The 56,887-nt window shown below is 71.7% G+C and carries 46 protein-coding genes and 2 pseudogenes (1 of these 48 cut by a window edge); 24 read left to right on the top strand and 24 right to left on the bottom strand.

Translation table 11 applies throughout. The features are described 5' to 3' along the window. Positions 1-1,362, bottom strand: the 5' portion of a protein-coding gene (locus EIW28_RS20380; protein ID WP_125249562.1) for an Hsp70 family protein. Its footprint begins 453 nt before the window's first position; the window shows 1,362 of its 1,815 coding nt (coding positions 1-1,362); its start codon is at positions 1,360-1,362; its stop codon lies beyond the left edge, outside the window. 562 nt (positions 1,363-1,924) lie between these two features. On the opposite strand from EIW28_RS20380, the gene EIW28_RS20375 reads away from it, so the two are divergent. Further along, entirely contained in the window at positions 1,925-3,172 is a 1,248-nt protein-coding gene (locus EIW28_RS20375) for a hypothetical protein (RefSeq protein ID WP_125249561.1), read from the top strand. Between the two features lie 8 nt (positions 3,173-3,180). On the opposite strand, the gene EIW28_RS20370 is transcribed toward EIW28_RS20375, so the two are convergent. Continuing rightward, positions 3,181-4,080 (bottom strand): aminoglycoside phosphotransferase family protein, encoded by a 900-nt coding sequence (locus EIW28_RS20370; RefSeq protein WP_125249560.1) that lies wholly within the window; start codon positions 4,078-4,080, stop codon positions 3,181-3,183. Positions 4,081-4,281: 201 nt separating this feature from the next. Between EIW28_RS20370 and EIW28_RS20365 the strand changes: the two genes are divergently transcribed. Both EIW28_RS20365 and EIW28_RS20360 read left to right on the top strand, forming a co-directional pair. Next, positions 4,282-5,493, top strand: a complete 1,212-nt coding sequence (locus EIW28_RS20365; RefSeq protein WP_125249559.1) for a zinc-dependent alcohol dehydrogenase — start codon at positions 4,282-4,284, stop codon at positions 5,491-5,493. 252 nt (positions 5,494-5,745) lie between these two features. Then, positions 5,746-6,288, top strand: coding sequence for a glyoxalase superfamily protein (locus EIW28_RS20360; RefSeq protein ID WP_125249558.1), 543 nt, complete (start codon positions 5,746-5,748; stop codon positions 6,286-6,288). 34 nt (positions 6,289-6,322) lie between these two features. Here the strand turns inward: EIW28_RS20360 and EIW28_RS20355 are convergent, their stop codons facing one another. The 3 genes from EIW28_RS20355 to EIW28_RS20345 form a co-directional block, all read right to left on the bottom strand. After that, positions 6,323-7,948 (bottom strand): glycoside hydrolase family 43 protein, encoded by a 1,626-nt coding sequence (locus EIW28_RS20355; RefSeq protein ID WP_125249557.1) that lies wholly within the window; start codon positions 7,946-7,948, stop codon positions 6,323-6,325. 80 nt (positions 7,949-8,028) lie between these two features. Continuing rightward, complete coding sequence (locus tag EIW28_RS20350) at positions 8,029-8,640, bottom strand: RICIN domain-containing protein (protein WP_125249556.1); 612 nt, start codon at positions 8,638-8,640, stop codon at positions 8,029-8,031. A gap of 213 nt (positions 8,641-8,853) precedes the next feature. Beyond that, complete coding sequence (locus EIW28_RS20345; RefSeq protein WP_125249555.1) at positions 8,854-10,056, bottom strand: sensor histidine kinase; 1,203 nt, start codon at positions 10,054-10,056, stop codon at positions 8,854-8,856. Between the two features lie 141 nt (positions 10,057-10,197). Between EIW28_RS20345 and EIW28_RS20340 the strand changes: the two genes are divergently transcribed. Beyond that, a complete protein-coding gene (locus EIW28_RS20340) occupies positions 10,198-11,058 on the top strand; it encodes a CPBP family intramembrane glutamic endopeptidase (protein ID WP_125249554.1) in 861 nt (286 codons plus the stop codon). A gap of 61 nt (positions 11,059-11,119) precedes the next feature. Continuing rightward, positions 11,120-11,770, top strand: a pseudogene (locus tag EIW28_RS20335) (response regulator); the annotation flags it as partial. 233 nt (positions 11,771-12,003) lie between these two features. On the opposite strand, the gene EIW28_RS20330 reads toward EIW28_RS20335, so the two are convergent. Then, a complete protein-coding gene (locus EIW28_RS20330) occupies positions 12,004-12,420 on the bottom strand; it encodes a hypothetical protein (protein ID WP_125249552.1) in 417 nt (138 codons plus the stop codon). A gap of 50 nt (positions 12,421-12,470) precedes the next feature. Between EIW28_RS20330 and EIW28_RS20325 the strand changes: the two genes are divergently transcribed. The 3 genes from EIW28_RS20325 (at position 12,471) to EIW28_RS20315 (ending at position 17,018) form a co-directional block, all read left to right on the top strand. Beyond that, the gene (locus tag EIW28_RS20325; RefSeq protein WP_125249551.1) at positions 12,471-13,679 is read left to right on the top strand and encodes an MFS transporter; all 1,209 of its coding nucleotides are present in this window, start codon (positions 12,471-12,473) and stop codon (positions 13,677-13,679) included. A 78-nt stretch (positions 13,680-13,757) separates the two neighbouring features. Next, positions 13,758-14,186 (top strand): GNAT family N-acetyltransferase, encoded by a 429-nt coding sequence (locus tag EIW28_RS20320; protein ID WP_125249550.1) that lies wholly within the window; start codon positions 13,758-13,760, stop codon positions 14,184-14,186. 165 nt (positions 14,187-14,351) lie between these two features. Continuing rightward, the gene (locus tag EIW28_RS20315) at positions 14,352-17,018 is read left to right on the top strand and encodes an ATP-binding protein (protein WP_125249549.1); all 2,667 of its coding nucleotides are present in this window, start codon (positions 14,352-14,354) and stop codon (positions 17,016-17,018) included. A gap of 21 nt (positions 17,019-17,039) precedes the next feature. Here the strand turns inward: EIW28_RS20315 and EIW28_RS24535 are convergent, their stop codons facing one another. Continuing rightward, positions 17,040-17,681, bottom strand: coding sequence for a DUF4333 domain-containing protein (locus EIW28_RS24535; protein ID WP_187350641.1), 642 nt, complete (start codon positions 17,679-17,681; stop codon positions 17,040-17,042). Positions 17,682-17,891: 210 nt separating this feature from the next. Between EIW28_RS24535 and EIW28_RS20305 the strand changes: the two genes are divergently transcribed. Further along, a complete protein-coding gene (locus tag EIW28_RS20305; protein ID WP_125249548.1) occupies positions 17,892-21,212 on the top strand; it encodes a DUF4132 domain-containing protein in 3,321 nt (1,106 codons plus the stop codon). A gap of 40 nt (positions 21,213-21,252) precedes the next feature. Here EIW28_RS20305 and EIW28_RS20300 read toward each other — a convergent pair whose 3' ends face one another. From EIW28_RS20300 to EIW28_RS20290, 3 genes are read right to left on the bottom strand one after another with little or no spacing between them, the layout of a single operon-like run. Then, positions 21,253-22,044: an SDR family NAD(P)-dependent oxidoreductase gene (locus EIW28_RS20300; RefSeq protein ID WP_125249547.1), complete on the bottom strand. Its 792-nt coding sequence runs from the start codon at positions 22,042-22,044 to the stop codon at positions 21,253-21,255. A 26-nt stretch (positions 22,045-22,070) separates the two neighbouring features. Beyond that, positions 22,071-22,817 carry an SDR family NAD(P)-dependent oxidoreductase gene (locus EIW28_RS20295; RefSeq protein ID WP_125249546.1) on the bottom strand — a complete coding sequence of 249 codons (747 nt, stop codon included), beginning with the start codon at positions 22,815-22,817 and terminating at the stop codon, positions 22,071-22,073. After that, positions 22,810-23,532 (bottom strand): SDR family NAD(P)-dependent oxidoreductase, encoded by a 723-nt coding sequence (locus EIW28_RS20290; protein ID WP_125249545.1) that lies wholly within the window; start codon positions 23,530-23,532, stop codon positions 22,810-22,812. The genes EIW28_RS20295 and EIW28_RS20290 overlap by 8 nt, the downstream gene beginning before the upstream one ends. Before the next feature lie 140 nt (positions 23,533-23,672). Between EIW28_RS20290 and EIW28_RS20285 the strand changes: the two genes are divergently transcribed. Beyond that, on the top strand, positions 23,673-24,680 hold the full coding sequence (locus EIW28_RS20285; protein ID WP_125249544.1) for a sigma-70 family RNA polymerase sigma factor: 1,008 nt from the start codon (positions 23,673-23,675) through the stop codon (positions 24,678-24,680). 105 nt (positions 24,681-24,785) lie between these two features. Here the strand turns inward: EIW28_RS20285 and EIW28_RS20280 are convergent, their stop codons facing one another. The 7 genes from EIW28_RS20280 to EIW28_RS20250 form a co-directional block, all read right to left on the bottom strand. Then, positions 24,786-25,262, bottom strand: a complete 477-nt coding sequence (locus EIW28_RS20280; RefSeq protein ID WP_125249543.1) for a hypothetical protein — start codon at positions 25,260-25,262, stop codon at positions 24,786-24,788. A 158-nt stretch (positions 25,263-25,420) separates the two neighbouring features. After that, positions 25,421-25,861 carry a DUF4383 domain-containing protein gene (locus tag EIW28_RS20275; RefSeq protein ID WP_125249542.1) on the bottom strand — a complete coding sequence of 147 codons (441 nt, stop codon included), beginning with the start codon at positions 25,859-25,861 and terminating at the stop codon, positions 25,421-25,423. Positions 25,862-25,996: 135 nt separating this feature from the next. Continuing rightward, positions 25,997-26,635, bottom strand: a complete 639-nt coding sequence (locus EIW28_RS20270) for a fasciclin domain-containing protein (RefSeq protein ID WP_125249541.1) — start codon at positions 26,633-26,635, stop codon at positions 25,997-25,999. A gap of 59 nt (positions 26,636-26,694) precedes the next feature. Beyond that, on the bottom strand, positions 26,695-28,188 hold the full coding sequence (locus EIW28_RS20265; RefSeq protein WP_125249540.1) for a molybdopterin-dependent oxidoreductase: 1,494 nt from the start codon (positions 28,186-28,188) through the stop codon (positions 26,695-26,697). Positions 28,189-28,316: 128 nt separating this feature from the next. Next, complete coding sequence (locus tag EIW28_RS20260; protein ID WP_125249539.1) at positions 28,317-29,081, bottom strand: anti-sigma factor; 765 nt, start codon at positions 29,079-29,081, stop codon at positions 28,317-28,319. After that, the gene (gene sigK, locus EIW28_RS20255; RefSeq protein WP_232014095.1) at positions 29,078-29,638 is read right to left on the bottom strand and encodes an ECF RNA polymerase sigma factor SigK; all 561 of its coding nucleotides are present in this window, start codon (positions 29,636-29,638) and stop codon (positions 29,078-29,080) included. Before sigK ends, EIW28_RS20260 begins: the two co-directional genes overlap by 4 nt. 345 nt (positions 29,639-29,983) lie before the next feature. Next, positions 29,984-30,928: a sensor histidine kinase gene (locus EIW28_RS20250; protein ID WP_197717397.1), complete on the bottom strand. Its 945-nt coding sequence runs from the start codon at positions 30,926-30,928 to the stop codon at positions 29,984-29,986. Between the two features lie 178 nt (positions 30,929-31,106). On the opposite strand from EIW28_RS20250, the gene EIW28_RS20245 reads away from it, so the two are divergent. Beyond that, a complete protein-coding gene (locus EIW28_RS20245; RefSeq protein ID WP_125249536.1) occupies positions 31,107-31,916 on the top strand; it encodes an alpha/beta fold hydrolase in 810 nt (269 codons plus the stop codon). 12 nt (positions 31,917-31,928) lie between these two features. Next, positions 31,929-32,735, top strand: coding sequence for an alpha/beta hydrolase (locus EIW28_RS20240; RefSeq protein WP_125249535.1), 807 nt, complete (start codon positions 31,929-31,931; stop codon positions 32,733-32,735). A 34-nt stretch (positions 32,736-32,769) separates the two neighbouring features. Here the strand turns inward: EIW28_RS20240 and EIW28_RS20235 are convergent, their stop codons facing one another. Beyond that, positions 32,770-34,962, bottom strand: a complete 2,193-nt coding sequence (locus tag EIW28_RS20235; RefSeq protein ID WP_232014093.1) for a tetratricopeptide repeat protein — start codon at positions 34,960-34,962, stop codon at positions 32,770-32,772. Between EIW28_RS20235 and EIW28_RS20230 the strand changes: the two genes are divergently transcribed. The 7 genes from EIW28_RS20230 (at position 34,849) to EIW28_RS20200 (ending at position 41,459) form a co-directional block, all read left to right on the top strand. After that, a complete protein-coding gene (locus EIW28_RS20230) occupies positions 34,849-35,529 on the top strand; it encodes an alpha/beta hydrolase (protein ID WP_232014091.1) in 681 nt (226 codons plus the stop codon). The genes EIW28_RS20235 and EIW28_RS20230 overlap by 114 nt on opposite strands. A 2-nt stretch (positions 35,530-35,531) precedes the next feature. Then, entirely contained in the window at positions 35,532-36,218 is a 687-nt protein-coding gene (locus tag EIW28_RS20225) for a hypothetical protein (RefSeq protein ID WP_125249533.1), read from the top strand. A gap of 396 nt (positions 36,219-36,614) precedes the next feature. Next, entirely contained in the window at positions 36,615-37,046 is a 432-nt protein-coding gene (locus tag EIW28_RS20220; RefSeq protein ID WP_125249532.1) for a type II toxin-antitoxin system Rv0910 family toxin, read from the top strand. Next, a complete protein-coding gene (locus EIW28_RS20215; protein WP_125249531.1) occupies positions 37,024-38,205 on the top strand; it encodes an MFS transporter in 1,182 nt (393 codons plus the stop codon). Before EIW28_RS20220 ends, EIW28_RS20215 begins: the two co-directional genes overlap by 23 nt. Next, complete coding sequence (locus EIW28_RS20210) at positions 38,202-38,903, top strand: TetR/AcrR family transcriptional regulator (RefSeq protein WP_125249530.1); 702 nt, start codon at positions 38,202-38,204, stop codon at positions 38,901-38,903. The genes EIW28_RS20215 and EIW28_RS20210 overlap by 4 nt, the downstream gene beginning before the upstream one ends. Positions 38,904-38,983: 80 nt before the next feature. Then, on the top strand, positions 38,984-40,312 hold the full coding sequence (locus EIW28_RS20205) for an amidohydrolase family protein (RefSeq protein ID WP_197717396.1): 1,329 nt from the start codon (positions 38,984-38,986) through the stop codon (positions 40,310-40,312). A gap of 271 nt (positions 40,313-40,583) precedes the next feature. Next, entirely contained in the window at positions 40,584-41,459 is an 876-nt protein-coding gene (locus EIW28_RS20200; RefSeq protein WP_125249529.1) for a helix-turn-helix transcriptional regulator, read from the top strand. Here EIW28_RS20200 and EIW28_RS20195 read toward each other — a convergent pair. The 5 genes from EIW28_RS20195 to EIW28_RS20175 form a co-directional block, all read right to left on the bottom strand. Then, positions 41,426-43,993 (bottom strand): alpha-L-rhamnosidase, encoded by a 2,568-nt coding sequence (locus tag EIW28_RS20195; RefSeq protein WP_197717395.1) that lies wholly within the window; start codon positions 43,991-43,993, stop codon positions 41,426-41,428. The genes EIW28_RS20200 and EIW28_RS20195 overlap by 34 nt on opposite strands. Positions 43,994-44,161: 168 nt before the next feature. Beyond that, positions 44,162-46,168 (bottom strand): YhgE/Pip domain-containing protein, encoded by a 2,007-nt coding sequence (locus EIW28_RS20190; RefSeq protein ID WP_125249527.1) that lies wholly within the window; start codon positions 46,166-46,168, stop codon positions 44,162-44,164. Then, on the bottom strand, positions 46,168-48,867 hold the full coding sequence (locus EIW28_RS20185; protein WP_125249526.1) for an MMPL family transporter: 2,700 nt from the start codon (positions 48,865-48,867) through the stop codon (positions 46,168-46,170). The genes EIW28_RS20190 and EIW28_RS20185 overlap by 1 nt, the downstream gene beginning before the upstream one ends. 95 nt (positions 48,868-48,962) lie before the next feature. After that, complete coding sequence (locus tag EIW28_RS20180; RefSeq protein WP_125249525.1) at positions 48,963-49,298, bottom strand: DoxX family protein; 336 nt, start codon at positions 49,296-49,298, stop codon at positions 48,963-48,965. A 200-nt stretch (positions 49,299-49,498) separates the two neighbouring features. After that, positions 49,499-50,134: a TetR/AcrR family transcriptional regulator gene (locus tag EIW28_RS20175; RefSeq protein WP_125249524.1), complete on the bottom strand. Its 636-nt coding sequence runs from the start codon at positions 50,132-50,134 to the stop codon at positions 49,499-49,501. Positions 50,135-50,315: 181 nt separating this feature from the next. Between EIW28_RS20175 and EIW28_RS20170 the strand changes: the two genes are divergently transcribed. Genes EIW28_RS20170 through EIW28_RS20160 form a run of 3 tightly spaced genes read left to right on the top strand, consistent with a single transcriptional unit; the run spans position 50,316 to position 53,619 of the window. Continuing rightward, a complete protein-coding gene (locus tag EIW28_RS20170; RefSeq protein ID WP_125249523.1) occupies positions 50,316-51,167 on the top strand; it encodes an alpha/beta fold hydrolase in 852 nt (283 codons plus the stop codon). After that, positions 51,164-52,063 carry an alpha/beta fold hydrolase gene (locus EIW28_RS20165; protein WP_125249522.1) on the top strand — a complete coding sequence of 300 codons (900 nt, stop codon included), beginning with the start codon at positions 51,164-51,166 and terminating at the stop codon, positions 52,061-52,063. Before EIW28_RS20170 ends, EIW28_RS20165 begins: the two co-directional genes overlap by 4 nt. Beyond that, positions 52,060-53,619 (top strand): FAD-dependent oxidoreductase, encoded by a 1,560-nt coding sequence (locus EIW28_RS20160; RefSeq protein ID WP_125249725.1) that lies wholly within the window; start codon positions 52,060-52,062, stop codon positions 53,617-53,619. The genes EIW28_RS20165 and EIW28_RS20160 overlap by 4 nt, the downstream gene beginning before the upstream one ends. A 141-nt stretch (positions 53,620-53,760) precedes the next feature. Here the strand turns inward: EIW28_RS20160 and EIW28_RS20155 are convergent, their stop codons facing one another. Next, positions 53,761-54,465 (bottom strand): FadR/GntR family transcriptional regulator, encoded by a 705-nt coding sequence (locus EIW28_RS20155; RefSeq protein WP_125249521.1) that lies wholly within the window; start codon positions 54,463-54,465, stop codon positions 53,761-53,763. Positions 54,466-54,771: 306 nt separating this feature from the next. Here EIW28_RS20155 and EIW28_RS20150 point away from each other — a divergent pair, with 306 nt between their 5' ends. Continuing rightward, positions 54,772-56,466, top strand: coding sequence for a type 2 periplasmic-binding domain-containing protein (locus EIW28_RS20150; protein ID WP_125249520.1), 1,695 nt, complete (start codon positions 54,772-54,774; stop codon positions 56,464-56,466). A gap of 82 nt (positions 56,467-56,548) precedes the next feature. Next, positions 56,549-56,887 (top strand): annotated as a pseudogene (locus tag EIW28_RS20145) (sugar ABC transporter permease); the annotation flags it as partial.

Raw genomic sequence — 56,887 nt, 5'->3', positions numbered from 1 at the left:
CAGCGGGATGAGCGGCACGGCCAGGAACGCCAGGAGCAGGGCCGAGGCCAGGATCTGGACCGGCGGACGCGGGGCCTCGGGGGCGGGCGGGAGGACGGGATCGGCCGGGCGGTCCGAGGGCGGCGTCGGGGCGGGCGCGGGCGAGGCGGTCGCGGCCGGCGTGAAGGCGGGGGCCGGTGGCGTGCCGGCGGCCGGGGTGAGGGCCGGGGCCGGCGACTCGATCGCCTCCGGAGGCGGTGTGGGGGCCGGGGTGACCGGCGAGGCCGGGGTGCGGCCGGGGGTCGCGCCCGCCAGGTCCACGGTCTCGTCGGCCGCGGCGGCCGTTCCGGCGATGAGGCCGCCCTCGGCGACGACGAGTTCCGGCTGCTCGATCACCGTGGGCGCGAGACCGAGCTGCTGGTGGAGGACGGTCGCGACGAGCGGCATCCGGGAGGCGCCGCCGACGAGGAACACGCCGGCGGTCTGCGCGGGCGCGAGGCCGGCCGCGGCGATGACGGCCTTGGTCACCTTGACGGTCTGCGCGAGCAGCGGGCGGGCGAGGTCGTCGAGCTCGCCGCGGGTCAGGTGCGTCTCGACGTCGCCGGGCGGGACGGTGAACTCGGCGCGGCTGTAGGTCGAGAGGCTCTCCTTCGCGAGGCGGAGCTCGTCGAGGAGCGCGCGGTAGTGGCGGCCTTCGCCGCCCTCCCCGATGCCGGGGTGCTGGAGGCGCAGGTGCTCGGCGATGCGGGCGTCGATGTCGAGACCGCCCAGGTCGGCGCGGCCGTCCTGCGACAGCACCTCGAAGCCGCCGCCGCGGCGCGCGACCACGGTCGCGTCGAAGGTGCCCGCGCCGAGGTCGTAGACGACGACGGCCTGGCCGTGGTCGATCCGGTGGCCGAGGCGGCGCAGGAAGTACGCGGCGGCCGCGACGGGTTCGGGGACGAGGCGCACCGCGCCGAGACCGGCGCGCTCGGCGGCCTCGCTGATCGTCTGCCGCCTGGTCGGGCCCCAGGTCGCGGGGACGGTCACGGTGACGGCGGCGAGGGAGCCGGCGACGCGGACGGCTTCGGTCCGCACCCGCGTCAGGACCGCCGCGATCGCGTCGGTCACTGCGATCTCGTTCTCTCCCAGGAGGATCGAGTCGAGGTCGATGCGGCGCTTGGGATGCGGTTCCAGTGCGGCGGGCCGGCGGCGGCCCTGCTGGAGCGCGAAGCGGCCGACGAGGAGTTCGCCGCCGTCGGCGAACACGGCCGACGGCAGGAGCGGAGAGCCCTCGAACAGCAGCGGCCGGGCCGGCTCGCCGGGCGCGGCGAGCATCGCGATGGTGTGCGAGGTGCCGAAGTCGACCCCGAGCGAGGCGCTTCCGGTGGGCCTGTCGGTCACAGCTAGGGCCGCCTTCTCGTTCACGGTTCCAAACCCGGTAATGCTAGTGCGGCCCGGCCAGTCGCCCGACGGCGCGAGCGAGCGTACGGCCCTGGAGCCGCGTCCAGGGGTCCGCGAGCGCGAGACGGGCCACGCCCGGGGCTAGTTCAGGCGGGCAGGTCGGAGCGGGAGCGGGGTGCGGATGCCGACGCCTGCGGCCCGGCCAGTCGGCGCGGGCAAGCAGCCCTGGAGCCGCGTCCCGCGAGCGCGAAACGGGCCACCCGGGCCAGAGCTCACGAAGCAGGCAAGGGGCGAAGCGGGGATGCCGCCTGCGGCCCGACCGGTCGCCGGCCGGCGCGGGCGAGCGGCCCTGGAACCGCGTCCCACGAGCGCAGGCGGGGGAGGCGGAGCGGGGCCGGAGGGAGGCGCTGCCGAGACGGACTATGAAGGGTGCCAACGTGAACGGAGTCCAGCGGCGTGCTCCGCGCGGGGGCGTGGTGCTCCTCGCGTTCTCGCCCTTCGGATCGGACGGTAGGGTGACCGCTACCGTCCGCTTTCTCCGAGTCACGAGGATTCCGCCCCCATGAGCTTCCCGCCCCCGCCGCCCGACCGGATGCACCTCCAGTACCAGCCCGCGCCGCCGCAGCAGGCGGGCCCGGGCGGGGCGTACGGGCCGGTGCAGCAGCGGCCCGACCAGCCCGTGCCGGGCCAGCTGCCGCCCGCCGAGATGACGATGGCCAAGCCCGGCACGATCACCGGCGTCCAGGTGATCCTGTGGATCTTCACGGCCCTCGCCGGACTCGGCGACATCGCCGCGGCGATCAGCCTGGTCGAATACTTCACGCCGTTCGGCCTCATCGGACTCGCCTGGGCCGCGTACTCGACGGTCCAGGCCCTCACCAGCGGCATCCACATCACCCGCGGCAAGCGGTGGGCGTGGATCTGGTCGCTGGTCAGCTCCATCCTGGGCCTCGCCATCAGCGCCGCCGCGATCGTCTTCGGCGTCGTCTACATCGAGGTCGCCGCGCTCACGCTCGTCATCGGCGTCGTCCTCGCGGGCCTGTACGGGACGCTGCTCGGCCTCCTGTGCTCGAAGTCGGCGCGCCAGTGGATCCTCATGCACCGCATCCGGAGAGGCGAGGTGCAGGTCCAGGGCCTCGCCGCCGGGCCCGGCGGCCCCGCGCAGGCCGCGCCGGCGGACCCGCAGCGGCCCGAGAAGCGGCCCGGCGCGGCGACGTTCGCGGTCGTCGCGGTGTGGCTGCTGGCGGCGCTCAGCGCGTGGAGCCTCGTCAACGACATCCGCTTCCTCATGGCCGTCTCGGCCGAGTTCTACGGCTTCGGCGACGCACTGTTCATCGCCGGGCACCGGCCCCCGGTCTACGACCTGATCGCGCACACCGTGATCCTGGTCGGCGCGCTCATCACCGCGCCGCTGCTGGCCAAGGGCAAGTCGGGCGGCCGTGTCTTCGGCATCGTCTGGTCGATCCTCGCCACGGTCTTCGCGGGCCTGATGCTCACGTTCGTGGTCATCGACTACGTCGACGGGTACTACGACCTGCCGCCCCTGCCGGGCAGGATCGATCCGCTGATCCCCGCGTTCGGGTGGACGATCCTGCGCACGGCCCTGGCACTGCTGGTGTTCGTCCTGCTCCTGACGCCCGGCGTGCGCGCGTGGACGCCCGGGAAGCCGCCGTCGGCGCTGATCATGGTGGTGCCGCAGCCGCAGGGCCCGTACGGGCAGCCGGGGCCGTCCATGCCGCAGCAGCCGGGACCGTACGCGCCGCCGCGGCAGTCCGGGCCGTACGGGCCGCCGCCGAACTCGGGGTACTGAGCACCGCGCTAGCGGAGCGCCTCGTGCTCGGCGATGACCGCGTCGATGACGCGGCGGCTCGCCTGCGCCTCGGCGTGGTCCCAGGACACGAGGAGGAGCGCCTTCCAGATGGCCCAGCCGCGGGCGCGCGCCCAGGTCGCCTCGTCCTGCGCGACGGCGCGGCGGAACGCCTCGCGGCTCGCGCCCTCGAACATGGTCCAGGCGATGACGAGGTCGCAGGCGGGATCGCCGACGCCGGAGGTGCCGAAGTCGATGACCGCGGCGAGCTTGCCGTCGCGCGTCAAGAGGTTCCCCTGGGCGATGTCGCCGTGGAACCAGACCGGCTCGCCGGTCCAGCGCGCCGCGAGCGCGGCTTCCCAGACGCGGGCCGCGGCGGCGGTGTCGACGCGGCCTTCGAGTTCGCGTAGGGTCTCGCGGGTCTGGGCGTCGTAGTGGGCCGGGTCGGCGCCGCGCTGGAAGCTGTGCTCGCCGCCCGCGGGCCCGCCGGTCGGGTCGGCGGCCTGGAGCGCGGTGATGAAGCCGGCCACGGCTTCGGCGAACGCGGTCATGTCGTCGATGCGGGAGGGATCGGCGGTCTGCCCGTCGATCCAGCGGCGCACCGCCCAGTGGTGCGGGTAGCCCTCGCCGGGGCGGCCGAGGCCGAGCGGCTCGGGGATCTCGACGGGGAGTCGCGGGGCGAGGACCGGGAGCCAGCGGTGCTCCTTCTCCACGGCCAGCGCGTACGTCGGGCCGGTGGGGAGGCGCACGGTCATGTCGGGGCCGAGGCGGTAGGTGCGGTTGTCCCAGCCGTCGACCTCGACCGGTTCGACCGGGAGGCCGCTCCACTGCGGGAACTGGGCGGCGACCAGGCGGCGCACGAGCGCGGCGTCGATGCCGGCGCGGCCGTCGGCGTGGCGGTTGTCGGACATGCGGACATTCTTCGCGGCCGCGGTATGGGCCGCAACGGGTTATCGGTCCGGATGCATGAGCGGCGGCAGCGCGGGTAAGCCGATGGTCGGCGCACGGCCTCCGACCGCGCGCCGGGGCGATCGCCGGTTCGGCACGCAGAAGTAGAGGGCGCGGGCCGGACCGGCGAGCCTTCCGCAGCCGCAGCGAACGAGGGGGACGCGATGAAGGCAGTGGTGTGGCACGGAGTGGGCGACATCCGGCTGGACGAGGTGCCCGAGCCGGCGATCCGGGAGCCCGGCGACGCGATCGTGCGGATCACGCGCAGCGCGATCTGCGGGACGGACCTGCACATGGTGCGCGGGACCGTGCCCGACATGGTCGAGGGGACGATCCTGGGGCACGAGGCGGTGGGGGTGGTCGAGGAGTGCGGCCCGGAGGTGCGCGGGTTCCGGCCCGGCGACCGGGTCGTGGTGCCCTCGACGATCAGCTGCGGCACCTGCTCGTACTGCCGGGCCGGGTACACCTCGCAGTGCGACACCGCGAACCCGAACGGGGCCGCCGCCGGCACGTGCTTCTTCGGCGGCCCGAAGTCGACCGGGCCGGTCGACGGCCTCCAGGCGGAGTACGCCCGGATTCCCTACGCCGCGACCGGCCTGGTCCGCATCCCCGACGCGGTGAGCGACGACCAGGCGATCCTGCTGTCCGACATCTTCCCCACGGCCTGGTTCGGCGCGAAGCTCGCCGAGGTCGGCACCGGCGACACGGTGCTGGTGCTGGGCGCGGGCGTGGTGGGCCAGTTCGCGGTGGCCGCGGCGAAGCGGCAGGGCGCCGGGCGGGTGCTCGTGGTGGACGGCATCGCGTCGCGGCTCGACAAGGCGCGCGAGCAGAACGCCGAGACGATCGACTTCAACCGGGAGGACCCGGTGGGGGCGGTCAAGGACCTGACGGGCGGCATCGGCGTGGACCGGGTGATCGAGGCGGTCGGCGTGGACGCCGAGCGCCCGAAGTCCGGGCCGGCGGCGGAGCCGACCGCGCGCGAGGCGGAGCGGTTCGAGCAGGAGCGCTCCGCGGCCGCGCCCGAGGGCGACCCGGGCGGGGACCAGTGGGTGCCCGGGGACGCGCCGAGCCTGGCGCTCCAGTGGGCGGTCGACGCGGTCGCGAAGGCCGGCAGCGTCGGGATCATCGGCGTGTACCCGGCGGGGTTCCGCAGCTTCCCGATCGGGGCGGCGATGAACAAGAACCTGACGGTGAAGATGGGCAACTGCAACCACCGCCGCTACCTGCCGCACCTGCTCGACGTGGTGGCGGCCGGGGCGGTCGACCCGACGGCGTTCATCACGCGGCACGAGCCGCCGCTCGACGCGATCGCGGCCTACGAGTCGTTCGACCGGCGCGAGGACGGGTGGCTCAAGACGGTGCTGGACGTCGCCTGACCGCCGGCGGGCGGGACGCTGGGACCGGGTGTCCGCTCGTCCGGTGCAGCGGTGCTTCGGGAGCAGCGGTGCGGTTGACCGGGGCCGATCGCGGCGGCTAGGCTGGCCGCGGCTGATGCGGCCGGCCGCCTGCGCCCTCCGGGGCACGGTGAACGCATCGCGATCCGCTCGACGGTCTTCCTCGCTTCCGGCGGCGACCATGGCAGCAACGCAGGCACTGGACATGACCTTCGCCGCGAGAAGGACGACCTCATGCGCGATTTCCGCGACGCCAAGACGATGGCCAAGACCCTGCGCGCCGAACTCGAGCGGCACGGCCTGACCGGGCTCACCCACAGCCGGAGCCTCGAGATCGTGGCCCGCCAGTTCGGGTTCGACGACTGGAACGTGCTGGCCGCCAAGCTCACCGCCGCCGAGCGGGCCCGCGGGGCCGCGAGGCTCGGGGCGCCCGTGCCGGTCCTGCGGACCTTCTCCGAGGCGAAGGCCCGCGAGTTCTACCTCGACTACCTCGGGTTCGAGGTGGCGTGGGAGCACCGGTTCGAGGACGGCGCGCCGCTGTACACGCAGGTCGAGCGCGGCGACACCGTGCTGCACCTGAGCGAGCACCACGGCGACGGCAGCCCCGGCGTCGTCGTCTTCGTGCCGCTGACCGGGCTCGACGCGTTTTACCGCGAACTCGCGGCCAAGCACTACCCGAACCTGAACCCGGGCGTCGAGGACGTCCCGTGGGGCGCCCGCGAGATGGCCGTGATCGACCCGTTCGGGAACACGCTGCGGTTCAACGAGTACCGGTAGGCCGGTCGGGGCCCGCCTCGCGGGGCTCCCGGGCTCAGGCGACGGTGAAGCGGTTGACGGTGACGGCGCCGCCGAGGGCACGGGTGGCGTAGTTGAAGACCGCGAAGCGGTAGCCCATGAAGAAGGTCCAGTTGCTGTTGAGCGTGAAGGCGGGACCGAGCGGGATGAACGCCGACCCGTCGGTGCTGTAGGAGAAGGCGGCCTGGCGCCCCGAGCCGGGGCGGATGTCGGCCGTGACCCGCAGCCAGACGCGGTCGGAGCACGGGTCGGCGGTGGCGCGCTCGGTGCCGGTGCCGGTGGTGTTCCAGTTCGAGTCCATGGTGAGGCCGTCGGTCATGGAGATGCGGGTGACGCCGTTGTCGCGGCGCAGGCCGATCCAGGCCGAGGAGTCGCGCAGCATCGCGAGGCCGGCGCGGTCGCCGTCGATCATCGCGGAGGGGTTGATCTCGACCGTGGCGGTCGAGGACGGGCCCTGGATGCGGTGGGTGAGGGTGTTGCGCGCGTTGTAGAGGTCGTTCGTGACGGTGGCGGTCTGGAGGCGCAGGCCCGCGCCGGTGGACCACTTCGTGTTGTCCGGGTTGTGGTTCCACTCCCACTTCGGGGCGAGCGCGGACGAGGTGAAGGTGTCGGTCCCGGTCAGGGGCGGCACGGGCTGCGGCGTCAGGTTCGGGAAGGGGTAGCTGCTCCCCCAGGCGCCGTTCACGGTGGTGACCTGCGGCCAGCCGTCCGAGGTCCAGGTGATGGGCGCGAGCGCGGGCATGCGGCCGCCGGGGTAGGCGTCGACGAAGGCCATGTAGTACCAGGCGCCGGCCGGGGTGGAGACGAGTCCGCCCTGGTGGGGGACGCCGCCGCCGCTGATCGGGCCCGGCATGTTCAGCAGCACTTGGCGCAGTTCGTAAGGGCCCCAAGGGGAACTGGACTTGAGGATGTACTGGCCGTTGGCGGGGCGGGTGAGGAAGATGTAGTAGCTGCCGTTGATCTTGTAGAAGCGGGCGCCTTCGAGGGTGCCGATGCTCGACGGGGTGGTGAAGACCTGCTGGTTGCGGACCTCGGTGCGGCCGTCGGCCGAGAGCTGGGCGACCGAGATCTGGGTGTTGCCGTAGGCGACGTACATCGTGTTGTCGGTGTCGACGAGCATGCCGGCGTCGTAGTAGGCGCGGGCGAGCTCGGCGTGGCGGGTCCAGGGGCCGGCGGGGTCGGTCGCGGTGTACATGTAGGACCGCGCGAAGTCGATCTGGCCGAGCCAGTAGTAGCGGCGCTCGGAGGCGCGGTAGGCGATGGTCGAGGCCCAGATGCCGCGCACGTAGCCGCGGCCGCCGGACAGGTCGTACTTCGCCCCGAAGTCAAGGCGCGGCACCGAGTGGCCGATGAACTCCCAGTTGACGAGGTCGCGCGAGCGCAGCACGGGCGCGCCGGGCGAGTAGTGCATCGTGGAGGCCGTCATGTAGAAGTCGGACCCGACGCGGATGACCTCGACGTCGGCGAAGTCCTGCCAGACCACGGGGTTCGCGTAGCTCTGCTGGGCTTCGGCGCCGGTGAACGGCAGGAGCGCGCTCGCGGCGGCGGCCCCGGCGAGCACGCCGGCGCCGCCGATGAAGAGGCTGCGGCGGCGGCCCGGGCGGTCCAGCCAGGACGCGGGGGTGCCCTCGGGTGTCGGCATGGGGAGTCCTTTCAGGAGGCGGGACCGGGCGGGGCGGCGCGGACCGGCGGGTGCGCCGCCGCGGCCCGGCCCCGGGTCGGTCAGGCGGAGGCGAAGTCGGCGAGGAGCGCGTCGCCGCCGCAGACGGTTTCGGCGGGGACCAGGGAGAACTGCTGGTTCGTGGCGCCGGTGGGGGCCCATTGGCGGATCGGGTCGCCGGCGGTGGTGGACCAGTTGTAGACGTCGAGGGCCTTGCCGGAGTGGCGGTTCAGGAAGGTGTAGTAGCCGGCCGAGTTCCTGGTGACCTGCCACTGCTGGTTGGTGCCGTTGACGTTGGTGTACTGGGCGACGGTGCCGCCGTCGGCGGTGCTGAAGTTCCAGACGTCGAGGACCTGGCCGGAGTGGCGCGCCTGGATGCGGTAGTAGCCGCCGCCGGAGTCGATGAACCGGAACTGCTGGTTGGCGCCCTGGGAGGCGGTGTACTGGGTGAGGATCGCGCCGGTCGCGGTCGAGGCGCCTTGGATGTCGAAGGCGAGGCCGGAGTGGCGGGAGACGATCGTGTACCAGCCGCTCGTGTCGGGCGGCTGGGCGTCGGCGCGGTCGGCCTGCAACGAGACGAGCGCGGCGGTGGCGAGCACGACGGCCGCTGCGAGCACGGCGAAGCCGCGAATCCGGCGGGCGAGGGTCGGGAGATCGGGTGCGGCCGAAGTCATCGAGTTCTCCTCTGCGTGCCGCGGCGGCAAGCGCTCCCATATCGGAGCGACCAGACTGCCTGCGGCCCATCGGTATCGGGAGGCGCCTCTGTGGTTATCGCTCACAGGCCGAAGCCGGTTCCGAAACGTTCGAAGCGCCGCCCGAAATTAAGATGACTCGAACTATAGAGATTCGTCGATATGTTGTCAATGGACACGGCACCGGTTGCGGCCTCATGACCGTGCCGGGGCGTGTAGCGGCAGCGACGCGCTGAGCGCCCACTCCGAGCCGCCTTCCGGGCCGGCCGAGGCGTGGCCGCCGAGGACGCGGACGCGTTCGGTGACGCCGGTGAGGCCGCGACCGCCCGCCCGCTCGCCGGGGGCGTCCACGAGTCCGTTCACGATCCGCAGGTGCAGCCGGTCCCCGGCGACGCTGAGGCGCACGCGGATCGCGGCCCCGGGCGCGTGCCGCAGCGCGTTCGTGACCCCTTCCTGGACGATGCGGTACGCCTCCCGGGAGATCGCGTCCGGCACCGATCCGGGGTCGCCGTCGAGTTCGACGGCGAGCTCGGTCCCCGTGCGCGCGATCCGGTCGCTGAGCGCGTCGAGGTCGGCGAGCGTCGGCTCGGGGCGCGTGGAGGCCGGTTCGCCCCGGAGGACGCCGAGCGCCCGGTCGAGGTCTTCGAGCGCCGCGCGGGAGGTCCCCTCGATGGCCTCCATCGCGAGCCGCGCGCTCTCCGGGTCGGACTCCATGGCCTGCTTGGCGACCGCCGCTTGGATGGTGGAGGCGGTGAGGGTGTGGCCGATCGAGTCGTGGAGGTCGCGGGCCAGCTGGTTGCGGGCGGCGGCGCGGTCCGCTTCGGCCTCGGCCGCGGCGAGCCGCTCGGCGAGTCCCGGACCGAGGAGCTGGGCCGCGAGCCGTCGCATGAGGACCGTGTACCCGGCGCAGCAGTACACCGCCGCCACCAAGGCTCCCGCCCCGGCGGCGAGCGTCCACGCGCCGGCCGCGCCGGGCTCGACCGACAGGTCCGACCCGAAGGTCACGGCTCCGCCGCCGCGGAACCACACCACCGGGAGCCCCAGGGCCGCCAGCGCGACGGTCGAGACCGCGGCCAGCGCGCCGCCCGCGACCGTCCACGACAGCAGCCAGGCGGCGGTGGCGAACCGGCGCGGCCGCAGCGGCGCCGGGAGTGCGGTGCGCAAGAGGCCGTTGGCGAGCCGCAGGCCGGCGCGACGGGCCGGGCGCAGGAGTCCGACCGCGCCGGTGAGGAACCACGCCGCCGCGACGAACAGCGGCGCCGGGATCGCGGTGGGCCAGAAGACGAGGAGCCCGGCGGTGACGAGCGCGATCGAGGCGGCGAGGACCATCGCGAGGCAGGCGTGGATCCAGCCGAGGTACGGGACGGCGGTGAACGGGAGGCGGAGGAACTGTCGCATGGCGGCGAGTCTGCCAGGGCCGCCCGGCGGGTCGCCTCCCTCGCGAGAGGGATCTCAAGACCACGCTTTCTAGGGAGTCAAGGCGGCGTCGCCGCGACGAGGGTTGTGGGCGTATCACCGCATTCGAAAGGACCTCTACGCATGACGACCCGCACCAAGGGCGTACTCGTCTTCATCCTCATCTCCTTCGGCCTGGCCTGGGCCGGGATGTTCATCGCCCGCCTCGGCTTCGGCCTGTCGCTGGTGAACCCGCTCGTCCAGCTGGCCGGCATCGCCTTCACCCCGGCCATCGCGGCGTTCGTCGTCCGCAAATGGGTCACCCGCGAAGGCTTCGCGGACGCCGGGATGCGGCCGCGGATCCGCCGGAACCTCGGCCTGTACCTCGCCGCGTGGCTCGGCCCGCTCGCCTTCGCCGTCATCGCGCTCGCGCTGGCCGCGGGCCTCGGCATGTGGGAGTTCGACCTGTCGGTCTTCGCGCTCCTGCCGGGGCAGCCGGTGTGGGTCTCGATCGGGGTGCTGCTGCTCGCGGTCCTCGTGCTGACGCCGATCTACTGGGGCGAGGAGTACGGCTGGACGAGCTACCTGCGCCTGCGCCTGTTCCCGGAGCGGCCGTTCGCCTCGACGCTCGCGACCGGCCTCATCTGGGCGGTGTGGCACTACCCGCTCGCGTTCCTGGGCTACATCGAGTTCGCGAACGTCGCGCTCGGCCTGGCGGTGTGGACGGTCTCGTTCATGTTCCAGGAAGTGATCCTCACCTGGTTCCGGATGCGCAGCGGATCGGTCTGGGCCGCGAGCCTCGCGCACGCGGGCAACAACATGATCCTCGCCCTGCTGGTCGGCACCGCCCTCGGCGACGACAGTCCGGTCGCGCACACCTTGGTCGGCACGGTGCCGATGGTGGCGCTCGCCGCCTGGATCATCTTCAGCGGCCGCCTCGCCGCCGACCGGGCGGAGCCATCGGAGCAGCAGGAGCCTCGCCCGGTCGCGGCCGCACGCGGCTGAGTCACCGGCTTTGGCTCCCGGCACGGCGTCCGGGCCGCCGGCGGAGTGGCATCATCGGGCGATGCCCACTCCGCCGGTGTCGGTCCTCATCGCCGACGACGACCCGCTCGTGCGCACCGGACTGCGCGCCCTCCTCGCCGCCCGGCCCGAGATCGAGCCGGTGGCGGAGGCCTCCGGCGGCGACCAGGTGCTGCCGCTGGTGCGCCTGCACCGGCCCGACGTGGTGCTCATGGACGTGCGCATGCCGGGCATGGACGGCATCGAGGCGACCAGGACGCTGCGCGAGGCCCTGGAGGCACCGCCGCAGGTCCTCGTCATCACCACGTTCGAGAACGACGAGTACGTCTACCGCGCGCTGCGCGCCGGTGCGGCGGGCTTCATCCTCAAGCGCAGCGACATCGAGCAGATCGCCCGCGCGATCCTCACCGTCGCCGCCGGCGACGGCCTGCTGTTCCCCGAGGCGATCCGCACGCTCGCCGCCGAGCACGCCCCGCCGCCGGGCAACGCCCACGGCCCGATGGCCCTCACCAAGCGCGAAGCCGAGGTCCTGCGCCTGATCGCCGAGGGCCTGGCGAACCAGGCGATCGCCTCGCGGCTGTTCCTGTCGCTGGAGACGGTCAAGTCCCACGTCCGCAGCGTGCTCACCAAGCTCGGGGCCGCGAACCGCACCGAGGCGGTCATCATCGCCTACGAATCGGGTTTCGTCCGTCCCCGAGGCGGCCGCGAATCGTCATTATCGTTGCGGTGCAACACTTTCCCGATCAGGGCCGGTGCAGTGCTCGGTCGCGCTGCCCAGGGGCGGAGCCGGAAGCGGTAGTCCGTGCGCGGGCCAGCTCGGGCTTCACGGGGTGGTGCGGGGCCGAGGTGGGGCCGGTGCAGTGCTCGGTCACGCTGCCCAGGATCGGAGCCGGAAGCGGTGGTCCGTGCGCGGGCCGGCTCGGGCTGTCACGGGGTCTGGAGGCGGCCCAGGCCGTCGAGGACCTTGGAGACGTGCTCGACCTGCCGCGGGTCGTGCATCCGCAGCTCACGGAACTCCCGTTCCGGGTCGCCGTCGCGCAGTTGCGTCACCCACTCAATAAGGGCGGCAGTGCCTTCAGGCGTCGGAGCGAAGGCGGTCCCGAAGAAGCCCGGGTCCACCAGTTGCCCGGTGTCGCCGGTGAGGATCTCGGCGAGCGCCAGCGCGGTCATGTCGTAGAGGTACTCGTCGACGGCGGGGTCGCCGCCGAGCAGTCCCTCCGCGCGGGCGGCGGCGACCAGCTCGTCGGCGGTCAGCCGGCCCCGGCCTTGAGCGAGGCCCTGTACCAGCGCGAGCACCTCGAGGCCCTCGTCGCTCTCCAGCGCCTTGACTCCCCATGAACCCATGGCGCCCACCATAACGGCCGCCGACTCGCTCGGACTCCTACGATCGGGGCATGAGGCTCGACGGATCGTTCTGGCGGTTCTGGGCTGCGATGGTGCTGGCGAACATCGGCGACGGCATCCGGGTCGCCGCGTTCCCGCTGCTGGCCGCCTCCATGTCGCAGGACCCGTTCACCGTGGCCACCGTGGGCGCCGCGGCGGCGCTGCCGTGGCTGCTCACCGGCGTGTGGGCCGGGGTGCTGGCCGACCGGCACCAGGCCCGGAGGCTGCTGCTCGTCACCGACTTGATGCGCATCGGCGTGCTGGCCGCCCTGGTGGTGGCGCTCCTGACCGGGCATGCGCCGATCGCGATCGTGGTCGCGGCGGCGTTCGCACTCGGGGTCGGGGAGACCGTGCGGGACACGGTCGCGCAGACCGTGGTGCCGAAACTCGTCCCCGCGGCGCTGATCGAGCGCGCGAACAGCCGCATGGTGTCCGGTGAGGTCGTGGGCAACGAGTTCGCGGGGCCGCTCATCGGCGGGGCGCTGTTCGGCCTCGGGGCCGTGCTGCCGTTCGCGTTCAACAGCGGTGCGCTGGCGATCGGCGTGCTGCTGCTGATGACGATTCCCGCGGCGCTGCTCGCGAGGCCGGCCGCGGCCGGGAAGCCGCGTCCGGTCAAGGCGAGCGAGGGCCTGGTGTGGCTGTGGCGGCACCGGACGCTGCGCAGGATCGTCGCCACGTCGGCGCTCGTCGCGTTCGCGGACGCCGCGTGGTTCGCCACGTTCGTGCTCTTCGCCGGGCAGCGGCTCGGGTTGGGCGCCAGCGGGTTCGGCGTGCTGCTCGCGGTGGGCGCCTTCGGCGGTCTTGCGGGGGCGTGGACCGCGGACCGGCTGGTCGGGGACGGTCGGCACGTCCGGGTCCTGATCGCGACGGCCGCGGCGATCAGCTTCACGCCGATGCTGCTGGTCGCGGCCCCGGACCTGTGGTCGGCGGTCGCGGTCATCCTGGTCACGAGCGCCGCGTTCGGGGTCTTCAACGTCGCGGTCACCTCGCTGCGCCACCGCCTGGTCCCGTCCGACCTCCTCGGCCGCACCATCGCCGCGGCGCGCACGGCGGTGCTCGGCGCCGAAGCCCTCGGCGCCCTGGCGGGCGGCCTCATCGCGACCGTCTCCGGTCTCGACGCGCCGTTCCTGCTCAGCGCCGTCTTCGGCGTCGCCGGCATCGCCCTCTGGCTCCGGCGCGGCGGTCCCTTCGGGAAGGACGTGCTGGCCGAACCCGCATAGCGACGGCCTTCGCCTGCAACGGCTTCGCGGCGGCGACGCGGCCGGTCGAGCGCGGCCGGGCGCTCGTACAATTCCGCGATGGAGATCGTCGACATCGAGCCCGGGGACGCGCGGCTCACCACCGAGCTGCTGCCCGTCCTCCGAGAGCTGCGCCCGCACCTGAGCGCCGATGACTTCCTCGCCGTATACGACGAGGGCCACGGGCAGGGACTGCGCTTCACCGCGGCGTACTCGGAGGGCCGCTGCGTGGGGGTGGCGGGCTGGCGAACCGTGGCGAACACCAACCGGCTCCGGATGCTGTACGTCGACGACCTGGTCACGCTCACCGAGGCCCGCTCCACCGGAGTCGGGCACGCGCTGCTGGAATACCTGAAGCGGCGAGCGCGCGAACTCGGCTGCACCGCGTTCCACCTCGACTCCGCAACCCACCGGCGCGACGCCCACCGCTTCTACATGCGGGAGCGGCTGACCATCATGGCCTTCCACTTCGCGCTCGAACTCGACTAGGGCCGGCCGGCGCCGCCCCGGACCCGCGGCCTTCAGGCGGCTCCGAGACGGCGGAACCTCGATGCGGCCGGGCGTTTCGAGAGGGCGCCACGGCTGGTTCCTTTCCCGGCCGGGCCGCCGGTTCGGGACGTCGACGGCGGTTGCGGGCCTGCCTATCATTGCGGCATGTCAGAGCCCCCCGGCAACGCCCTCGACAGCGGTCCCGACAACGCCGACGGCAACGGTCCCGGCCACGTTCCCGACAGCGTTCCCGACACTGCCTCCGACCATGCCTTCGCCAACGCCCGCGTCAACCTCCGGCCGCTGCGGAAGCGGGCGATGCTGACGCAGGAGGAGCTCGCGCGCAAGGCGGGCGTGGGCACCCGCACGATCAGGGACATCGAGGCGGGTCGGGTGCGGCCGCAGCCGCGCACGCTGCGACTCGTCATCGAGGCGCTCGGGCTCGACGAAGCGGACCTGGCGGCCCTCACCGGCACGCCGGTCCCGGCGGAGGCGCCCGAGTCGGGGCCGGTGACGCTGCCGTCCGGGACGACCGCGTTCACCGGCAGGACCGCGAGCCTGGCGATGCTCGACGCCGCGGTCGGCGCGAGCCCGCTCGTCGTCCTCACCGGGCCCGGCGGCGTCGGCAAGACGATGCTGGCGCTGCACTGGGGTCACGGCGCCCGCGACCGGTTCCCCGGCGGGCGGCTCTACGCGGACCTGCGCGGATTCAGCCCCGGCGGCACCGCGGTGCCGCCGGCCGAGGCCGCCCGGCTCCTGCTGCTCGCCACGGGCATGGACCCCGCGCGGATCCATCCCGATCCCGACGCCCGGCTCGCGCAGTACCGCGCCGCCATGCGCGGCGAGCGCCGCCTCCTCATCCTCGACAACGTCCGGGACGCCGCCCACGCGCGGGCGCTGCTGCCGGACCCGGGGCGGACGCACACGGTGGTGATCAGCCGCCGCAGCCTCCTCGGACTCGCGGTGTCCCACGGCGCGAACGTCATCGGCGTCGAGCCGATCGACCGGGCCGAGTCGGCCGCGCTGCTCGAACGGCTGCTCGGGCCCGCCCGGGTCGAGGCCGAACCCGAAGCGGTGGAACGGATCGTGACCCTGTGCGCGGGGCTGCCGCTCGCGCTCGCCATCGCCGGGGCCAGGGCCGCCGCGCGTCCGCGCGATCCGCTGCGCACCGTCGTGGACGAACTCGAGCGGTCACGGCTCGACGCCCTGGCCGTGGAGGACGACTCGGTCGACGTACGGGCCGTGTTCTCGTGGTCCTACCGCGCGCTCGAACCCGATGCGGCCCGGCTGTTCCGGCTGCTGGCCCTCAACCCCGGGCCCGACTTCAGCGCCGCGGCGGCGGCCCGGCTCCACGGCGGCCCCGCAGCCGAGGCCGACCGCGCGCTCCGGTCCCTCACCGAAGCGCACCTCGTCGAAGCCGACGACCGAGGCCGGCACCGGCTGCACGATCTCATCCGGCTCTACGCGGGAGAGCTCGCCGCGGCCGACCCCGACCGGGACGCCGCCCGCGCCCGCCTGCTCGACTGGTACCTCCAGCGCGCCGCCGCCTGCCGGGCGGCCCTGTACCCGGCGATGGTCGGCATCCCCGGCGTCGACGTCGAGGGGCCCGTGCCGGCGGGCGACGAGGCCGCGGCGTGGCTCGAAGCGGAGTGGACCAACCTCGTCGCCGCCGCCGAGGACGCCGCCGGGCGCGGCCCCGAACCGTTCGCGTGGCGGCTCGCCGACGTGCTGCGCGGATACGTGTGGCTCCACATGATCGGCGACGACGGCGTGCGCCTCGGCCGCGCCGCCCTGGACGCCGCCTCGGCCTCCGGCGACCCGCTCGGCCTCGCGGCGGCGGCGAACGCGATGGGCTGTGCCCTCATGCGCCACAACCGGATCGACGACGCGATCACGCACCTGCGCGACGCGGCCGCCGCCGCGCGGGACGCCGACTGGCCCGCCGGCGCCGCCTCCGCCGAGGGCAACCTCGCGGTCGCCTGCTACCAGCGCGGCAGGATGCGCGAAGGGCTCGCGCACGCCTACGCCGCGCTGCACGCCTTCCGCGACATGGGCGAGACCCGCGCCGAAGGCACGAACCTGCACTGGCTGGGGCTGTTCCACTCGCTCCTGGGCGAGCTCGACACCGGGATCGACTACCTCGAGCAGGCGTTGAAACTCACCGCGGAGGCCGGGAACGACCCGGTCAGCAGGGCCGTGCTGACGCACCTGGCCGAGATCCTGATCTTCCGCGGCCGCCTCGACGAGGCCGAAGCGCGCCTCGCGGAGGCGGCCGCACTCGAACGCGGCAGCGTCAGCATCGACAAGACCGGGGACCGGCTCGGGGTCCAGGCCCGCCTCCTCCTCGCCGCCGGCCACACCGGCCAGGCCCGCGCGCTCGCGGCGCGGGTGGCGGAGGAGCGCGCCGCCGACACCGACCACCGGGTCCAGGCGGCCGCGATGGTCACGCTCGCGGACGCCTGCGGCGCCGAGGGCGAGCACGGCGCGGCCGTCGCCCTGTACGACCAGGTCCTCGCCATGACCGATCACGAGGCCACCGTCTTCCACCGCGTCGAGGCCGCCGTCAACCGCGCCGGTGCGCTGCGGCGCGCCGGCGAGACCGCCCGGGCCGAGTCCGCCGCGCACGAGGCGCTCGCGACCGCCAGGGACGGCGACTACCGGTTCCTGGAGGGCCGGGCGCTCAACGTCCTCGCCCGGCTCGCGGCCGCGGCCGACCGGACCGAGGAGGCCGCCGACCGGGCGCGGGAGGCGCTGGCGATCCACCGGGAGACCGGGCACCGCGCGGGCGAGGACGAGTCGCTGCGCATCCTCGGCCGCGTCGAGCGCTCGTGACCGGCCGCGGCCCGAGCGGGTTCAGCCGCGCGGTTCGTCGGCGACCTCGATGTCGAACTCGAAGTTCTGGCCTTCGATGCTCGTGACGGTGATGGTCACCTCGTACTCGTCGCCGGTCGCGGGGTCGATCATCGAGCAGTAGGTCATCCGGTCGACGTAGATGGTGAGGTTCACGTCGCCGCAGTCGACCTCGGGCCGGTCGCCGAGCTGCGCCGCGAGCGCGTCGGCGGTGGCCGCCGCGAGCCGGCTCGCCTCGACCGCCAGGCCGGTGTCGCCGGCGGGCGGCGCGGAGCTCTCGGGCTCGGTCGGCTCAGCCGACGGGCTCGGCTCGGCCGCCCCGCCGCCGTTCGGCGCCGAGGCGACCTCCACGTCGGCGTGCCATTCACCGCCGTCGACACCGGTGAACGTCACGGTCGCGTCGTACTCCTCGCCGGTCGCCGGATCGTCGAGCACGCAGTCGACCTCGGCGCCCTCCTCGACCGCGATCCGGTCGTCGTCACCGCAGTCGATCTCGGGCCGCTGCCCGATATCGGCCTCGAGCGCGTCCTCGGCCGCCTCGGCGACCTCCGCGGCGGTGACGGTCGGCGGCCCGAAGAGACCGCAGGCCGCGAGCCCGAAGCAGGCGGCAGCGGCGGGCAGGAGCGCGAGGGTCCGGACGGACATGGTGGGGCCTTTCGGTCGGTGCTGGGTGCCGCGCCAAGCCTCCCCGGCCCGCCGCGGGCGCGCGATGGCTTTCACCGGCGGGAAACCGGCGGGATCGCCGCACGCGGTGCGCCGGGACCTCCCCAAAGTGCGCAACCCGTGACAGAACGGGAATGTCGCACCAGTTTCCTATGCTCGGCGGCGACATACCCGGCCGCACGAAGGACGATGATGACCAAAGCCGTTGCGCCCCAAGAGAACAAGCTCAAACTCCCGACGTCGTGGAAGAGCCGCGTGCTGCCGCGGCGGGGCACGCCGTTCACGCGGCCGATCGCGCCCGCCGACCCGCGCACCCTCGCCGAGGCCGCCCGCCGGGAGGCCGAGCAGGCCGACGACCTGCGGGCGGCACTGGCACTCGTCGCGAACGAGGACTGGGCCGCCGCGGGAAGGGCGCACCTCGACGGCGCCGCCGATCCGCGCGGCGCGGCCGCCGTCGCGGCGCTCCTGATCGAACCGAAGGAGCGGTACGGGAAGTCGTGGATGCGGCCCGCGTTCGACGCCTGGGCCGCCGAGCACGGCCTGGCGTTCGCCGCCGCCGCGGCGGTGGAGTTCCTCGCCGTCCAGGAGCGGACCGAGACCTACCTCGACCGGCCGCCGGTCGCGGACCGGGTCCTCGTCGAAAGCCCCGCAGCGGAACTCGACGTGCTCGAACGCGAACTCGACCACGACGGGATCGCCGCCGCGCGCTCCCTGCTCGCCAGGGCTGGCGACGACGAGTACGCGGCGGCAGTCGCGGCCGTCGCCGGGCGCCGCACCACGCCCGCGGCGCGCATCGCCGCCATGGTCCTGTTCCCCGACGAGCGCGAATGGGTGCTCGAAGGCTGCGCCGACTTCATGAAGGCCCGCGAGAACTGCTTCAACGACGACGTCGTGTGGTACTCGATGAGCAGCGCCGAGCAGGTCGCCGCGGCGGGCCTCCTCGATGCCGACGATCACTTCATCGGGTACAACGCCCTCGTCACCCTGGTCGCCCACCTCGGCACCGACGCCTTCGGCGTCCTGACCGGCATGTCGCGCACCTCGACGTTCAGCAGCAGGTTCCGCGAGCACGTCCTGGAGGCGGTCTCGCTGATCCCCAGCGACGAGGCGACGGCGTACCTGCTCTCGCGCCTCGAAGGCTCGGCCGCGTTCGGCTTCGCCGCCAGGGCCGCTGCGGACTTCCCGCTCAGGACCCTCCGCGTCGCCGCCCGCCTCGCGCCGACCATGGCCGCCGAGGAGCGCGCCGGCCTCGTCGCCGTCGCGGCCCTCCCCGACCCCGCGCTCCGCGTCCACCTCGACGCGACCGAGCGGGCCGCGCTCGACGACCTGTTCGCGACCACCGGATTCGTCCCCGAGGCCGCGCCCGACGACCTGCCGCCCCTCCTCGTCGCCCCGCCGTGGACCCGCCGGCTCCCGAAGGCCGTCGCCGTCACGGGCCTGCGCAGCCCCGCCGAGACCCACTTGGTCTGGGCCGCAGGCGAACAGGACGCGTGGAACGCCATCCCCGACCCCGACCGGCACAACGAGTTCTGGCTCGAGCACTTCGGCACCCTGCCCGACCTCGACGCCTACGGCTGGCGCCTGACGACGTTCCTCGCCAACGGCGACCTCGCGCTCGCCGAGCCCCGGCTCGAGGAATGGGACGGCACCGGAGCGCCCGACCACCCGTCCGACCTGCAACGACTCCTCGCCCGCTTCGGCGAGCACGTCCTCGACCACGTGCTGCGCCTGTCCCGCGAGCACGAGGTCTGCTACGAACTGCCCGGGCCCGTCCTCAACCTGGAGGCGGCGCGCCTCACCGCCGAACGCCTCGTGCGGGTCAAGGCGGCCCGGCCACACGCCCTGCGCTGGCTCGACCGGCACGGCCTCGCCGCGGTCCCCTACCTGGTGCCCGACGCGCTCGGCGACGACAAGGACCGGCGACGGTACGCCGAAGCGTCCCTGAACCACCTGACCGTGCGGCACGGGAAGGCGGCGGTGACCGCCGCGGCCGAGCCGTTCGGCGCCGAAGCCGCCCAGGCCGTGGGCGCGCGGCTCAGCGACGACCCGCTGACCCCGAGCGTCAAGGTCGTCAAGCCCGGCAAGTGGGCCGTGCCGGCCGCGCTCCCGCAGGTCCTCCTCAAAGGACGCGAACGGGCGCTGCCGGCCGCCTCGGTGCCGCACCTGATCACGGTGCTCGCCTTGACCGGCCCCGACTACCACTATCCGGGGCTCGACGTCGTGGCCGAGGTCTGCGACCCCGAATCGCTCACGCGCTTCAGCCTCGCGCTGTTCGAGCGGTGGCTGGCGGCCGGGGCGCCCGCGAAGGACGGCTGGGCGCTCCGGCAGCTCGCCTGCTTCGCCGACGCGGCGACCGTGGCGCGACTGGCCGAGCGCGTGCGCCAGTGGCCGGACGACAACCAGCACAAGCGGGCCGCCACGGGCCTGGAGGTGCTCGCCGAGATCGGCACCGAGGACGCCATGCGGGCGCTCCAGCAGATTGCCGAGCGGACGAAGTTCAGGGCCCTGAAGACGGAGGCGGCGGGCCACATCACCGCGCTCGCCCAGCGGCTCGGCCTCAGCCGCGAGCAGCTCGCCGACCGCCTCGTCCCGGACCTCGGACTCGGCGACGCCGACGCGCTCGTGCTCGACTACGGCCCCCGCAGCTTCACCGTGGTCCTCGACGAGCGCCTGGCGCCGAGCGTCACCGACCAGACCGGCAAGGCGCTCAAGGCCCTGCCGAAACCGGGTGTGAAGGACGACCCCGAGCGGGCGACCGCGGCCTACCAGCGGTTCACCGCGCTCAAGAAGGAGCTGCGGACCGTGGCCGCGGAGCAGGTGCGCCGCCTCGAAGCGGCCATGGTCGCGGCCCGCACGTGGACCAAGGACGAGTTCGAGCGCCTCCTCGTCGGCCACCCGCTCAACCGGCACCTGGCCCGGCGGCTCGTGTGGTCCTTCGAGGACGGCGGTGCGCACACGGGGTTCCGGATCGCCGAGGACCTGACCTACTCCGACGCGCACGACGACGCGGTCGAGGTGCCCGACGGCGCGGTGATCCGCCTCGACCACCCGGTCCTCATGGGCGACCAGACCGCCGACTGGATCCGGCTGTTCGCCGACTACGAGATCCTGCAACCGTTCGACCAGCTCGGCAGGCCCGTCATGGCCCTCACCGCCGAGGAGCGCGCGACCGGCCGCCTCGCCCGCTTCGAAGGCGCCGCGATCGAGGCCCTGCGGGTCCTCGGCGCCGCGAGCCAGGGCTGGGAGCGCGCGAAACCCGAGGACGCCGGCGTGGAGCCGGGCATTTCGTGCACCCTCGCGAACGGCCTCGTCGTCGCCGTGGCGCTGCGGCCCGGCATCTGGGCGGGCAGCGCCGCGGACTCCCCCGAGCAGACCGTCGAGTGCGCGACGATCGCTGAGGGCGGGCCCCGGTGGTGGTTCGACGAGCGCAAGCCCGCGCCGCTGCACGACCTCGACCCGGTCACCGCCTCGGAGGTCCTGGCGAAGCTCACGCACCTGATCGACCGGTCCTGAGCGACCGGCCCCCGGCGGTCCGCCGGGGGCCGGCGTCGGGTCAGTCCACGACGAAGCCGCCGGTCAGGTTGGCGACCGTTCCGGTGAGGGCGGCGGCGCGGTCGGAGGCGAGGAACGCGGCCGCGTCGGCGAGTTCGTCCATGCTGGTGGCCCGCTTGCGGTGGGTGCGGTCGGCCATCATCGCACCGAACTCGTCCGCGGTGATGCCGTACGCCTTGGCGTGCAGCCCGAACACCACGTCGATCGTGGCGGTCCCCTCGATTCCCGTGGTGCGCAGGCACACCGCGCGCACGCCGTGCTGCGCCCACTCGGCGGAGAACTGCCGGTTGAGCGACTCGACGGCCGCCCAGGCCGGGCTCATGCCGCCCATCAGCGGAATGCCCAGCGCGCTCGGCGTGGGCGTGTGCATCAGGATGACGCCGGAGCCCTGCGCGACCATGTGGCGGGCCGCGGCCCGGCCGGTGAGGAAGTGCGACCGGGTGTACGTCTCGATCGGCGTCGAGAAGTGCTCGATCCGCAGTTCGGTGAGCGGGGTGCCCTGCATGTGGTGCTGCGGGACGCCGACGGCGTTGAACGAGACGTCGATCGTCCCGGCCCGGCCCGCGACGGCGTCCAGGTGCTCGGCCACGGCGCGCTCGTCGAGGGCGTCCACCTCGGCGGCCTCGGCCTCGCCGCCGGAGGCCCTGATGTCCTCGGCGAGCGCTTCGAGCGCGCCGAGGCGGCGGCCCGTCAGGTGCACGCGGGCGCCTTCGCGGGCGAACGCGCGGGCCACCGCGCTGCCGACCGCTCCGGCGGCGCCGTAGACGACCGCGTTCTTGTCGTTGAGGAGCATCGGTTCTCCTTGGGGGATCGGGACGGTCACGGCAGCTTGGTCAGGCCGGCCGCGGTGAGCAGGTAGCCGGCGGCGAGTTCCGGCGGGTCGGTGCGGACGAGTTCGAGCACCGCCGACCCCGCCCGCTCGGGGGTCAGCAGGTCGCCGAGGCGCTTGGTGAACACGTCCTCGGTCTCGCCGCTGCGGGCGGCGTACGCGCGGATGCCGCGCCTGCCGATGTCGCCGTGCGGCGTGATCTTGGGCAGCACCGCGGTCACGGCGAGGCCGAGGCCGGCGCGGTCGGACTCGTCCTGGGCGTACCCGGCGATGAACCGCTGGGCGGCCTTGGCCCCGGCGTAGCCGCCGCTCGCAGGCGACCCGCCGATGGCCGCGCCGCTGCTGACCACCACGATCCGGCCGCCGGGCCGCAGCGGTCGCAGGAGCGCCTCGCGCAGCCACGTGAACGCGATCTTCACGTCGGCGTTCCAGTTGGCGGAGAACGTCTCCCAGGTGTGGTGCTGGAGCGGCCGCATCACCGGGTTGGCCCCGGCTACGAGCACGAGGACGTCCGGTTCGTACCGGTCCAGGATCCGCCATGCGGTCTCCGGGTCGGCCGCGTCGGCCGTCTCGGTCCGGATCCGGCCGTTCGCGGCGGCCAGCTCGTCGAGGTCGCCGCCGGTGCGGGCCACCCCGACCACCGCGGCCTCCGCGTCGGCGAGGGCGAGCGCGATCCCGCGCCCGAGCCCCCGGCCGGCGCCCACCACGAGCGCGGTCGTGCCGTCGAGTTCAGTCACGGTCGCCGCCCTGCGGCAGGTAGGTGGCCATGTGCCGCTCGAGCGCCTTGGTGGGCCCGCCGTCCCATCCGGCGGTCGTGGACGACGAGAGCGGGTCCGGGAAGAGGTCCTCTTCGCCCTTCTCCACGCCGTCGAAGACGCGGCGCGCGACCTCCTGCGGTGCGGCCTTGGGGATGTCGAACCCGCGGGTCATGTCGGTGTCGGTGGGGCCGAGCAGCACGGCGTGGACGCCGACCTCGCCGGCCAGCAGCATCCGCAGCGACTGGGTCATGGAGAACGCCGCGGCCTTCGACATCGAGTACGTCGGCTGGAGCGGCATGGCGGCCACCCCCGACAGCGACAGGACGTTCACGATCCGGCCGCGCGAGCGCTTCAGCGCCGGCAGGAACGCCTGCGTGACGGCGACGAGGCCGAAGCAGTTGACGGCGAAGTGCCGTTCGAGCGCGTCGTCGTCGCCGAGCGCTTCCGGGAGGGCGATCCCGGCGTTGTTGACGAGGACGTCGAGCTCGTCGATCTCCTCGGCGGCGGCCCTGATGTGGCCGGCGTCGGTCACGTCGAGCGTGACCGGCACGACCCGCGCGTCAGGGTGGGTCAGCGGGACGCGGGTCCCGGCGTACACGCGGCGCGCGCCGCGTTCCAGGGCCTCGGCGAGCATGGCGCTCCCCAGGCCGCGATTGGCTCCGGTGATGAGGACGGTCTTGTCCGCGAACGTCATCGGGTGCTCCTTCGAATCGGGATCTCGAAGGGGTAGGCTCCGCGGCGGTCCGCGATCGGTCGGTCCGGGAGCGACCATTTCGCGGCCCGGCCGGTGTCACCACAATGAAGAGGACCTTCCGACCCGAGTGGAGTGACGACATGGCGGCGACCGAACTGCTCACACAGGCGCGAGCGGGCGACGGCGAGGCGTTCCGGCGCCTGACCGAGCCGTACCGGCGCGAGCTCCAGGTGCACTGCTACCGGATGCTCGGCTCGGTGCAGGACGCCGAGGACGCGCTCCAGGACACGCTCCTGGACGCGTGGCGCGGCCTGGGCGGGTTCGAGGGCCGCTCGTCGGTGCGGACCTGGCTCTACCGGGTCGCGACCAACCGGTGCCTGAACGCGCTGCGGTCGGCGCGCCGCCGCCCCGCGCGGGAGTGGGGCAACCCCGACGTCGTGCCGCCCGAACCGACCCGGATCGGCGAGGTCACCTGGCTCGAGCCGTACCCGGACGCGCTGCTGGAGGGCGCCCTCGGCGCGGTGCCGGGTCCCGAGGCCCGATACGAGCAGACCGAGGCGATCTCGCTCGCGTTCACGACCGCGGTGCAGCTCCTGCCCGCGCGCCAGCGCGCGGTGCTCATCCTGCGCGACGTGCTCGGCTACCGCGCCGCCGAGGTGGCCGAGATGCTCGACTCGACCACCGAGTCCGTGCACAGCGCCCTGAAACGCGCCCGCGCCGGGCTGGAGGAGCGGCTGCCCAGCGGCCACGAACCGGCGCCCGCGCCTGACACGGCCGCCGAGCAGGCCCTCGTCGACAGGTTCGTCCGCGCGTACGCGTCAGGCGACGTCGACGCGCTCGTGGCGCTCTTCGCCGAGGACGTCCGGGTCTCGATGCCGCCGGTCCCGCTCGAATACGAGGGCCGAGAGATCGCCGCGGCGTTCTTCGCCTCGGTCATGACCGACGGGTGGTCGCTCGCGCTGGTCCCCACCCGCGCCAACGGCCAGCCGGCCTTCGCCGCCTACCTCGACCCCGCCCCGGGCAGGCCGCGGCTGGGAACCGGCCTCACGGTCGTCACCTTCGCAGGCGACCGGATCAGCGCCCTCGTCAAGTTCGACAGCGGCGTCCTGCCCCGCTTCGGCCTCCCGCGCTCCCTCACCGGAAGCTGAACCCGCGCCGCAGACCGGCGGCCGTTCCACACGATCCGCCGGCCGGGTGCCACCTGGGCAACCTCAACGGATGATGTCGAGCCGACACCGGGGCGCAGCGTGCGCTCAGGACTGTGCGTCCGGCGGCGTGTCGAGGTGGGCGAGGAGTTCCTGGGAGAGGGAGAGTCCCCAGGTGTGGTCGCGCTCGGCCGCGGCGATGACCTCGCGCGGATCGCCGACCGGCTCCCCGTCCTGGCCGAACACCGAATCGTCGGCCCCGATCATCCGGGCGATCTCGTCGAGGGAGGCCGCGCGCAGCGCCGCGTACCGCTCGGGCTCCGAGTGCCGCATCGTCCGGGGCTCGGCGAACTCGATGAACCGGTGGTCGTACAGCAGGTCGCGCGCCCGGATCTGATGGATGAACACGCTGGGCTCGATGCGGTCGTCCAGGTTGTCGAACGCGGCGATCATGGTGCGGGAGGCGGCATCGAAGTACACCTCGGTGGCGTACAGGACCGACAGGCCCGGCAGCCGCTCGGCCCCCGGGTACTCGGCGGTGAGGTCGGCGCGCATCGATGCCATGGAGGCGTACGAATCCAGCATCGCTCTACGGTAGCGACCCAACGACCGGCGGCACCACCCCCTCGGGTGCCTCACCCCAGCCGCCATGCACCGACAGCCGCCCCGGTTCCGAGTACGGCCGTCTAGGGCGGTACTCGGGACCGGGGGCGGGCGGTCCATTGTCTCTCCGGGCTTCCGGTTCAGCGTTCGGCTTTGCGGCTGCGTGCGTAGAGCGCGCCGAGTCCGATCATGCCGATGGCCAGGCCCAGGTGGAGCCAGTTGTCGGCGTCGTTGACCGGGACGAAGTTCGCTGCCGAGTCGAGGTCGATGAGCATGCCGTACAGCCACAGCACGAGGTAGATCGCGCCGCCGATGACCAGGTAGGTCACGGCTCCGCTCGCGGTGCGGGCCATGAGGAGGCCGACGGCGCCGAAGAGGACGTGGACGAGGTTGTGGAGCACGGATACCTCGAACACGCCCAGGAGCCGGGCGTCGGAGTGGTGGCCGGCGAACGTCATCGAGTCGAGGCCGGTGGTGATGCCGGGGACGAACCCGGCGAGGCCGACCAGGAGGAAGACCAGTGCGACGACCGTGGTGACGATCTGCACCGGTGCGCGGCCTCGGGTGTGCTGAGTGGACATTGCTGAACTCCTATTCGTTGGGCAAGGGGTGACGCGTATCCGCTGTGCCGGACCTGGCACGGGGTGGCGAGCGGATGAGCAGGGTGCTCTCTCCGGGGCCGACTGCGAGTCGCGGCCGGCCCCGGCGCCTTTTCCTTATGCGGGCATGAGGACGGTGTCGATGATGTAGACGGTGGCGTTGGCGGTCTGGACGTTGCCGCAGACGACGGCGGCTTCGCCGTTGACGGTGAAGTCCTCACCGGAGCCCTCGACGCTCAGCGTGCCGCCCTGCAGGGTGGCGTGCTCGCCGGCGAGGTCTTCGGGGGTCAGCCGCGCGCCGACGACGTGGTAGGTCAGGATGCTGGTGAGCTGCTCCTTGTCGGCCAGGACCGCTTCGAGGTCGGCCTCGGGGATCGCGGCGAACGCGTCGTCGACGGGTGCGAACACCGTGATGTTCTCCGCGGAGTTGAGGGTGTCGACCAGGTCGGCTTCTCCCACGGCGGTGACGAGTGTGGTCAGGACCGGGTTGTTGCTCGCGGCGGTGGCGACCGGGTCGTCGGCCATGCCGGTGAAGGAGCCCTCGCCGTCGGCCGGGACGGCCGAGCACGCGTCGCCGAACTCACCCGAGACGGGCATGTCCTCTTCGGTGGTCTCCTCGGGCATGGACTCCCCGGTCGAGGTGGTGTCCTCGCCGGCCTCGTCGCCGCCCTCATCGGATCCGCACGCGGACAAGGCGATCGCGATGCCGGCGGCGGCGGCCAGCGCGGCGGTGCGGGTCAGGAATCGAGTGTTCATGGTCGTGCCTCTCTTATCGGATGCCGGGGACGGTCGTCGCCGGCGGTGGTTCGGTCGGTCTATGCGGCGGTCACGACGATCGAGTGCCAGCCGGTCGCGCCGTCGGGGAAGGGCGTGGCCCGCTCCTGGGTCTGGGTGTCGCCCTCGGCGTCGGTGGCGCGGACCTCCAATTTGTGGCGTCCTGGTCCGGCGTCCAACGCCCACTGCCATTGGCGCCAGGTGTCGGTGCCGATCACGGGGGCGAGTTCGGCGTCGGCCCAAGGGCCTTCGTCGACGCGGACCTCGACGCGGTCGATGCCGCGGTGCTGCGCCCAGGCGACCCCGGCGACGGTGGTGCGACCCGGCGCGATGGTCGTGAGGGGTTTGGGGGTGTCGATGCGCGAGAACGTCTTGACCGGGGCTTGGGCGGCCCAGTCGCGGCGGACCCAGTAGGGGTCGAAGTCGGCGAAGGAGGAGAGTTCGAGCTCGACCAGCCATTTCGTCGCGGACACGTACCCGTAGAGGCCGGGGACGATCATGCGCACCGGGAAGCCGTGTTCGAGGGGCAGCGGTTCGCCGTTCATGCCGACGGCGATGAGCGCGTCGCGCCCGTCGGTGCAGGCACTGGTCGGGGTGCCGGCGGTCCAACCGTCGTGCGAGCGGGAGACGACCTGGTCGGCGCCGGGCTCGGGGCCGGCTTCGGTGAGCAGGTCGGCGAGGCTGACGCCGAGCCAGCGCGCGTTGCCGGCCAGGGTGCCGCCGACCTCGTTGGAGACGCAGGAGATGGTGATCTCGCGTTCGAGCAGTTCGCGGTCGAGCAGGTCTCCGTAGGTGAGTTCGAGCGGGCGCGCGACGCGGCCGCCGATTCGCAGCCGGTAGTCCTCGGGAAGGATTCGAGGCAGGACCAGGGCGGTGTCGACGCGGTAGAAGTCGGGATTGGGCGTCAGGTACGGGGTGAGGCCGTCGATGTCGAGTCCGGTCCCGGCCGGACCGATGTCGTCGGCCTCGGGCAGGGTCAGGCCCTGGCGGGCCCGGTCGATCTCGCCGGTGCCGCCGAAGCGCCATCCGGCCGCCCCGGCGAGGCCGGCCCCGCCCAGCGCCAGGAGGACACCGCGCCGGTCGACCGCGCGTCCGGGGGCCGCGCCGGTCGCGAGGCTGGGGCGGTAGAGCAGAAAGAGCAGTACCGCGCCGATCGCGGCGCCGGTCAGGGACGGCAGGGCCCACGTGGCGGAGGCGGAGGGCCTGGAGATCGCAGCGGCCACTCCGGCGGCGCCGAGCAGCATCAGCGCCCCGTAGCCGACGGCGATCCGGCGGCGCGCGACGATACCCACGATCACGGCGCAGGCGAAGAGGACCAGCCCGATGCCGGCCAGGAGCACGAGCTTGTCGTGGAATCCGAAGGTGCGGATCGCCCACGCCTTGACCGGCTCGGGCGTCGCATCGACCGCGGCCGCGCCGACGGCTGCGACCGGTCCGCTGCCGGGGGCCACGGCGATCGCCGCGAGCTGCGCCGCGGCCAGGGCTCCCCCGGCGCATGCGATGCCCCCGAGGGCCGCGATCAGTCGGTCGTTCATGCCCTTGATTCGGGGCCGGGAACCCGCCGGATGGGTGCGGAGGCGGAGATTCTCGGATTTTTTCCGTGATCGACCGCAAAGGCGACGGGCCCGGCCGGTGGCCGAGCCCGTCTCACCGCTTCGGACGGTCAGGCGTCGAGTGGTACGCCGGCGATCAGGGGCAGGGTGGGCGTGTCGGAGCCGCCCGCCGGTTCCTCGGTGACTCCGATGAGGTCGGTGTCGCCGACGTCCTCGATGAGCATGGTGGCCGAGGAGTCGCCCGCGTCCATGACGCCGGCCGAGACCTGTCCGGCGTCGTCGACCATCCAGACCTGGTAGGAGCGGTCAGCTCCGGGCGAGGCGAGGTCGGCGATCACCACGACGGCCTCGTCCAGTGAGGCCGACGAGATCACGGTGACCTGCCCGCCGCCGTCCGGCTCCGCTTGGGCGACTTCGGCGTCGGCGGCTTCGAGGACCGCCGCGATCCGGTCCGCCTCGCTGGGAACGGCCTGCTGGTGCAGGAGGGCCCAGGTCGCGACGACGCCGGCGAACGCGGCGACCACGGCGATCGCGGCGGCGCCGAGCGCGAGGCGCAGGCGCGGCGGTCGGAAGGCGAGACGGGCGCGGCGCGGGCGCGGTGGGGCGGTCTGCTGCGGCGGCTCGGGCTCAGGCTCGGTCGCGGCCGGGGCCGCTTGCCGGGTGCGGCGCACCTCGGCGAGCACGCGCCCGCGCAGCCGAGCCGGCGGGTCGGCCACCGTCACGTCCGACAGCCGCGCGACCGCTTCACGCAGCTCGGCCGCTTCCTGCGCGCACGAGGCGCACTCGTCTAGGTGGGCCTCGATCAGTCGGCGCTCCTGGTCGTCGACCGCGTCGAGGGCCCAGGCGCCGATCAGGGTGTGGACATCAGCGCTCATCGGGCCACCTCCAGGCAGTCGCGCAGTTTGACCAGGCCGTCGCGGATGCGGGACTTCACCGTGGGGACGGCGGTCTCCAGCAGCGTCGCGACCTGCCGGTAAGTGTGGCCGCCGTAGTAGGCGAGCGTGATCGCCTGCCGCTGCAGCTCGGTCAGGGTCTTCAGGCACCGGCGGACCTGGCGGTGCTCCAGGCGCCCGGCGGCGGCCTCGGCGGCCTGGTCGTACTCGGGCACGGCGGACGCGGCGGCGGCGCGCCGCTCCCGCTCTCCGGCCGCCTGCGCCGACCGGACCCGGTCGACCGCGCGGCGGTGGGCGATCGTGGTGATCCACGCGGTGGCCGAACCGCGCCGCTCGTCGAAGCGGGTCGCGGTCCGCCACACTTCGACGAAGACCTCTTGGGCGACCTCTTCGGCCTGCGCCGGATCGCGGACGACGCGCAGGCACAGTCCGTATACGCGAGCGGACACGAGGTCGTAGAGCGCCGCGAAGGCGTCGTCCTCGCCCAGCGCGGCGCGGTGCAGCAGCGCCTCGGCCGTGGCGGACTCGGTGCCCGGCACCACGGACAGCCGCGACGGCCCCTGTCGGCGATGGGCCTCAGCGCCCTGGTCAAACATCATCTCGCTCCCGGCGGAAGATCTGCGTGCTCAACGGGGATTCGGAGCCGTCGCACCGGCGGATGGGTCCCCGCCCGAACAGTACGGCGGATCCGTCTGCCGCCGCTCCGTTCACTCCCAGCATGACGTGGAACCGCGCCCTGTCCGAGCGCCCGCCGAAAGTCGGTCGGGGATGCTTGCAGAACTCCGGGCGCCGGAGCGGAGGGGTTGCCTTCGCGGCACGCTATCGGCGGGACCGCTGCGGCGTTCAAGCAGACGACTTCGGGCCTCTGCCAGAGCGGTCGACGGTCAAGGCAGGCGCAAGTGGAACCGGGCCGTCGTCCCGCAGGGGCCGGTGTAGGTGCGCAGCAGGTCGACCACATGGTGCACCATCAGCAAGCTTCGGCCCTGGGCGTGGTCTTCAGTGAAGGGCCGATGGCCGGCGAGCGGGTCGGTGAGCGGGCCGATGCCCTCGACCTCGCACAAAAGCTGCTTCTTGTCGCTCCAGAGCCGGATGGTGCCGGCGCCGCCGCCGTACAGGACGCATAAAGTGGCCAGCTCGGTGACGGCGATCTCGAGGTCGACGAGCTGCAGGCTGCCCAGGCCCGCGCTGCGGCCGTACGAGGTGGCGAACCAGCGGGCGTTGTCGATCGTGTCGCGGTCGACCTGCCGTTCGATGGCGGTCCACGGCCTGGGGTCGAGGGGTCGGTTGGAGTCGGCGATGACGCGGTCGGGATCGTAGGAGCGGCTGGGGCGGCGCCCGGCGCGGTCGACCAGCATCGGGTGCGTGGCCTGTGAGTCGGCGATCCACTGCGCCTGGAGCCCTGCGCAGTCGTACGGACAGAGGATGGCGGCGTCCCGGCCGGTGAAGGCGAGGTTGACGAGCGCTTCATGCAGGGCGCAGGCGGGGTATTCTGCCGCGGTTCGCGCCGGCCAGGTCGGCTCCTCGATGAGGTGCACGCGCCGGCCTGCGTGCCGATCGGCGAAATCGCGCAACACCTTGGTGATGATGCATCCGGGGTTGGCGCCGACCTCCGCCATGTCGAGCATCTGGACGTGCTGCACCGCATCGCCCAGGGCACCGCGCAGCAATCGCAGACTCGGCCCGGGCACGGCGACGGCGACCGGGTCACCGGCGGCAAGCGCGGCATCGATGAAGGGCACCGTGCCCTCGAGGTACTCCTGATCACCGACGTAGTGCAGCGCGCAGTGATCGAACGGGTCCTCCGCCGCCCTGCCCGAAGCTGCCGCCAACCAAGGACTCCTCACCTGTCGACGAACGCCAGACCAATACGGCTCCATGCTAGTTCGCCCCCGCGTCGACCCGGGGACCGCGAGGAGACCCCTGGCACGGCACTGTTTCGTCACTGTTCCGGCATGGCGGTCTCCCTACGGTGAGGACACCTCATTCCTCCGTTGAAGGGAACCTGTCATGACTGCTCCGAGCCGAAGAACACTCCTGCTGGGCGCCGCCGCGGTGCCCGTGGTCGCCTCGCTCGCCGTCGGCGAGGCGGCGTCGGCCGAGTCCTCGTCGTCCAAGCCCACGGTCGTCCTCGTCCACGGGGCGTTCGCCGACGCGTCCGGGTGGAACTGGACGATCCGCAAGCTCCACGCCTCCGGGTACCGGGCCGTGGCGGTCGCGAACCCGCTGCGGGCGTTGGCCTCCGACACCGAGTACGTCAAGGCCGTGCTCGCCTCGATCACCGGTCCGGTCGTCCTGGTCGGGCACTCCTACGGCGGCGCGGTGATCACCAACGCCGCCGCCGGCAACCCGAACGTCAAGGCCCTGGTCTACATCGCGGCGTTCGCGCCCGAGGAGGGCGAGAGCGCGTTCGACCTGTCGGAGGGCGGGATCCTGCCCGAGGTCGTCGACGCCGTCGAGGTGCCGGTGCCCGGCGGCGGGACGAACGTGGAGCTGTCGATCCGCGCCGGCGAGTTCCGGCGCGCGTTCATCGACGAGGTCACCTCGGCCGAGGCCCGCGCGATGGCCGCGATGCAGCGGCCGGTGACCCTGACGGCGCTGGGCTCGCCCTCGGGCCCGCCGGCGTGGAAGACGATCCCGTCCTGGTACGCGGTGTTCGGCGGCGACCAGGCCATCCCCGCGGCCTCGCAGCGGTCGATGGCCGAGCGGGCCGGATCGACCGTGAGCGAGTACGCGGGCGCCTCACACGCCTACTTCGTCACCCGGCCGGGCCTGGTCTTCGACCTCGTCCGCGCCGCCGACCGCGCCACCCGCGACTAGAGGGGGCCGGTCATGGCGAACCATCCGGACACGATCGTCCTCATCCACGGCCTGTGGATGACCCCGCGCTCCTGGGAGCTGTGGAAGGCCCGGTACGAGCAGGCCGGGTACCGGGTCCTGGCCCCGGCCTGGCCGGGCCTGGAGGGCGAGGTGGAGGCGCTGCGCGCCGACCCGAGTCCGCTGGAGCACTTGGAGGTCGGGCAGATCCTCGACCACTACGAGGCGCTCGTCCAGGGCCTGGAGCGGCGCCCGATCCTCATGGGCCATTCGTTCGGCGGCGCGTTCGTGCAGGTCCTGCTCGATCGCGGCGTCGGCGCCGCCGGGGTGGCGATCGCCTCGGCGGCGGTCAAGGGCGTGCGGCGCCTGCCGCTGTCGACCGTCCGCTCCACGTTCCCGGTCCTGAAGAAGCCGGCGAACGCCCACAAGGCCGTGCCGCTGACGCCCGAGCAGTTCCACTACGCGTTCACCAACACGCTCTCCGAATCGGAATCGCGGGCGGTGTACGAGCGCTACCACGTCCCGGCCGCCGGGCACATCCTCTTCGAGGGCGGCCTGGCGAACTTCAACCCGCACGCGGCCACCAAGGTCGACTTCGGCAACGACTACCGCGCGCCGCTGCTGTTCATCGCCGCCGAACTCGACCACATCAGCCCGCCGGCGATGGTCCTGGAGAACGCCGAGCACTACAAGGACTCGGCCGCGGTGACCGACTTCAAGGAGTTCGCCGGACGCTCCCACCACCTCCTGGGCCAGGCCGGGTGGGAGGAGGTCGCCGACTACGCCCTGTCCTGGGCCGCGACCAAGGCCCGCACCTACTGACCGGATCCGACACCCGGCCGGGGCCGTGCGGCACTCACGAGTGCGGCGCGGCCCCGGCGCCTTTGGCGTCCAGGGCGGCCGCGGCCGCCTCCTCGCCGAGCCGGCGGAAGACGCTCGCGCCCTTGGCCCACGCCGCGCGCGCCGCCGACCGGTCGCCGGCGGCGGCCTCGGCGTCGCCGAGGTGCTCGAGGGTCGGCGCCAGGTAGCGGCGGTCGTCGTCCCGCTCCAGGAGCGCCGCGGACTGCCGGTAGTAGTCCGCGGCTTCCCGGTGCCGGCCCAGGTGGGTGTGCGCGTACCCGACACCGTGGAGGATGTAGGCGTCCGAGGCGCGGTCGGGACCGACCGAGCGGTGGACGGCGAGCGCCTCCAGGCAGTCGGCCAGCGCCGAGCCGTAGTCGCCGAGTTGGATGCGGGCCCAACCGGTCTCGTTCAGGGCCGCGGCCAGCGCCCGCCGGTTCCCGGTGGCGCGCTTGTGTTCGACGCTGGCCTGGAAGGAGGCCAGGGCGTCTGCGGGCAGGCCCTGCTGGAGCTGCATGTGGCCGGTCAGGCTCTCGGTCAGTCCGAGGCCCTCCCGGTCGGCCAGGGCGGTGAACAGGCGGCGGGCGGCGGCCAGGTGCAGGTGGGCGTCGTCGAACCGGCGGGCGGCGGCCAGGGCCTGGGCGAGGCCGTTGTGGCTGCGGGCGACCAGGGGCGGGCCGCCGACGCGTTCGACGGCGGCGTGGCTTCGCTCCTGGAGGGCGAGCAGGATGCGGGGGTCGCCTTGGAGGCGCAGGTAGGAGTTGACCGACCAGACCAGGCGCCACATGTGGCCGTCGGCGCCGATGTCCCCGGCGAGGTCGATGCAGGCCAAGAGGTTCGCCCGCTCGCGGTGGAACCAGGCGTTCGCCGCGGCGACGTCGCCGAGCGCGGTCGCCGTCGTTCGCTCGGCCGGTGGGGCGAGGTCGATGGGGGCGCGTTCAGGGGCAAGGGCGCGGTCGCCGGCGTGGGCGGTGTGGAGGTAGTGGTCGAGCAGGCGCTCGCGCGCGGCGGGTGCGTCCTCGAGATCGGCGGCGAGTTCGCCGGCCCAGGCGCGCAGCAGGTCGTGGAGGACGTACCGGCCGGTGCCGGTCTCGGTGACCAGGTTCGCCGCGGCCAGTTCGGCCAGCAGTGCGCGGGCGGCGCGTTCGTCGAGGCCGGCCAGGCTCGCCGCCGCCGCGGTGCCCGTCTCGGGCCCCGGGTGCAGGCCGAGCTGGGTGAACAGGCGGGCGGCGGCGGCGCTGACGGCGCGCAGGGACCAGGAGAAGACCGTGCGGACGTCGGTGGCGGCCTCGGTGCCGGCGAAGGCGTCCAGACCGCCGCGGGCGCGGGCGAGGTCGGCTGCGGCCTCGGCGAGGGGCCGGGCGGGGCGGGCGGCGGCGTTGGCGGCCACGATGGCCAGTGCCAGCGGGAGCCCGGCGCAGTGCCCGATCAGGTCGTCCACGGCCGCCGGTTCGGCGGTGAGGCGGTCGCCGAGGCGGCGGGCCAGCAGTTCCCGGGCCGCGGCCGCGTCCAGGACCTCCAGTGGCAGCACGCTGGCGGCATCGGTGGCGACCAGGCCGGTCAGCGCGGTGCGGCTGGTGACCACCACCAGGCATTCGGCCGTCCCCGGGAGCAGCGCCCGCACGTGGTCGGCGTCGCGGGCGTTGTCCAGGAACAGCAGCAGGCGCCGTCCGGCGACGCGCGTGCGGAACAGGGCCGAGCGCTCCTCCAGCGCCGCGGGGATGCGCACGGCCGGCACCTCCAGTCCGGTCAGGAACGCGTGCAGGGCCGTCTCGGGGGCCATCACTTCGGGTGCCGGGGAGAATCCGCGCAGGTTCACATACAGCTGCCCGTCGGGGAACCGGTCGGCGATCTGGTGGGCCCACCGCAGCCCGAGCGTGGTCTTGCCGACGCCCGCGGGCCCGGTGATCGCGGCGATCACGGGCCCGGCGCCGTCGGCTCGGTCGAGCAGGCCATGGGCGGCGCGCAGCTCGGCCCGGCGGCCGGTGAACGAGGCGAGCGCGGGCGGCAGTTGCGCCGGGACCGCGGCCGGGATCTGAGGGGCGGTGGCCGCGGCGGGGGCGGCGGCGCTCTGCTGGAGGACGGCGGCCTGCGCGTGCCGCAGCTCGGGCCCCGGATCGAGACCGAGCTCGTCGGCCAGGGTCTTGCGCACCCGCTCATAGACATCGAGTGCTTCGGCCTGGCGCCCGGACGCGGCCAGCGCCAGCACCAGCCGGGCCTGCACCGGCTCTTCGAATCGGCCAGCCCTTTGGAAGCATTCAAAGGCGATTCGTGGGATCTGAGCAAGCTTGCTCCCGAAGCCGGCGACGGCGCGGCAGCAAAGGAGGGCGCGCAAACACTCAACGACTTTATCGATGGACTCGACGCCACCCACGAGGGTGAGCCGTCCAACACGACCATTGTCGGACACTCCTACGGTGGCCTACTGGTCGGCGAGGCAGCTCAAGACCCGAACACCGGGGCCGATCAAGTCGTCGGAGTCGCAGCCCCCGGCTTCGGCGTCGACCGCGCTTCCGAACTCGCCGTCGGTGAAGACAACGTGTGGGCGACAATGGTCGAAGGCGATGCCATCGCCTTCCCAGCGGGTGAATCGATGATCCACGGCAACGACCCCACTGGAGAGAACTTCGGTGGGAACGTCTTCAACAGCGCCACAAGCGGCGCGGACAGCGGCGAGATCCATGGCGGTTACTGGGACGAGGGCAACGCCGCCAGGAAGGACATGGCGCTCATCATCACCGGCCAGTCCGACCTCATCCAGCCCCCGGGAGAGTAGCAGTGAATTCCACCAACGAATTCCGAGAACCCACGTGGCTTCGGCACCGTCTGCTCATCGTCGCCACGGCCCTGGCAACGACCATCACGGGAGGATGTATGAACAACGGCGACCCGGCCGAAACTCCGCCAGAGCGCGACTTCGACGAATCCACCGCTTGGACCCGCATGGAGGAAGCCGCTGCCAAGGCGATCGCAGATCTGCCAGACTTCCCTGGATTCGAAGAACGCAGGTTGCTCGAACTCAGCTGCACACGCAATGGCGAAGCCGACAAGGACTACGTTCAATTCGAACTCACCTACGCGTTCAGCGCGGAAGACTCCGCGACGGACCTCGTCCACGAGGAGTACGTGAGCTTGCTGCGCGAGCGATGGACCGATGCAGGCTACGACGTCCATCGCGACGAGACATACGGCCAGAGTCCCGTATTTCACGATCTTGAGGCGAGACGTCCGGACGGCATCAACTACTGGCTGACAGCCGCAAATTACACCTCGCTGACAGTCCAGTCGGGGTGTGTGAAGAAATCGGGAGGAGCCTCTGAGTGCCCGCCACCTCTGGGCGGTGTGACTCTCGAGAACGACATTGCAGGTCGGCAAGCCTGCGGTGGAGCGTATGACGAACCGGCTCCGGAATCGGAGGCGATCGACCCGTTCGCCAGCGACTCGGAGAGTCCGAGCGGTGGCTGAGGTCCAGTCGACTGTCGGTCTCAAAATCACCGCAGCGGCAATGGCGGTTTCCTGGACGATCTTCTTGGTGGTGAACAGCACCTGGTTGTCGGCCAGCGACGAAGATTGCAGCATCGACAGCCCGCCCGAGTGCGGCATGGATCTGGTCTCTCCGGTCTTCGCAGTCGGGATCGCTTTCGCCGTCATCGGACTGCTGCTGGCCATAACCCGGCGTGAACACCCCGCTTCTCCCCCTGCCACGACCGCCACCAGAGCGCGTCGCCCGAGATCGCGACGGGCAGTTCGCTCGGTAGACCGCGATCCGCCAGGACTCGATCCTGGGCCTTGGATCTCATGCGCGTGCACCGCTCCGGTATTTCGGGTACAGTGTAGTCGAAATAGTCGAGAGGGAAACACATGCGTACCGTCGAAGTCAGCGCCACCTGTAGTGCGAGCCCTGAGAAGGTCTGGGAGGTGATGGCGGATCCGTTCCGTTGGGCCGAGTGGCTCACCATTCACAAGTCCTGGAAGTCCGCGGTCCCCGCGCAGTTGTCGCCGGGGGACTCCGCGACGGCGGCCGCCCGGGTGATGAACATGCCGGTCGCGATCGACTGGACGTTCGACAGGGTTGAGGCGCCGAACGTGATCGAGATGAGCGGCCTCACCCGCGCCGGAGTGAACCTGAAGCTGGTGATCGGCATCGCCGACATGGGCGCGGCGAGCAAGGTCGACCTGTCGGTGAACGTTGACGGCGGGATGATCGACGGCCCCATGGGCGGTGTCTTCCAGGGCTCCCTGACCGGGGCGCTGAACACGTCGTTGCGCAATGTCGAAGCGCTCGTCGCCTGACGCGGCGTTCTGGTCCTTGGCGTCGGCATTCACGGTGACGATGCTGGGCACGACGCTGCCGACCCCGTTGTACGTGCTGTACCAGCGCGAGATGCATTTCTCGACCCTGACCAGCACGGTGATCTTTGCGGCGTACGCGGTCGGCGTGCTGGGCGCGCTGCTGTTGTTCGGCCGCGCCTCCGACGTGATCGGGCGCCGGAAGATCCTGCTGCCAGGATTGGCGTGCGCGGCGCTTAGCGCAGTTGTGTTCTGGGGGGCCGACAGCGTGCCAGTGCTCCTGGGCGCGCGGCTGCTGTCCGGATTGTCCGCCGGGATGTTCACCGGCACCGCGACCGCCGCGCTGCAAGACCTGTCGGGCGACGGTGAACGGGCGACGGTCGTGGCGACCGTCGCGAACATGGGCGGTCTCGGCCTGGGCCCGCTGCTTGCCGGAGTGCTCGCGCAGTTCGCCGCCGCCCCGCTCCAGGTGCCATACGTCGTGCACCTGGTACTGCTCGCTGTGGTCGCGGCAGGCGTGTGGGCGATGCCTGAGCCGGTTCGTATTCGCGGATTTCGCGAGTTCCGACTCTCACGCCCGAGCGTGCCCGCTTCCGTCCGACGGACATTCGCCTGGGCGGCGACCGCAGGTTTCGCCGGTTTCGCAGTACTCGGTCTGTTCACCGCAGTCGCACCCTTCTTCCTTCGCGAGTTGCTCGGACTCGCTTCGCTCGCGCTGGCGGGCGTGGTCGTGTGCGCTGTGTTCGCCGCGTCCGCCCTCGGGCAGGTCCTGCTCGTGCGCCCGCTCGGCAGGGCGGCCATCAGCGTGGGATGCGGCGTACTGGTCATCGGGGTGGTGCTGCTCGCGGGCGCATTGGCCGCCGGCTCACTCGTACTCCTACTCATCGCTGCGGGAGCGACCGGACTCGGGCAGGGCGTGAGTTTCCGGGCGGCGCTCACGGCATTGAACGCTGCGGCGCCGGCCCATCACCGCGCCGAGGTCGCGTCCGCCTTCTTCATCGTGGCCTACATCGCGATCTCGATTCCCGTCGTCGGCGCGGGCCTGGTCGCCCAGACGGCGGGACTCCGTGTCGCGGGCATCGTGTTCAGCGCCGCCATGGCGGCGCTCGCGGCGGTGGCTGCGATCGCGTCTCGCCGTCAGCCCGCCATACTGGCCACATGAACACGGCATCGACCGAGTCGGGGGCGTCGGCCGCAGGGCGGCGGGCCCCGGGCCGACCGCGCATTCCGCTGGAGCGGATCTTGACGACGGCGCTGACGATCCTGGACGAGGACGGCGCCGATGCCTTGTCGCTGCGCATGCTGGCCCAGCGGCTGGGCTCCAGTACGGCCACCTTGTATCGGCACTTCGAGAATCGCGCCGACCTCGTCGCCCAAGTCGTCGATCGCATCATCGGCGAGATCGAGGTCGATGACGAAGAGCCCGGTGCAACGCACTGGCAGCCAGCGGTCCGGGCGGCCGCGGTCAGCATGTTCAAGGTCTTGAGTCGGCATCGCAACGTGGCGGTCTTGCTGACCGAGCAGATCCCGACCGGGCCGAACGCCGCCGTCTATCGCGAGCGCGTCCTGGCGTTGCTGCTGGCGCACGGCTTCCCGCAGTCGCTGGCGCCGCGCGCATATGCGTCGCTGGCCCGTTACGTCCTCGGCTTCGCCATGCAGCTCACTGCTGATCGCGCAGCGAAGTCCCGCGACGAAGCACGGACGTCCGCTGCCCTGCATCGGATCGACGCGACCCGGTTCCCCGCCACGCGCGCGCTGGCGGACTTCTTGCCCATGCCCATCGAGGAGGAGTTCGCCTTCGGGCTCGACCTCCTCCTGGCGGGCCTCGCTCAGATGCGCGACCAGCACGCCGAAACCTGAGCCGGTCCGGGGCGGGCGTTGACGACTGAAGTAATTTCGGATACGGTGTAACCAAAATTGGAACTACGAACGGAGTCGCCGTGACCTCTGCCGACCGCACCCTGTTGCGTGGCGGGATCGTGCTGTCCATGGACCCGGACATCGGGGAGCTCGAGACCGGCGACGTGCTGATCGAGGACGGCCGCATCGTCGCGGTCGAGCCGAACCTGCACGCCGACGCCGAGGTGCTGGACTGTTCGGGCCGGATCGTGATGCCAGGGTTCGTGAACTCCCACCACCACATGTTCCAGACTGCGCTGCGGTCGTACTGGTCCGATGCGCTGGAGATCGACTACTTCCTACAGTCACGGGCCGGGGACCAGGCGCTGTTCCACAAGTACACCCCCGAGGACGTCTACTGGGGCGAGTTCGGCGGTGCGCTGGAGAATCTGGCCGCCGGTACCACCACCGTCGTCGACACCTCCCAGTGCTCCTACACCCCGGAGCACACCGACGCCGCACTCGACGGAATCCGGCGCTCGGGCATCCGCTGCATGTTCAGCTTCTCGCCGGTGTTCGGCGAGTTCGAACCCGACCCGTCCTATGCCCACCCCGAGGACATCCGGCGACTCGTGGAACACGGCAGCGGCCCGCTCGTCGGCCTGGCATTGGGCTATCACGTCGACGACGACCTGTTCCGCCTTTCACGGGACCTGGAGCTGCCAGTCTTCGCGCACGTCAATGACGTACATATGGGCCGGTTCCTTGAGGACTTCGAGCCTGAGGGCCTGCTGGGGCCGTGGCTGACGTACATCCACTGCCTGGGTCTGGACGAGTCGACCTGGGATCTCATCGGCCGAACCGGGGCCAAGGTGTCGGTCTCGTGCATCGCCGAGCAGACCCTGGGGATGGGGCGGCTCGCCCTGCAGCCGGCACTCGACCACGAGGTGCCGGTCGGCTTCGGCACCGACGCCGTCAGCATCCACACGGTCGACTTCTTCTCCCAGATGCGCGCGGCATACACGCTGCAGCGCGGCGGCATGGCGAACCACGCCCAAGGCGGCGGCGCCGAGGTCCGGCCGGTGTCCACCCGCGACGTCCTGCGGATGGCGACGCTGGGCGGGGCGCAGGCCGCACACCTCGACCATCTCGTCGGGTCGCTCACTCCCGGCAAGCGCGGCGACGTGATCGTGCTCAACGCGCAGGCGCTCAACGCGGGACCGGTCAACCACGCCCCGGGCGCGGTCCTGCAGATGGACACCAGCAACGTCGAGACCGTCCTCGTCGACGGACGCGTAGTCAAGCGCGACGGACGCCTGGTCGGGGTGGACCTGGACGCCGTGCTCGACGCGCTGTCCCGCTCGGCGGACGGCCTGCTCCGGCGCTCCGGCGCCCCGTCCATTCTGCTGACCTCATGTCGGCTCGGCTGAGGACGAAGTACCGTGTGACCACCGGCGACACTGCACAAGCGCCCACCGCTCGAAACAAGCCGGCGCCGCAACGGTCGTGATACCCGTCCTCGGTCGATGGGCCGACTACCGCACCGGAGCCTGGAAACTTCTCATCGACACCTGCGCTGAACGCCGGTGCCGCCTCCACCAGTGGTTTGACCAGAGGTGATAGCGATTTCCGCCAGCAACATCAGACCAATCCTCGGGTGCCTGCGGGGCGGCAGACCGTTCCACGGGATATACCTGTGTCATGGGTTCGTTCGTGGTCCGCGAGTGGCGGGGATCGATGTCGCTGACGCCTGGGCTGCGGGTGCACAGCGGGCGGTACCGGCACGAAGGCGCGATGTTCGCGCACTCGCACGGGTTCATCGAACTCGTGGTCGTCGCAGCCGGGTCCGGTGTGCACTGCTCGGCTGCCGGGCGGCGGACCGTCTCGGTCGGCGACGTAGTCCTACTGCGGCCGGGCCTGTGGCATTCGTACGAGGAGTGCGACGGCCTTGAGCTCCTGAACTGCTGTTTCAGTCCCGGGCTGTTGCAGGGTGAGCTGTCGTGGATGCGTGAGGACCCGATGCTGGGGCGGCTGCTGTGGACGGGCTGCGGGCAGTCCGACGGGCGGCTCGAGGGGGAGGCACTGGACGAGTGCGTCAGCCATCTCGACGCGCTCGGCGGGCTGGATGCGCAGTCGCGGCGAGCGGACGCGGTCGGGCGGTTGACGCTGGTGCTCGGTCTCGCGGCACGCGCGCTGGTCGGACGGTCCGCGGACGGGCCCGGCGTACATCCGGGGGTCAACGCCGCGGCGCGGATGCTCGAAGAACGGTTCGACGAGTCATGGACGCTCAAGGACCTCGGTGCCGAACTGCACCTCTCACCGGGCTACCTCGCGCGGATCTTCAAGGCGGCCATGGGATTGCCGCCGATGGGGTATCTCGCTCGGCACCGTATCGAAACGGCCGCGGGCCTGCTGCTGGGCACCGACCTGCCGGTCGGGCGGATCGCTCGGCAGGTCGGGATGGCCGACCAGAACCTGTTCGCGCGCCGTTTCCGGGAGCACGCGGGGATGAGCCCGACCGAGTACCGGAAGCGGTTCGCAGGTCACGATCGCGATGAGGACAACGCGATGCGGTGAACGCCCGGTCCGAGGTCGAGCACGGGTGCGATTTGCAGGGTCCGGCCGTTGAGCCGGAGGCTCGACCAGTCCCCCGGCGGGAGTGTGACAGTCGCTGTGGCCCCCGGGGGGACCTCGACCTCGGCGCTGAATGAGCCGTCGCCGGTCTCCCAGCGGATGGCGGCCCTCCCGATCGGCGTGTCCATCTCGGCTGAGGCCCAGGTCAGTCCGCCGCCGGGTACGGGCGCGAACGAGACCGCGCTCCAACCGGGCGCGGCCGGCGAAAGGCCTGCGACGGTGGCGTAGAGCCAGTCGGCGACCGCGCCGTAGGCGTAGTGGTTGAACGAGAGCATCGGCCCGCCCCCGTCCATATCGCCGCCGTGGATTCGGCCGTCCTCGCCGATCGCGTCCCAGCGTTCCCACACGGTCGTGGCACCCTGGCCGACCTGGTGGAGCCAGCCGGGGCAGCGCTCGTTCATGAGCAGCAGGTACGCCTCCTCGTGATGGCCGGTTTCGGTGAGGGCGTGGAGGATGAGCGGGGTGCCGAGGAAGCCGGTGCCGATGCGGCCGCCTCTCGCGCGTACGAGCGCGGCGAGCCGCTCCCCCACCGCATGCCGTTCATCGTCGGGCGCGATCCGGAACCGGAGGGCCATGGCGCAACCCGTCTGCGTTTCGATCGCCTTGTTCCCCAGGTGCTTCCAGGCGGCGTCGGCGATCGCGTCCCCCAGGGCCCCGTAATGGTCGGCGTCCTCGGCTCGGCCGAGCAGGCCCGCGATGCGGGCCAGGAGCCGGGCGCTGTGTGAGAGGTAAGCAGTGGCCGTGAACGGGGTCGGAACAGCGGCCCGCGCCGGGTCGCCGGAGGGGGCGCCCGGATCGAGCCAGTCGCCGAAGTGGAACCCCGCAGACCAGACGCGGTCGGCGTCGAGTCGTGAGGCGCCCCAATCGACCCAGGCCCGCATGGACGCGTACTGGTCACGCAAGGTCTCCAGGTCGCCATAGGCCTCGTACAGCGCCCAGGGGACACCGACGGCCGCGTCGCCCCATCCGGTCGAGCCCGAGCCCCAGTCGCCGAGGTCGCCGAGGATGTCGGGCACGACGTGCGGCATCTTCCCGTCCGGGTACTGGGCGATGGCGAGGTCGCGCAGCCAGTTGCGCAGGAACGAGCGGGCGTCGGAGTTGCGGCAGGCGGTCGGGGCGAAGACCTGAATGTCCCCGGTCCAGCCCAGGCGTTCGTCCCGCTGCGGGCAGTCCGTCGGGATGCTCACGAAATTGTCCATCTGGGACCAGATCACGTTGTCGTACAGGCGGTTCACGCGCTCGTCGGAGCAGGAGAAGCGACCGGTCCGGCGCAGGTCGGAGCTGATCGCGACCGCTTCGACGCCGTCGATGCGCACCTCCGGGTCGGCCGTGATCTCGGCGTACCGGAAGCCGTGGAACGTGAAGACCGGCTCAAGTACGGCCCGGCCGCCATCGAGGGTGTACCGGTCGACGGAGGCGGCGGAGCGCAGCGGCGCCGTGTGCAGCTCGCCCTGGTCATCGAGCACTTCGGCGTGGCGCACGGTGATCTCGGCACCCGCCGGACCGGTGGCGGTGACGCGCAGATACCCGGCGAGGTTCTGCCCGGTGTCCAGGCGCAGGCGTCCATCCGCGACCACCTCGACGGGCCAGGTCCGCACGGCCCGGACCGCAGGCATCGAGCGGTGCTCAAGGCCGGCAGGCAGATCGAGCGTCGTGGCTGCGGCCCAGTCGCGGTCGTCGAAGCCCGGCTCCCTCCAACCGCGCGGTTCGTTCCGGAGGTCGGTCGTGCATCCGGCGTAGAGCCCGGCACTGGCGACCGCTCCGGTCCCGCCGCGCCACGTCTCGTCAGTGCCCACGACCACGCAGCCATCGACCGTCTCGACTTCGAGCTGCGCGAGCAACGCCGTCCGATCCCCGTACCAGGCCGAACGCCCGAACCAGCCGAGCGGACCGCGGTACCAGCCGTCCGCGACGGCCGCGCCGATCGCGTTCCGGCCCTCCGCGAGCAGACCTGTGACGTCGTAGGTCGCGTATAGCAGCCGGTCGCGGTACTCGGTCCAGCCCGGCTCCAGCAGGTCTTCGCTGACAAGGGCCCCGTTGATCCAGGTCTGATGGAGACCGAGCGCCGTGACGTACAGTCGCGCGGACAGGATGCCTTGTGGCAGTGCGAACTCGCGGCGCAGCAACGGCACGGCATCCGGGGCGGCAGGAACCGTGACCGGCCGAGCGGTCCAGTCCCCGGCCTCCAGCAGCGCCGCCTCCACCCGGCACGGCTCACTCCACTCCTCCTCCCCGACCGCACGCACCCGCCACCAGCGGACCTCCCGACTCGCCAGCGCAGGACCCGGCAGCGGCACATCGAACGTGCGCTCAGTCGTCAGCGACGCGATGACCTCGTCGAACGCCGCATCGGCAGCGGCCTCGACCGTGTAAGCCCTCGCCCCGACAGGGTGCCAGGACAGCAGCGGACGGGCCTCGCCCGTCGCGATGAGCCCCGAGTCGTCGCGGGTGCGCAACCCGGTGTAGCTGATGGTCAAGGAAGCCAACTCCTTCGGTCGGTGGTCCCGTACCGACGCTAGGGCGCGGGGCGGCCCGCACCTAGGCCCCGAGCCACGTCGACTAGCACAAAACCGACCAGCAGCGATCACAGCCAATCGGTGGACAACGTGTCGCTCCTTCGCGGGCCCTCAATTGCACTGCGGCTCTCAGTTGCCACTGAGTCGGAGGTGTCGGGCGCTGAGGGTGCGGCGGCGGTCGGTGACGAGGATCGTCGCCAGCGCGCCGACCCCGAGCCACACAGCGAGTTGGGTGACGCCGGTGGCGAGGCCGGGGCCGCCGAGGGCGGCGGCGCGGAGGGCGACGACCGCGCCGCGGGTGGGGATCCAGCCGACGAGCGCGTAGAGCGGTGCGGGCAGGGTCGAGACGACGCCGAGTGCGATGGTGAGGATGAGGACGGCGACCGAGGCGAGGCGGCCGGCGCGGCCGAAGATCGCCACGAGCGCCTGGTTCAGGGCGGTGAACGTGAAGGCGGCCAGGAGGGCGACACCCAGGAACGCCAAGGCGCGATCGATGCGGAGATCCATGACCGGCACGGCGATCGCGGTGATCGCCAGCGCGGCGAGTGCGGCGGCGGTGGCACCGGGGAGGGCGGCTTGGAGGATGATCCGCCACGTCGGGGCTCGGGAAGTGAGGATGTCGCCGGGGACAGCGGTGGTCACCAGGTAGACGGCGAGGGCCAGGGCCCACAGGGCGATCACCGCGAACAGCGCGATGGAGAGCTCCCCGATCCCGGCACCGGCGACGGTCGCGGTGCTGGGATCGGCGGCGATCGAGGCCAGGTGGGCGCGTTCGGATTCGGTGTAGGTGGGAACCTGGTCGCGGCCGTCGGCGAGGCCGGTGGCCAGTTGTTGCGCGCCGTCGTCGACGTCGGCGGCGCCGGAGGCGAGTCGGTCGGCGCCGTCGGCGAGCTGGTCGGCTCCGGAGGCGAGTTCCTGTGCGCCGTCGTTGGTCTGGGCGGCGCCGGTCGCGAGTTCATCCGCGCCGTCGGCGGCTTCGGTGATGCCGGAGACGAGGGCGGGCATCTGGTCGGCGAGGGTGTCGTTGCCGTCGGCGACTTGGCGCGCGCCCGTGGCGAGGGCTTGGACGGCGTCGCGGGTCTCGACGACTTTGGCGCGTACGGAGGCGATGGCGGCGTCGATGTCGGCGGCCTCGGCGGAGAAGTCGTCGGCGGCCGATTGGAGGTCGGCGCAGAAGTCGGGGTTCGCGCCCTCGGCGGCGCACTGGCTCGCGAGGTCTTGGAAGTCGGCGGCGGCGTCCTCGGCGGAGGGCAGCGCGTCGATGGCGGCGATGATGTCGTTCGCGAGCGGGACGACCTCCGCGGCGATCGCCTCGTTGCCTTGGGCGACTTGCTCGGCGCCGTCGGCGAGTTCACGGGTCGCGGCGGGGAGGTCGGCGACTGCGGTTTCGGCTTCGTCCAGGCCGTCGGCGAGGTCGGCGGAGCCGGTCTCGAGTTGGGCGGTGGCGTCGGCCAGGGTGTCGGCGCCGGTGGCGAGTTCGCCTGCGGCCGTAGAGAGTTCGGTGGCCCCGGAGGCGAGTTCGGAGGTGCCGTCCGCGAGCTGGGACGCGCCGTCGGCGGCGTCGGCGAGCTGGTCGTGGATGGTGTTGAAGGCGACGTAGATGTTGTCGAGATAGGTCTCGACGACTTGGCCGTCGAGGGTGCGCTGGGTGGCGAGGGCGACGTCCTTGGACAGGGCCGGGTCGGCGGCGCCGGCGGCGTTGGAGGTCTCGATGTCGAGGACGGCTTTGGTCGCGCTGTCCGGGTTGCCTCCGGCGCCGGTGGCGGTGGCGGCGGAGGTGCCTTGGGCGGAGAAGTTCTCGGGGATGGTGACGACCGCCGTGTAGGTGCCGTCGGCGAGGCCGGATTCGGCGTCGGCGGCGTCGGTGAGGGTCCATGTGTAGGCGGAGTCGTCGGCGTGTGTGAGTTCCCCGGCGAGTTCGCGGCCGAGCGGGATGGTCTGGCCGTCGACGGTGACGGGCTTGTCGTTGTTGACGACGGCGGCGGTGGCGGTGCCGTGGTCGGCGTCGGGGTTCCACAGGGCCCAGGTGAGCAGGCCCATGGCGAGGACGGGGACGAGGACGAGCCCGGCCCAGGTGCGCCAGGTGAGCGGTCCGGCGGCGCCGGCGCGGGTGGAGTTGGCGAACGGTCGGAGCATCAGGCCACCTCGATGGCGTTGAGAGCGAGCGGCTGGGCGGTCGCCGGGAGCAGGTCCAGGATGCGGTCGGGATCCTGGCAGGCGAGGACGTAGGCGACGGGCGCGCCGTCGGGGGCGCGCCGGTCGGCCAGGAGGGTGCGGAGGGCGTCGCGGGCATCAGTGCGCAGGACGAGGTCGACGTCGTCGAGCAGGACCAGGCGAACGCCGTCGCCGATCGCGGCGGCGATCCTGGCGGCAGGGTCGGGGGTGTCGCGGCAGGCGATGATCTCGACCTCGCGGCGCAGGGCGCGAGCGTGCTGCGGCAGGACGTGTCCGAGGACTTTCAAGTCGCCCTTGACGGAAGGGACGCGTCCTGCGAGGGCCATCAGGAGCGCGGTCTTGCCGACCGGGCCGGTGCCGTCGACGACGAGTGTTCCGCCCCGCGGCAGTCGCATGTTGATGGATTCGAGGACGGTGCGGCCGCGGTCGTCTTCGAGGCGGAGGTCGCGGGCGGCCACGGCGTCGTCGGCGCCGGGTTCGGGCCAGTCGGCGAGGCGCAGTTCGTGGACGAGGGCGTCGCCTTCGGCGTCGAAGACCGGCAGGGCCCGGTCGAGCTTCGGCGGCAGGCCCCAGGCGCGGTGCCCGAGGAGGGCGAGGACGGCGGGGACGAGGGTCATGCGCACGAGGAACGCGTCGACGAAGACGCCGACGGCGAGGCTGAACGCGATGGGTTTGATCGTGGCCGAGCCTTCGGGGACGAAGGCGGCGAAGACGCCGAACATGATGACGGCGGCGGCGGTGACCACGCGGGAGGCGGAGACGAACCCGGTCTCGATGGCGCGGTGCGGGTCGCCGTGGTGGACGTAGTCCTCGCGGATGCGCGAGACGAGGAAGACCTCGTAGTCCATGGCGAGTCCGAAGAGGACGCCCATGAGGATGATCGGGAGGAAGGAGATGACCGAGCCGACCCCGGCGACGTGCAGGGCGTCGGCGCCGTGGCCTTCGACGAACACGAACGAGGTGGCGCCGAAGGCCGCGCCGACCGACAGGAGGTATCCGGCGGTGGCCTTGACCGGGACCCAGATCGAGCGGAAGACCATGGCCAGCAGCACGAGTGAGAGGCCGACGACGAGGATGCCGAACGGAAGCAGGGCGGAGCCGAGTTGGGCGGAGACGTCGATGCCGACGGCGGTGATGCCGGTGACGGCGGTCTGGGTGCCGAAGTGGGCGAGGAAGTAGGCCTCCTTGTCTCGCAGTGCCGCGACGAGGTCCTCGGTGGCGGCCGCGTCGGGTCCGGTCTCGGGGATGACCTGGATGATCCCGGTGTCGCCCTTCTGGTTCGGTGTTGCGAGCGGGACAGAGGCGACGCCGTCCATGCCGCGGATGTCCGCGGCGAGGTCGTTGACGAGGCCGACCGGGTCGGTCGAGGTGATGATGTCGGCGGTGACGATGAGCGGCCCGTTGTAGCCGGGCCCGAAGTGGTCGGCGATGACGTCGTAGGTGACCTTCGCATCGGTGCCCTCGGCGGCGTCGCCGTTGTCGGGCAGGGCGAGCCGCAGCTGCATGGCGGGGAACGCGGCGACGGCGAGACCGATGACGACCACCGCGATGGTGACGACCGGGGCTCGGGTGACGGTGCGGACCCACGCGAGCGCGATCTGCGGCTTCCGCCGAGCCCGCTTGCGCCGCTTGGGCTTGCGCGGCCGCATCCGCTCCCCGGCGACGGCCAGCAGTGCCGGGACCAGCGTGATCGCGACGGCCACGGCGATCGCGACCGCGACGGCCGCGGCGACGCCCATCGTCGTCAGGAACGGGATACCCGCGACGAACAGGCCCAGCAGCGCGATGACGACGGTCAGGCCCGCGAAGATGACCGCCGAACCGGCAGTCGCCGTGGCGCGGGCGACCGACTCCTCGACCGCCAGGCCCTCGCCGAGCTGGTCGCGGTGGCGCGAGAGCAGGAACAGGGCGTAGTCGATGCCGACGGCCAGGCCGATCATGACCGCGAGCATCGGCGCGGTCGAGGAGATCGGGACGAGGACCGTGGCGAGCAGGACCAGGGCGACGGCGCTGCCGACGCCGAGGACGGCCGTCAGCAGCGGCATGAACGCGGCCAGGATCGACCGGAACATGAGCAGCAGCACGACCAGGGCGACGACGAGGCCGATGCCCTCGGTGGGGCTGAGTTCGGGGATGTTGTCAGCGAACGCGTCGCCGCCGGTGTAGACCACGGCGTCCTCGCCGACGGCCGCGGCGAGGTCGTTCGCGATCGCGGTGAGGTCGTCCCTGGTGGCGTCGGTGACGTCGGCCTGGTCGACGGTGAGCAGGACCGCGACAATCGCGGCCTCGCCGTCCTCGGAGACGGCGCCGGTCACGTCCGCGCCGAACGGATTCGAGACGGCCGCGACCTGGTCGAGGCCGTCGATGCGGTCCACAGCGTCGGCCACAGCGGCCTCGGCCTCGGCCGTGTCGACCTCCTGCCCCTCCGGGACGGTGAGAACCAGGCTCGCCGAGGTCCCGCTGAACTCGGGGAAGACCCGGCCGAGGTAGTCGAGGGCGTCCTGCGACTCGGATCCCGGGATCGCGAAGGTGTCGTCGGTGCCCTGGTTGAACAGGACGGCCGCGCCGCCGGCGATGACGAGCGCACCGACCCAGAGAGCGATCACCAGCCAGCGCGCGCGAGCGCAGGAACGCCCGAGCCTATAGAGCACCGAAGACATCGCTACCCCCATTTTGGACTTACGGGTCATCGTAGGCGCTGGCCGGCGCGAACATTCTGATTCGTTCATCAAATCTGCGAGCGCGGCCAGAGCCGTCAGACGAGCGTGAGCGCGTAGAGGACCGCGAGCACGGCGGGGACGAGCGGGATCGCCACTCGGACTGCGCCGTCCCGGTGAGCCGCGTGGCTCGCGGCCGCGCCGAGCATGAGCAGCACCAGACCCGAGGCGGCGGCGATGCCGATCCAAGGTACGACGACACCGATCCCGACGCCGACAACGGCGGCTACCTCAAGCGCGCCGAGCAGTCGGTACTGCAAGGTCGAGAAGCCCAGATGAGCGGCCGCTTGCCGCATGAGCGGGACCGCAGCGAGCTTCGCCACCCCGGAGACGCCGAAGACGGCCGCCAGAGCGATGGCAAGTCCGATGGTCATCGTTCCTCCTGGTACATCGATTCGATGGGGATGGCGAAGCGGCGTGCGGCGACCACCGAGCTCATCTTGAAAGCGGCCTCCCGAGCATCGGGGAGCCGCCGACCCTCGAAATGATTACATGATCATAACTGATCGAATTATCATTTCTTGTTGCCGAAGCGTCAAGGAGTTGTCTCGGGCATCACGCGAAGCGGATTCGCTCAGGCGTCGGTCGGCAGAGGCCGTCGCGCGATCTCGCGCGCTTCCTCCGCGGACAGGCCCAGCATGAGCAGCAGGTTGGCGGCCAACTCGTCCGAGGCGGCATCGATGGCAGCCGGCTCGGATCGCAGCAGGGCCAAGTGGATGACGCCGAGGAGGGCACCGCCGACGCAAGCGATGAGCACCTCAGGATCACCGAAGTCGATTCGGCCGACATCCCGGGCGCGCTCGAGGTCGCGCAGCGCGCGGGGCGCCAAGCCGGTCGGCGAAGTGAGATACCGCTGGCCGACGCGCTCGATGATCTTCGCCATCTCGGGATGCGTCTTGGGGAACCTCGCCGTGATCCGGATCGAGGCCGCGAACACTTCGGCCGGGTCGGCGATTGAAGCGGTGATCTCGTCGAGCATCGCCCCGTGCTCCTCGATGACCTCCTCGACAGCGACTTCGAAGAGCTCCTGCTTCGACGAGAAGTGGTTGTAGAAGGACCCGAATCCGACGTCGGCGGCGTCGGTGATCTCCTGGATGCTCACCTCCGCCGGGTCGCGGGCGGTGAGGAGCGTCCTCGCTGCAGAGAGGAGCGCCGCGCGCGTCCGGGCTTTTCTGCGGTCGAGGCGGTTGGCGGTGCCGGTTCGGGTCATGGGGAGATCGTAGTCATCAGTCCTGATGAAGATCCCACGATCTCCTCCACGGCGTCATCGGCCCGCCGGCGCTGACCCTGACCTCCGGAGGGTGACGAACCGCCTGGTCAGCGCCCTGCCTTGCCGAGATTTCCGTCGGCTCGGTTGACGACGCCATAATATCGGATACACTGTAGCCATTATGATCGCATGGTCTGAACCGCAAGCCGATTCACTGTTCGCAACCTTCGACGGTCTGCGCCTCCACTACAAGCGGGCAGGTGACGGTCCCGCCGTCTTGCTGCTGCACGGCAGTGCTTCGTCGCTGCATCACTTCGAGCAGGCCGCGTCCTTGCTCTCGGGTGACTTTGATGTCATTCGACCCGATCTTCCCGGTTGGGGGCTTACCGGTGCGCGCGCCGACCGCGACTACAGGGTTCCGACCTATGCGGCCACGGTCGCCCGTTTTCTGGACGCGGTGGGCGTGAGCCGCTGCTTCGTCGCGGGGAACTCGCTGGGCGGCAACATCGCCTGGAACCTGGCACTGGACTACCCCGAACGCGTCGCCGGCCTCGTGCTCGTGAACGCCACCGGCTATCCGGAGAAGTCCATTCCTCCCGCGTTGCGACTCGCCCGGAACCCGCTGCTGCGCCCGATCCTCCGCCGCGTGATGCCGCGTCGCGCGATCGAACGCAATCTTCGCTCCGCCACGGGTCCGCATTCCCACATCGTCGACGCGGCCATGGTGGAACGGTCGTACCAGCTCATGAACCGCGCGGGAAACCGCTCGGCATTCGTTGACTTCGTCAACACCGACCAGCCCGACCGCAGCGGCGACCTCCCCCGGGTATCGGTGCCGACCCTGGTACTGCGCAGCGCGGGGATCGACGGCCAGCACTTCGCCAGAGACATCCCCGGCGCGATCGAATCGATCCACCCCGACGGCGGCCATCTGCTCCCCGAGGAAGACCCGGAGTGGGTCGCCGAGGCCATAGCGGCATTCGTACGGCCGCTGGCCGAGCACGACGGTCCGAACCGAGGGGGCAAAGCGTGAAGTACTTCGCGACCGCAGAAGAAGACCGGCGACTCGACCCGGAATCGCGGCGACACCTGCGCGGCGACTTCGTCCGGCTCTCGGACGGCGTCACCCACTACGAACTGGCCGGACCTGAAGGCGGGCCGGTGGCCATGCTCGCGGGCGGCCTGACCGTCCCTCTGGCCTACTGGGACGGTCTCGCCGAGCAGCTCCATGCCCGAGGCGTCCGGACGCTGGCGTGCAGTGCCTACGGCCGCGGTTACTCCGACCGCGTCCGCGCGCGGTACGACGAAGCGCTCTTCGTCCGACAGCTCGTCGAGCTGAGGGACGAGCTGGGAATCGGTCAGCCCCTCCACCTCGTCGGCACCTCGATGGGTGCTCTGGTCGCGATGGCATACGCAGCAGAGCACCCCGATACCCTCGCCACCCTGACACTGGCAGGTCCCGCCGGGCTTCTCCGACAGCATCTCCCACCGCACCGGCTGCTCGCCAACGACCATGTGGCCCGGTTCGTCGCCCGGCGGTTCGGTCGGCGCCTGCTGGAGTCGCATCTCGGCCACAACGTGCGCGATCCGCGGCTCGCCGCCCGATTGACCGCGATGGTGCTCGACGCCTACCGGTACGAGGGCTCGCTGTTCGCGTTCTTCGACACGCTCCAGCACATCCCGCTGTCCGGCCGTGCCGACCGGTTCAGGCGCACCGGAGCCCTCGGCATCCCCACGCTCCTCCTGTGGGGCGCGGACGACCAGGTCACGCCGATCGACCAGCTCGACCGAGCCCGCTTGCTGCTGCGGCCCGAGCAGTGTCACGTGATACCAGACTGCGGCCACATGGCGCCGCTGGAACGCCCCGGCGAGGTGGCCGAACACATCACCGCATTCATCACCGACCACACGCAAAGGCGGGCATCATGAACCCACCGATCCTCGACGCCCTGATCGTCGGCGCAGGTCCCGTCGGCACCGCGCTCGCCATCGACTTGACGCGGCGCGGTCACTCCGTCCGCGTCATCGACAAGGGCGACCACGCCTTCGACGGCTCACGGGCCAAGGGCCTGCAACCGCGCACCTTGGAAGTGCTCGAAGACCTGGGAGCGCTTGAGGCCGTCCTCGACGGCGGCAGCACCTATCCGTTGGCCGGCATCCACCTCGGTCCTCTGAGCGTCCCATGGCGAATGATGAGGCGCAGCAGGCCGACTCCGGAGGTCCCGTATCCGAACACTTGGCTGATACCGCAATCGCGGACCGACCGCGCTCTGCACGGCTGCTTCGAGAAGCTCGGCGGCCGCATCGAGTTCGCAACGGCGCTCATCGATTTCACCCAGGACTCCGAGCACGTCGTCGCCAACGTCGCCGGTCCGGCCGGGGTCGAATCCGTCACCGCGCGTTACCTGGTCGGCGCCGACGGCGGATCAAGCCTGGTCCGCAAGCAACTGGGCATCGACTTCACCGGATCCACCCGCGAAGAGGACCGGATCGTCATCGTCGACGCCGTCACCACGGGGTTGCCGCGGAACCGATGGCACCTGTGGCCGAGGCGAGGCGGACAGTTCACCGGGGCCTGCCCCTTGCCGCACAGCGACCTGTTCCAGTGGATGGTGCGGCTCGCGCCCGGCGAGGAGCCCATGCTCGACGAAGCGCGGCTCAACCAGCGGATCCGCTCCGCCACGGGCAACCGCCACATCACACTGACCGACATCCGGTGGACATCGGTGTTCAGGCCGAACATCCGCCTCGCCGAAAGCTACGGCACCGGCCGGGTCTTCATCGCCGGCGACGCCGCACACGTGCACCCGCCAGCGGGCGCACAGGGCCTGAACACCGGCGTTCAAGACGCCTACAACCTCGGATGGAAGCTCGCCCAGGTGCTCTCTGGCGCCGATCCGGCGCTACTCGACACCTACGAAGCCGAGCGAATGCCGATCGCGGCCGGAGTCCTCGGACTGTCCATGTCGAAGTACGAAGGCATCGCCCGACTCGACCCGTCGAGCATCCGGCGCGGCAAGGACGAGCAGCAGCTCGCCCTCACCTACTTCGGCGGGCCCCTCGCCCCCGCCGACGGCGACCGAACCGCGAACCTCCGAGCGGGCGACCGGATGCCCGACGCCGAACTGCGCCATCCGAGCGGCGAGCGCGTCCGAATGTTCGACCTCATGCGGGGCCCCCACTTCACCGCCATCGCGAACGGCCGCGATTCGGCCCGCGCCCTCGAACGACTCGCATGGCCCGATGCCGGCGCTCCCCTGCGGCGCCTCATCATCGGCGCCGGAGAGCTCGCCGACCCGGCCAGGTCGCTCAGCCGCGTCCACGGCCTGGGCGAGGACGCGCTCGTGCTCGTCCGCCCGGACGGCTACATAGGCCACATCGCGAACGACGAGCATCTCGCCCGCATCCACACCGCCATCCAGCCGATGACGCCGACCCCAGGGAGCCACACCATGCCCGCAACCCACCCGGGAGTCGACGAATGAACCGCACACTGCTTCACGGCGCGACGATCGTCTCCATGGCTCCCGACCGCCCCGACACCGAAGCGTCGGCGGGCGTCCATGCCGCATCGCCGTCCTGGCACCGGGAAGGCGTGCCCGGCAGGCGAATCCGGCCAAGGGGCGTCACGTAGCGCCAGGAGCGGAGCGCAGCCTCCGCAACGCTTCTTCCTCCCCTGCCAAGTGGTTGGCCATCCGAACGCGAGCGATCTCGGTGTCTCGGGCCTCCAACGCAAGCCAGATCGCCTTGTGCTCCTGATGGGTCCGCTGGACGACGCCCGCTTCGCGGAGGCCGTGCCAGATCTGGTCTCGCACACTTCGGCTGACGAGCGCCTCGGCTATGCCGGCGAGCACCTGGTTGCCCGAGCCGACGGCGACAATTCGATGGAAGGCGATGTCGAGCTCGACCAGCCGGTCGAGCGACACCGGCTCGGTCTCCAGGACCTGCTCGGTCTCGTTGAGCAGGTCCTTCATCTCAACGAGCGATTCGGCGGTGATACACGATGCCGCAAGCCGCGCCGCCTCGCTCTCGAGCAGCCGTCTGACGATCTGGACATCGTGCGCCCGCCCCTCACGATGAAGATCGACGACGAAGCCGAGCGGTGTCAGAAGATCAGTGACGTCCAAAGCGGTGACGTAGGTGCCGTCGCCCTGCCGGGTATGCAGGATCCCCATCGAGGACAGCGCCCGGAGCCCTTCCCGGAGCGTGCTCCGCGAAACATCGAGCAGCTCGCACATCCGCTTCTCCGGCGGGAGCCGTTCACCCGACCGGAGTTCGCCTTCGATGATCATGCGTTTGATGCCGTTGACGACACCGTCGGAGCGGGACATGCAGCAAGTATGCCCGTGGCCGTGTTTCGGCTGCAAGATCGGGCAGACCCTCCCCCGCAAATGACTGATCTATTTAGCTCGGCAACCTGGGTGAACCGTCTTCCTGAATCGATCAAACCGGATTTTTCACCATATAACTCCTCACGATGGCCACTTGGCCGTCACTCTGACATGTGAAATCATCAAACATGTGAGGCCGTTTCTCTTGCGGCGGGCACCCTTCCCGCGTTAATTTGTATATATATACAAATTTATTGTTGCGGTGCCGCGGTCTCGGCGCGCCGCGACCTGATTGAAAGGAGCATCGTGGCTTCTTCCCCTCGACCGTCGTCTCTGCAACGACGGTCTCTGTTCAAGGCCGCCGGCATCGGCGCAGTCGGCGCTGCGGGACTCCCCCTCATCGCCTCGTGCAGCGACATCGAGTCCGGCAACGGGTCCACCCAAGTCACCGAAGGCTTCGATTTCCTACCCACGTACAAGGAGTGGCCGCTGCCGGTCGAGCCCGACCTGGTCGGCGAGCCGCCGAACCACCCCTCCGCGTTCACGTCCTACCCCGAGCCGGTCCAGGCCATCACCGACCTGCCCTCCGGCACGGGCACCTACGAGCTGACCGTGCCCGTCTGGGGCGAGACTCCGTCCGGCGGCGACCCCTATTACACGAAGGTCGCCGAAGCCTGGGGCGGCACCGTCATCAACCTGCGCCACGCCGACGGCGTCACCTACGCCGACACCTCGATCCAATGGCTCAAGGCGAACGAGTACGGCGACGGGATCCAACTGTTCGGCTGGATGCTCGGCTCCCACAGCAACTTCACCGAGACGGTGGTCAACAACTTCTACGACCTCACCGAGATCCTCCAAGGCGACATCTCCGAGCGCTGGCCGCTGCTGGCCGGGCTTCCCTCCTCGTCTTGGGGGCAGTCGGTATGGTCCACAGACCCCGCAGACGAATCGACCGCCGCGATCTACGGCATCCCGATGAACTTCACAGGAGGCCAGGGCAACGCCGTGATGGTGCGGATCGACCTGCTCGAGGCCGAAGGGTTGGCGATGCCGACCACGGTCGAGGAACTGCTGGACGTGTGCCGCGCCTGGTCAGACGACGCCGCCGGCAGGTGGGCCTTCGCCGGTCTCGACTGGTTCGTCCCCCAGTGGTTCGGCCTCGGGGGCACTGACGGCTGGAACTGGGACCCCGACCAGGAGAAGATGATCCACAATGCCGAGCGGCCCGAGTTCACCGAGATGATGGCCTTCCGCCGTACCCTGTGGGACGAGAAGCTCATCCACCCCGACGCCCCGACCGGCACGCTCGACGCAGGCGCCATGCAGCAAGCCGGGCAGATCCTGTTCACCCAGGACAACATCGGCCGGTGGAACGAGTACGTGCTCAAGGTCAAGAAGGGCGAAGCCGAGGGCGAGATCAACCCGCTGCCCGCCCTGGCCGCCAACGGACGCGAGCCGATGGTGTACATGGCCAGCGGCGTGGACGGCTGGACGTTCCTCAACAAGGACCTCAGCCGCGAGCAGGTGGAGGAGATCCTCGACGTCGCCAACTGGTGCGCCGCACCGTACGGCACCAAGGAGTACGAGCTGCTCCAGTACGGCGTCGAAGGCGAGCACTTCACTCTGGACGACGAGGGCAATCCCGTCTACACCGAGCTGGGCTCCAAACTCATTCAGACGCCGATCAACTACAAGCAGATGTGCGGGCAGGTGCAGACCTTCATCACCGGGGACCCCGACATGGTCGCCAAGCGGTTCGAGTACAACGCCTCCATCCAGCAGTACGCGGCGCCGAACGCGTTCGAGGGCATCCGAATCGAAGGCCCAGCCGACTTCAAAGCGGCCGCGCAGACCCTGTGGGACCAGCAGCAGGACATCGCCTTCGGGCGCTCCGAGCTCTCCTCCATCCCCGACATGGTCGAGACGTTCCTCGCGAACGGCGGCGAGGCCGCCCGCCAGTACTACACCGACGCGTACAAGGCCATCCACGGCGAGTGAAGACCGGGCCGGGCGGGACACCACCTCCCCACGCCGCCCGGCCCACCCCGCCATATAGGAACGACGACTGGACCCGATACCGATGACTGCACTGCAAGCCCCACCCGAGACGGACCTTGAGACCGTCCGGCTGGTCGTGCGCCGCAAGAGAACGATCTTGCAGCGGCTGCGCCATGACTGGCCGCTGCTGCTGCTGGCCTTTCCGGTGGTCGCCCACCTGATGGTGTTCCATTACTGGCCTTCGGCCTGGAACATCATCGCGTTCATGGACTACAGCCCCTACCGGCCGTTCTGGGAGAACCCGTTCGTGGGCTTCGCGTGGTTCGAGCGGCTGTTCAACGATCCGTACTTCGCCCCGGCGCTGGTGAACACGCTCAAGTTCGCCGCGCTCAACCTGCTGTGCATGTTCCCGCTGTCGGTC

This window comes from Glycomyces terrestris (assembly GCF_003933745.1).
Lineage (GTDB): Bacteria > Actinomycetota > Actinomycetes > Mycobacteriales > Micromonosporaceae > Glycomyces > Glycomyces terrestris.
Note: the sequence above shows the minus strand (reverse complement) of the source record. Positions and strands in the feature narration are given on the sequence as shown.

Bases quoted from the DNA above. Each gene is read 5' to 3' on its own strand.
- EIW28_RS20375 (WP_125249561.1), top strand. From the start codon at position 1,925: ATGAGCTTCCCGCCCCCGCCGCCCGACCGGATGCACCTCCAGTACCAG.
- EIW28_RS20370 (WP_125249560.1), bottom strand. From the start codon at position 4,080: ATGTCCGACAACCGCCACGCCGACGGCCGCGCCGGCATCGACGCCGCG.
- EIW28_RS20365 (WP_125249559.1), top strand. From the start codon at position 4,282: ATGAAGGCAGTGGTGTGGCACGGAGTGGGCGACATCCGGCTGGACGAG.
- EIW28_RS20360 (WP_125249558.1), top strand. From the start codon at position 5,746: ATGCGCGATTTCCGCGACGCCAAGACGATGGCCAAGACCCTGCGCGCC.
- EIW28_RS20355 (WP_125249557.1), bottom strand. From the start codon at position 7,948: ATGCCGACACCCGAGGGCACCCCCGCGTCCTGGCTGGACCGCCCGGGC.
- EIW28_RS20350 (WP_125249556.1), bottom strand. From the start codon at position 8,640: ATGACTTCGGCCGCACCCGATCTCCCGACCCTCGCCCGCCGGATTCGC.
- EIW28_RS20345 (WP_125249555.1), bottom strand. From the start codon at position 10,056: ATGCGACAGTTCCTCCGCCTCCCGTTCACCGCCGTCCCGTACCTCGGC.
- EIW28_RS20340 (WP_125249554.1), top strand. From the start codon at position 10,198: ATGACGACCCGCACCAAGGGCGTACTCGTCTTCATCCTCATCTCCTTC.
- EIW28_RS20330 (WP_125249552.1), bottom strand. From the start codon at position 12,420: ATGGGTTCATGGGGAGTCAAGGCGCTGGAGAGCGACGAGGGCCTCGAG.
- EIW28_RS20325 (WP_125249551.1), top strand. From the start codon at position 12,471: ATGAGGCTCGACGGATCGTTCTGGCGGTTCTGGGCTGCGATGGTGCTG.
- EIW28_RS20320 (WP_125249550.1), top strand. From the start codon at position 13,758: ATGGAGATCGTCGACATCGAGCCCGGGGACGCGCGGCTCACCACCGAG.
- EIW28_RS20315 (WP_125249549.1), top strand. From the start codon at position 14,352: ATGTCAGAGCCCCCCGGCAACGCCCTCGACAGCGGTCCCGACAACGCC.
- EIW28_RS24535 (WP_187350641.1), bottom strand. From the start codon at position 17,681: ATGTCCGTCCGGACCCTCGCGCTCCTGCCCGCCGCTGCCGCCTGCTTC.
- EIW28_RS20305 (WP_125249548.1), top strand. From the start codon at position 17,892: ATGACCAAAGCCGTTGCGCCCCAAGAGAACAAGCTCAAACTCCCGACG.
- EIW28_RS20300 (WP_125249547.1), bottom strand. From the start codon at position 22,044: ATGCTCCTCAACGACAAGAACGCGGTCGTCTACGGCGCCGCCGGAGCG.
- EIW28_RS20290 (WP_125249545.1), bottom strand. From the start codon at position 23,532: ATGACGTTCGCGGACAAGACCGTCCTCATCACCGGAGCCAATCGCGGC.
- EIW28_RS20285 (WP_125249544.1), top strand. From the start codon at position 23,673: ATGGCGGCGACCGAACTGCTCACACAGGCGCGAGCGGGCGACGGCGAG.
- EIW28_RS20280 (WP_125249543.1), bottom strand. From the start codon at position 25,262: ATGCTGGATTCGTACGCCTCCATGGCATCGATGCGCGCCGACCTCACC.
- EIW28_RS20275 (WP_125249542.1), bottom strand. From the start codon at position 25,861: ATGTCCACTCAGCACACCCGAGGCCGCGCACCGGTGCAGATCGTCACC.
- EIW28_RS20270 (WP_125249541.1), bottom strand. From the start codon at position 26,635: ATGAACACTCGATTCCTGACCCGCACCGCCGCGCTGGCCGCCGCCGCC.
- EIW28_RS20265 (WP_125249540.1), bottom strand. From the start codon at position 28,188: ATGAACGACCGACTGATCGCGGCCCTCGGGGGCATCGCATGCGCCGGG.
- EIW28_RS20260 (WP_125249539.1), bottom strand. From the start codon at position 29,081: ATGAGCGCTGATGTCCACACCCTGATCGGCGCCTGGGCCCTCGACGCG.
- EIW28_RS20245 (WP_125249536.1), top strand. From the start codon at position 31,107: ATGACTGCTCCGAGCCGAAGAACACTCCTGCTGGGCGCCGCCGCGGTG.
- EIW28_RS20240 (WP_125249535.1), top strand. From the start codon at position 31,929: ATGGCGAACCATCCGGACACGATCGTCCTCATCCACGGCCTGTGGATG.
- EIW28_RS20220 (WP_125249532.1), top strand. From the start codon at position 36,615: ATGCGTACCGTCGAAGTCAGCGCCACCTGTAGTGCGAGCCCTGAGAAG.
- EIW28_RS20215 (WP_125249531.1), top strand. From the start codon at position 37,024: ATGTCGAAGCGCTCGTCGCCTGACGCGGCGTTCTGGTCCTTGGCGTCG.
- EIW28_RS20210 (WP_125249530.1), top strand. From the start codon at position 38,202: ATGAACACGGCATCGACCGAGTCGGGGGCGTCGGCCGCAGGGCGGCGG.
- EIW28_RS20200 (WP_125249529.1), top strand. From the start codon at position 40,584: ATGGGTTCGTTCGTGGTCCGCGAGTGGCGGGGATCGATGTCGCTGACG.
- EIW28_RS20190 (WP_125249527.1), bottom strand. From the start codon at position 46,168: ATGCTCCGACCGTTCGCCAACTCCACCCGCGCCGGCGCCGCCGGACCG.
- EIW28_RS20185 (WP_125249526.1), bottom strand. From the start codon at position 48,867: ATGTCTTCGGTGCTCTATAGGCTCGGGCGTTCCTGCGCTCGCGCGCGC.
- EIW28_RS20180 (WP_125249525.1), bottom strand. From the start codon at position 49,298: ATGACCATCGGACTTGCCATCGCTCTGGCGGCCGTCTTCGGCGTCTCC.
- EIW28_RS20175 (WP_125249524.1), bottom strand. From the start codon at position 50,134: ATGACCCGAACCGGCACCGCCAACCGCCTCGACCGCAGAAAAGCCCGG.
- EIW28_RS20170 (WP_125249523.1), top strand. From the start codon at position 50,316: ATGATCGCATGGTCTGAACCGCAAGCCGATTCACTGTTCGCAACCTTC.
- EIW28_RS20160 (WP_125249725.1), top strand. From the start codon at position 52,060: ATGAACCCACCGATCCTCGACGCCCTGATCGTCGGCGCAGGTCCCGTC.
- EIW28_RS20155 (WP_125249521.1), bottom strand. From the start codon at position 54,465: ATGTCCCGCTCCGACGGTGTCGTCAACGGCATCAAACGCATGATCATC.